The organism is Gellertiella hungarica (assembly GCF_014197145.1).
GTDB lineage: Bacteria > Pseudomonadota > Alphaproteobacteria > Rhizobiales > Rhizobiaceae > Gellertiella > Gellertiella hungarica.
The window spans coordinates 281,753-336,392 of record NZ_JACIEZ010000001.1; the positions used below are offsets into that span (position 1 = coordinate 281,753).

A 54,640-nucleotide genomic window follows, 5' to 3' on the forward strand; every position below is an offset into this window, starting at 1 on the left:
GCCATGGGCGTGGCTGCGGAGTGATTGCCGAAAGGCGGAACTTGGCATATGCTTCCGGCATATGCCAAGTTTGAGGAGGCCGGAATGGGCTACCACGATCACAGCAACGACCGCCCGGTGACCAGGACCGTGCAGGTGTTCAAGAATGGCCGCAGCCGTGCGATCCGGATCCCGAAGGAGTTCGAGTTCGAGGCGGAAACGGCGGTTCTGAGGCTTCAGCCCGATGGCTCGATCCTGATTTCCGCGGCGGCAACGACGGGTCTTCTGGATTACCTGAAAACCGCCGAACCCTGGACGGGCGGCGATTTTCTGAGCGACGACAGCGATCTTTCGCCGCTGGATGAGGTGAATTTGCCGTGAGGTATCTCCTCGACGCCAACATCATCTCGGCGCTGGTCTCCGATCCGCGCGGCAGGGTGGCCGAGCGGATCGGAACAGTGGGCGAAGACAATGTCTTCACGAGTGTCATCGTGAGGGCGGAAATACTGTTCGGGCTTCGGAAGCGAAGGTCCGAGGAACTCGATCGGAAGGTCTACGCGATCCTTCAGCGGCTCTATACCGCGCCGTTCGAGCCACCTGCCGATGAAGCCTATGCGAAGATCCGCGAAAGGCTGACATCGGAGGGCAGAATCATAGGGCCGAATGACCTTCTGATCGCTGCCCATGCCCTGGCACTCGATGCGGTGCTGGTAAGTGACAACATGAAGGAATTCTCCCGGATTGCCGGGCTGAAAGTGGAAAACTGGATCCGGTGAGCCGGACCCTCTGAACGAACGGACAGGACGATGGGCAAGGTTACAGGTTTTATGGAAATCGACCGGCAGGTGGCGAAGTATCAGCCGGCCTCCGACCGCATCCGCCATTTCCGCGAATTCACGCTCCCCATGTCGGATCAGGAAGTGCAGAAACAGGCGGCCCGCTGCATGGATTGCGGCATTCCCTATTGCCACGGCCCGACCGGCTGTCCTGTTCACAACCAGATCCCGGACTGGAACGACCTGGTCTATAACGGCAACTGGGAGGAGGCGATCCGCAACCTCCACACGACCAACAATTTCCCCGAGTTTACCGGTCGCGTCTGCCCGGCCCCCTGCGAGGAAGCCTGCACGCTGAACCTCGAGGACATGCCGGTCGCGATCAAGACCGTGGAACAGGCCATTGCCGACAAGGCCTATGAGCTTGGCTTCATCGTGCCGCAGCCGCCGACCACGCATACCGGCAAGAAGATCGCGATCATCGGATCCGGCCCTGCCGGTCTGGCCGCTGCCCAGCAGCTCGGCCGCGCTGGCCATGAAGTGCATGTGTATGAGCGGGAATCGAAGCCCGGCGGGCTTCTGCGCTATGGCATTCCGGACTTCAAGATGGAGAAGAACTTCATCAACCGCCGTGTCGAGCAGATGCGCGGTGAGGGCGTGACCTTCCATTGCGGGGTGAATGTCGGCGTGACGCTTCCGGTCGAAAAGCTGCTCGCTGAACATGATGCAGTTCTCTATTGCGGCGGTTCGGAAACGCCCCGTCCGGCCGGCATTCCGGGGGTCGATCTCGCCGGCGTGCATGATGCCATGCCCTATCTCGTCCAGCAGAACCGCCGCGTCGGCCGTGAAAACACCGACAGCGCCGGCTGGCCTTCGATGCAGATCCTGGCTGGCGGCAAGCACGTGGTCGTGGTGGGCGGCGGCGATACCGCGTCCGACTGCGTCGGCACAGCCTTCCGCCAGGGTGCCGTGAAAGTTACCCAGCTGGACATCCGTCCCCAGCCGCCGGAAAAGGAAGACAAGCTTGCGGTCTGGCCTTTCTGGGCCACCAAGATGCGCACCTCCTCCTCCCAGGCCGAGGGCGCCATCCGCGAGTTCCAGGTGGCAACGCTGGAGTTCATCGGCGAGGACGGCGTGCTGACCGGCGTGAAGTGCTGTGAAGTGGACGAGCGTCGCAAGCCCATCGCCGGCACCGAGTTCGTCATCAAGGCCGATCTCGCCTTCATCGCCATCGGTTTCTCCGGCCCGTTTAAGGACAGCGTGCTCAAGGAGCTGAATGGCAAGCTTACGTTGTCCACGGACAAGCGCGGCTCCACCAACGTGGTGGCGAACGATCTGGATTACCGCACGTCGGTCGACAAGCTGTGGGCAGCCGGTGACGTCCGCCGCGGCCAGTCGCTGGTCGTCTGGGCAATCCGCGAGGGCCGCCAGGCAGCGCGCGCCATCGACGAGGCGCTGATGGGAAGCACGATCCTTCCGCGCTGAGGCGCACACGCCGCTGACTGCAGGCCTCGCTCCCACGGGAGCGAGGCCTTTTTTTATTCTGCCAGAGCGCGAATCTTCCCGGGATTCCTGCCGTGGCGCTATTTCTGATGCGTTGTCCATTCAAGATAAGAAATATAAGATTTTCCCAAGGCGGCCGATGAAGGATGCCGCCAAGGCGACAGGCACACCACAAGAGGGGCCTGCGGGGGGAACACATGTCGGATCATAATAAACTCGCCGGCGGCGCGCTCGGCGGGGCGGAATCGATCATCATGGGGGTAGCGGGTGCGGCACCCGCATTCACCATATCAGCGGCCGCGGCCTCGATGGTCGGAGACCTCGGGGCGCTTTCGCTCGGCGCGATCGTCTATTGCGGCATCATCATGTTCGGCACGGCGCTGGCGTTTCGCAATCTCAATCGGGTCGTCACCAATGCGGGCGCGAGCTATGCGGTGGTGGGACATGTCTTCGGCCCCGCCTGGGGTTTCGTCGCCGGCTGGGCCGCGCTGACGGCCTTTGCGCTGGCGATGGTCGCGGCCGCGGTGCCGGCCGCATCGGCCACGCTGATGATACTGGCGCCGGACAAGGCGGAAAACACGCTTTACGTGGTTCTCACCGGGGCCTTCTGGTTCTCGCTGGTCGCCTTCGTGGCGCTGCGCGGAATCAAGCACGCCAGCTTCCTGCAGATCACCTTCATCGTCATCGAATGCGCGGCCATCGTGGTCATCATCGGGGCCGGGCTGATCCAATGGCCGACGCTCGCCGTCAGGGTGCCCGAGATCGGATGGTTCTCGCCCTTTTCGCTCTCGGCAAGCCAGTTTGCCACCGGTTTGCTCCTCGGTCTCTATTTCTACTGGGGTTTCGACGTCACCATCAATCTCAGCGAAGAGACGGGTGCGGCCGGGGATGCGGATGCCTCCGGCTCGAGCGCGCTCTGGTCCGTGGTCAATCTGATGGCGCTCTACACGCTGCTGATGCTGGCCATCCTGCTGACCCTCAGCGATGCCGAGGCTTCCGGGGCAGGTCCCGGCCTGCTCTTCGATCTCGGCAGCCGGCTGCTACCGGAGCCCTTCAACTATCTTGCGGTGCTGGCACTGATGCTGAGTGCCATCGGAACCCTGGAAACGCAGATCCTCCAGTTCTCCCGCTCGCTCTTTTCCATGGCCCGCGACGGACATTTTCACGAGCGCTATGCCCGCATTCATCATCACTGGCGAACGCCGCATCAGGCGACCATCATCGTCTGGGTTCTGGGTGTCGTGTTTCTCGTGGCCTCAAGCTACCTGCCGACGGTCAAGGATATCCTCGACAGCTCCATTCTGGCGCTTGGGCTTCAGATCTGCTGTTACCTCACCCTGACCTGCCTGGCCTCGGCCTGGTATTTCCGCAAAAGCCTTGAGCAGGGCGTCGCAAAGGCGATCACGCATGTGGTTTGGCCACTGGTGAGCGCGGCGGCAATGATATTCGTCGCCGTCTACAGCCTGCCCGATCTCGGCCTGCAGACCAGCCTCATCGGCCTCGGTGGCCTCGCCCTCGGCATCATTCCCTTCCTGCTGGCGCAACGGCGCCGCAGGGCAGCCTGAGGTTCAAAGGCTGGGTCTTGCGAAATCATCGACCCGGCCGGCAGGCGGGCGTGTCGTCCGGGCGTTGAAAAGGCTGTTTGCGGTCGCTACCGCAGCACCCGGCGCACCGAGAAGCTCCTGGCCGCCGTCGAGCTCCGGGTCTCCGAGGCTGATGGGCGGCGTGCGTACGGGCGGGCCCGAGGGCGCGCTGTCCTTCTTCTCCGCAATCAGGCTCTCGCTGTCCAGGCGAATGAGCTGCTCGACGGTGAGGGGATCGCCCAGGAACTTGCGGATCGGTTTTTCCGCATAGAAGGCAAGCTTGCGCTTGCCGGCCGCCGTCATGCCCACGCCATCAGACGTGCGAAGGCGCGCCGGCTGGCCGTTGATGTCGGAACCGGACACGATGAATTTCCCGTTCTCGTCGACGAAGCCGTCCCACACGTCCACGAATTCGCCGCCCGCCCGCGCGGTTTCGTTCCGGTAGATGGTGTTGAACTGGACGGCGGCGGAGCTGGTCTTGTTGCTCTTGAAGGCCGGAAGCCCGACCCAGACGAGCGGCACCGAAGCCTCCTTGCCAAGGCGGAGCATGGTGTTCACACGCGCGGTATAGGCTTCGTTCCAGGCCGGCGTATCGAAGTCTTCCTTCGCCGAGCCGATCCGCATCTGCTGGCGGTCGTTTGCCCCGATCATCAGCACGACGACGGCGGGTTTCGTTTCCCTGATATAGTCGGGCAGTTTCTGCGGCCAGTCGAAATAGTCGTCGCGCACCAGACCGGAAGCGGTGCTGGTGCGGCTGTCCACCACCGTCGTCGGATCCTCCGCAAAGGCGGCCGTGAGGCCCTGGGCAAGACCGCTTGCAAGAAAGTCGCCGACAACAAGGATATGGCGCGCGTCCGGGCTCTTGGCCACCGGCGGCGCTGCGGTTTCGAGGGTGGTGACGCTCGGGCTGGTGCGCTTTTTCACCCGGGGTTTCTTGCGTGTGGGCAGCTCGATCACGTCCGGCTGCTGCTGGCGCTGCTTCGGGCCGAAAAGCCAGTCGAAGATCGTCCGGCGTTGCCGCACTTCCTGCGCCGCAGCCGATATCGGCAGGCTGGTGACGAGCACCGCCCCCGCCGTGACGAGCACGGCGGTGATGCGGATGCGGGACTGCTTTTTCAAGGCGCTTGTCATGCCGGGCTCATGTCGCAACGCAACGGGTTGCCATTCGCGACACTATAGAACGAAGAGTTTGTCTTGAAAGTGAAAAGCGGCCTTGCACCCGCAATTCCGCCTACTGGCGCAGCGCCTTAAGCAGGCGTCGTGAGGGTTCTCCGTCGGGCTGGAGCCCCAGCCGCTGCTGGATGGAGGCAATTGCCGCCTTGGAGCCCGAGCCGAAATTGCCGTCCACCTCGCCCTCGTAATAGCCGAGCTCCTTCAGCCGCGATTGCAGCTCGAACTTCTCGTTGATGTCGAGCGAGCCGTCAGGACGCGGCCAGCTCTGGCGCATGCCCGGATACCCGGCGATCTGGTCTGCCAGCTGGCCCACGGCCAGCGCATAGGTGTCGGCGGCGTTGTATTTCTTGATGACGAAGAAGTTCTTGGCCATCAGGAAGCCCGGACCGTTGGCCCCTGCCGGCATCTTCAGCTGCGCGCGGTCTCCGCCATTCTTGAAGCCTTTGCCGTTCGGCCGCAGGAAACCCAGCTTGGCCCACTGGGCAAGCGTCAGCGTCTTGCCGGCATAGGCCTGGCCCCCTTCCGGGACAGCCACTTCGTAACCCCAGGTCTTGCCGGTCACCCAGCCGTTCTGCTTCAGGAGATTTGCCGAGGTGGCGAGTGCGTCCGGAATGGAGTTCCAGATGTCGCGTTTTCCGTTTCCGTCCGCATCGAATCCATAGAGCAGGTAGCTTGTCGGGATGAACTGCGTGTGGCCCATGGCGCCTGCCCAGGAGCCCGTAAGGCCGCGGGGCGTGATATCGCCGGACTGAAGGATCTTCAGCGCCGCGATCAGCTGCTTCTGCGCATATTTGGAGCGCTTGCGATCGGAATAGGCGAGCGTGGCGAGCGCCTGCGGCACGTAGTGAAGCTTCTCTTCCTTGGAGAGGATCGCGCCGTAATTGGATTCCATCGACCAGATGGCAAGCAGGATGTGCCTGTCCACACCGAAGTGCCGTTCGATTGCGGCGAGCGTCGAGCCGTAACGGTGGAGCATTTCCTGCCCGATCCGCACCGTGTAGGGGTTGACCCGGCTGTCCATGTATTCCCAGATCGGCGTCTTGAATTCCGGCTGGAAGCCAGCCTTGCGCAACACCTCCGGATCCGGCTCGTTGACGCCCGCAAAGGCCGCCTTGTAGGTCGCCTTGCTGATGCCTGCCTGTGCTGCGACCGGATAGAACTTGATCACGAAATTGCGGAAGGCCTCATCCGCGCGCGCCGGCGCCTGGCCGGCCATCAGGGTTGCCAGCGCTGCAGCCAGCCCCAGTTTTCCCAGTTTGAAGCAGGTCTTCGTGAACATCGTGCAATCCCGTCGGTTGGCGAAACGCGGCCCTCGGCCCGCTCGGGCCATGCCGGTTTCGAGGCTAACGCGAGACTCTCAACAAAATCTTTACCATGTTCCGGGGCTGGCGTCATTCTTCGCAAAAAAGTAGCTTTTTGAAACTAATCGGAAACCGCATGGCATGAGCGTCCATGTTTGGAGCGCCGTTGGAGGCAGTTTTGGGACAGCATCGTAAAGTTCGTAAGGCAGTATTTCCCGTCGCGGGTCTGGGAACCCGCTTTCTCCCCGCAACAAAAGCCGTCCCCAAGGAGATGCTCACCGTCGTCGACAAGCCGGTGATCCAGTATGTGGTCGATGAGGCGCTGGAAGCCGGTATCGAGCATCTCGTCTTCGTGACGGGCCGCGGCAAGGGCGTGATCGAGGACTACTTCGACATTCAGTACGAACTGGAACAGACGCTTCGCGAACGGTCCAAGACTGCGGAGCTTACCCTGCTTGCGGGTATCCTGCCGAAGGCGGGCATGGCAAGTTTCACCCGCCAGCAGGAGCCGCTCGGTCTCGGACACGCCGTCTGGTGCGCGCGCGATATCGTCGGCAACGAGCCTTTCGCGCTGCTTCTGCCCGACATGATCATGCGTGGCGAGAAGGGCTGCATGAAGGGCATGATGGATCTCTACGACGAGACCGGCGGGAACATCATCGCGGTCGAGGAGTGCCATCCCGATCTCGCCCATAAATACGGCATCGTCGGTGTGGGCGAGGCGATCGGCGAGGGCTTCAAGATCACGGGCATGGTCGAGAAGCCGGCCAAGGGGACGGCACCTTCCAACTTCTTCATCAACGGGCGCTATATCCTGCAGCCCGAAATCTTCGAGATCCTGGAGACGCAGGAGCGCGGCGCCGGAAACGAGATCCAGCTCACCGACGGCATGCTGAAGCTTGCCGCGAAGCAGGAATTTGCCGGATATCATTTCCGCGGCGAGACCTTCGACTGCGGTGCGAAGGACGGCTTCATCCTGGCAAACGTCGCCTATGCGCTGGAGCGCGCAGACATTCGCGGAAGCGTGGAGCAGGAGATCCGCAATCTGCTGGCCCGCCTGAAAGGCTGAGGGCCTCTCAAGCATGAGGGAAGGGGCCGCCCGGTGAGAATCCCGGGCGGCCCTTTTTCTGTCAGCGCTTCAGCGTCAGGTCGAGGCCGGCGCGCATCACGTCGGTGTCGGTACCGCCGTCGGGCCGTGTCCGTTCCCAGGAAAGATCGGCCGTCAGATCCATGTAGCGGTTGAGGCTGTAGGCCATGCTGGCGCCAAGGGTCGTCACCAGATCGTTTGCCGTGCTGCCGGAAGGGCGGTAGTCGCGCCAGGTGGCCCCGCTCGAGAGCTTGGCCCCGAGATCGTCGCGCACCTGCTGGGTCAGGGCAATGGTCAGGGCACGGGACACGTAGCCGGACTGGCCGGCCACCACCGATGGCTCGACCGTGGTCAGCAGCCCGAGGGTGATGTCGGTACCCCGCCGTGGCGACCAGGAGGCCGCCGCATCCAGCACGACGGCATCGATGGCCGCGAGCCTGGCATCGGCAAAGCTCACGTGCCGGTAGCCGAGGCCGAGCTCGCCCTTCAGCTTTTCTCCGAGATCGAGCGCGACACCGGCCTTGCCGCCGACGCTTCTCGAGTCGCGTTCATAACCGAGGCTGTCGGTTCCCTCGTCGTAAAGGGTGCGGCCGGCGGAGGCTTCCAGGAAGGGGATGAGCGCGGGCGAAAGGTCGTAGCCGACGCGCAGGCGGACGTTGCCGCTGTTGCGGTTGCGATCGTCGAGCGACAGGGTCGAGCCGTCGCTGAGCGTCACATCCGAATAGGTGGTGCGGCTGACATCGATTGCGGCCAGCCCGCGGAGCAGGCCGAAGTCGCGCTCGATGGACGCGCCGCCCTTCAGCGTCTGCACGCTCGACTGGTCGACCGCGTCGAGCACCGCGTTCGGGTCTGTCGCGCTCTCGCGGGTCAGCGTGTAGCCGCCGGTCAGCCGTGCGACGGTATCGCGCGAGACGTCCAGGCGGAGCTCGGCATCCAGCGAAGCGGAGGGCTTCGTCTGGCCTTCGCCGGAAAAGTTGCGCTGGAAGACGCCGTCTCCGGAGATCGTCAGCTGGTGCCGCGACCAGTCGGAGGTCAGCGTCCCCCGGATCTCGTTCTGGTAATAGCTGCGCGATGTCTCGGTTCCGCCTGAGCGCGTGGTTTCGGTCGCGACCGAGGTGTTGAGCGCCGGACGGAGGATGAAACTGCCGAGGCGAATGCCCGCCGTATCCTCGCCGTCTGCCCGGATGGCGGGGCGGAGGCCGTCAATCGGCTGGACCCGGAGATTGTCCCGGCCGAAGCTGTCGTTGGTGCTTCCGGTCATGCTCTCGTCGAGCGCTGACAGCCGGGCAGCGCGCGGATTGACGGCGCCATCGTCCTCGGCCAGTGCCGGACGGGGCTGGGTGCCGGTGAGAAGATCGTCCCCGCTGGATGACGCCGTATTGCTCGGGTCTGTTGCGAGCACACCCTGTTGAGTGGCCACGCCGGCAGTGGTGCCATCCGCCGCAGGGGCAAGGCTCTGCGCCCGCGCCTCGCTCGAGGCAAGCCCGGCCGTCGCCACGCCGACGAGAAGTGCGGCCGTGCGCCAGAGGCTGGGAGACCCGAAAGGGGCGGGGAATGGGTTCATCGACGGCAAGGCCCGGTAGTGGCAATGGTTACCTATCTCTAAAGCCTTGTGGTTAATGCTTGGTATACGCCCGCCGGCGGCAGCGCCGGCGAAATCTGGCCCGGCACGGAAAAAGGTTTGAGCCACAGGCGCTGAGAAATGGACAGAGGCAGCGGAAAGCGCTAACGCTCCAGCCATGACAGAGACCGTTTTTTCCCCGCTCAAGGCCGATGCGATTGCTTCGGCGCTCCGCACCGTCGAGACCGAACGCAACGGTCTCGCTTCGCTTGAAAAGGCCCTGCAGGGTCCGCTTGCCGCTCCCTTTGCCGCGGCGGTGGAGAGCATCTACGGCATCACGGGCAGGGTCATCGTCACGGGGGTTGGCAAGAGCGGGCACATCGGGTCGAAGATGGCCGCCACCTTCGCCTCCACCGGCACGCCTGCCTTCTTCGTCCATCCCGTCGAGGCCAATCACGGCGATCTCGGCATGATCACCCGCAACGACGTGATCATCGCCATGTCCTGGAGCGGCGAGAGCACGGAACTCAAGGGCATCATCGCCTATTCCCGACGCTTCCGGATCCCGCTGATCGCCATGACTGCGGGCGAAACCTCCACGCTGGCGCGCGAGGCCGATGTCCTGCTGCTGCTGCCGAAGGAGCAGGAGGCCTGCCCGCACGGCCTGGCACCCACGACCTCCACGCTGATGCAGCTCGCGATCGGCGACGCGCTTGCCATTGCGCTTCTGGAAAGCCGCGGATTTACCGCACAGGATTTCCGCACCTTCCACCCCGGCGGAAAGCTGGGAGCGAGCCTCACCCATGTGGGAGACATCATGCACAAGGACGAGCGCATTCCGCTCGTTTCCTCCGGCACGCCCCTGACCGAGGCGGTGATGGTTCTGTCGCGGAAACGCTTCGGCTGTGTCGGGGTGCTGGACGACGCGGGCCGGCTTTGCGGCATCGTCACCGAGGGGGATCTGGCGCGAAACCTCGCCCGTCCGCTTTCCGAACTTCAGGTGGACGACATCATGACCCGCACGCCGAAGACCGTGAAGGCGAGCGCGCTCGCCACGAGCGCGGCGGCCATGCTGAACGAGATGGGCATTTCCGCCCTGATCGTCATCGACGAGGACAACAGGCCAGTCGGCATCGTGCATTTCCACGATTTCCTGCGCGTTGGCGTCGCCTGACGAAAAAGAAGGGCGGCCCGAAGCCGCCCCGTTTCGCATTCCGGTCCTGTCCGGTTTCCTGTCCGCTCAGTCTGCCTCGACCGAAAGGGTGGATCCCTCCGCCCCCGTCACGCGAACCCGCGTTCCCGCCGGCAGATCCGGTCCCTTGACCGGCCAGAACGTGTCGTCGAGCTTCAGACGGCCACGACCGTCGCGTACCGGCTCCCCGAGCGTTCCGATGCGGCCGATGAGCGATGCACCGCGCCGGTTCAGCAACGGCTCGTCGCTGCCGCCCGCCGGTCCGGCATAGAAGCGCCGGCCCGCGATGACGAAGACCACCGACAGCGCCGCAAAGACGATCCACTGCACTTCCCAGGGCCAGTATCCGCTCCCCCACAGGCCGAGCGAGACGAGGCCGACCGCGATGGCGGCAAGGCCGATCCAGACGAGGAACACGCCGGGAAGCAGGAGCTCCGCCGCAAGCAGGACCAGTCCGAAGACCCACCAGGCCCAGGGCCCGAATTCCGCAAGGACGCCCGCGATCATGGGTCATGCCTCCGGAGGGATGGTGCCGGGCGTTGCAGGCCAGACATTGGTCGAAGGGGACGCCTGCTGGGCGCCGGAGGAAGCCATCTGCACCTCCGGGGTGCTGCTGCGCTGCGGTGCGCGGCGCACAGGCTGAGGCGCCTGCGGGGAGGGACCATCGCCGAAGACCTCCTTCGCGATGGCGCCGATGCCGCCGAGCGAGCCGATGAGCGAGGATGCTTCCATCGGCATCAGCACGACCTTCGCATTGTTCGCGCGCCCGATGGAGCCGAGCGCTTCGGTGTATTTCTGCGCCACGAAGTAGTTGATCGCATGGACATCGCCGGCGGCAATGGCTTCCGAGACCATCCGGGTCGCCTTGGCCTCGGCTTCGGCGAGCCGCTCGCGCGCCTCCGCATCACGGAAGGCCGCTTCGCGTTCGCCTTCCGCCTGCAGGATCGCGGCCTGCTTGGCGCCTTCGGCCCTGAGGATCTGCGCATTGCGCGCACCTTCGGCCTCGAGAACCTGGGCGCGCTTCTCGCGCTCCGCCTTCATCTGGCGCGCCATCGCGTCGACCAGATCGGTCGGCGGGCGGATATCCTTGATTTCGACGCGGGTGACCTTGATGCCCCACGGCCCGACCGCATCATCCACCACGCGCAGCAGCTTTTCGTTGATCACTTCGCGGTTGGAGAGCAGTTCGTCGAGGTCCATCGACCCCATGACCGAGCGGATGTTCGTCATGGTGAGGTTCAGGATGGCGTTTTCGAGGTTCGAAACCTGATAGGCGGCCTGCGCGGGATTGAGGACCTGGTAGAAGGCGACCGCATCGGCAGCGACGGAGGCGTTGTCCTTGGTGATGACCTCCTGCGTGGGAACGTCGAGCACCTGCTCCATGACGTTCATCTTCGCGCCGATGGTTTCGATGAAGGGGGTGATGATGTTCAGCCCGGGATTGAGCGTTCTCGTGTACCGCCCGAAGCGTTCCACCGTATATTGATAGCCCTGCGGCACCGTCTTCACGCCAGCAAAGAGCACCAGGATCACCAGCAGTACCAGGGCGACCACTGCGATATCGAAACCCGTCATTTCCCGTTTCCTCCAAAGCAGCCCGCGATTCATGCAGGCCACCTTTACAACTGGAGGGTCGCCCCTCCAATTGCAAGGCCGGGTGTGTTGTCCGCTTCGCTTTTCGTCAGATCCAGCCGCCGAGTTCGCGGCGCACGACATGTTCGAGAACCCACATGCCGTCGGTGGAATCGTTGAGGCACGGGATGTGGGTGAACTTTTCGCCACCATTGTGCAGGAAAAGCTCGCCAGCCTCGCCGGCAATCTCCTCCAGCGTTTCCAGGCAGTCGGAAACGAAGCCCGGATTCATGATGGCGATCTTCTTCACGCCGTCCTGCGCCAGCTTCTCGACCGTCTTGTCGGTGTAGGGTTGCAGCCATTCTTCCGGGCCGAAGCGGGACTGGAAGGTGACCATCAGCTTGTCTTTCGGCAGATCGAGCTTCTCGCGCAGGAGGCGCGCGGTCTTCATGCACTGGCAGTGATAGGGATCGCCCTTCTTGAAGTAGGACTGCGGAATGCCGTGGAAGGAGGTGATCAGCAGATCCGGCTCCCAATCCAGCGTCTCGTAATGCTTGCGCACGGAATTGGCCAGCGCCTCGATGTAGACAGGGTCGTCATGATAGGGCGGCACGGTGCGCAGCGCGGGCTGCCAGCGCATCTTGAGCAGCGTCTCGAAGGCCTTGTCGTTCACCGTCGCCGTCGTTGCTGCCGCAAACTGCGGATAGAGGGGGAACAGCAGGATCTTCTCGCAGCCCTGGTCCTTCAGCCACTGGATGCGGGAGGGAATGGAGGGCTGGCCGTAGCGCATGCCCCAGTCGACGATCACGTTCGGCAGGTCCTTGAAGCTCTCCGCCATCTTTTCCGCCTGGCTGCGGGTATAGGTGCGCAGGTAGCTCTCGTTCAGATCGTGATTCCAGATTTCCTCATAGGCCTTGCCCACCTTCTGCGGGCGACGGTTGAGCACGATGCCGAACAGGATCGGGTACCAGAACAGGCGCGACCACTCGATCACGCGGCGGTCCATCAGGAATTCCTTCAGGTAGCGCCGCATGGATGTGTAATCGGTGCCGTCGGGGGTGCCAAGATTGACGAGGAGAACGCCGACCTTGCCGAATTTCACCGGCGGATGATTGGCGGGAAAATGTGCTGTATCAGCGGCCATGGAGCTCTCTTTTTAGGATTTTGTGATGCAGGCGCTGCCAATATAGGGTTTGCCCTGCCGAGGAAAACCCTAATCCCACGAAAAACCGGCCCGGGAAAGCCCGGACCGGCGATAAGTCTCCGGCCGATCGTCGCAGCCGCTTACTTGCCCGGGATGACCAGCTCCTTGCCGACCATCAGGTGGCGCGGCTTCGGATTGCCGTTGGCGTCGGAGATCTTCCTCCAGTCGGTGCCGGCCCCCAGATATTTCTCCGCGAGATCCCAGAGCGTGTCGCCCTTCTCGACCACGTGGCGGTTGCCGGCGGCCGACGGGGCGGGGGCGGAAGAGGGTTCCGGTGCGGTCTTGACCGCGGTGTCGACGGGAGCCGCGGTAGCCGCAGGTTCTGCCGCCGCCGCCGTAGCTTCGCCCACGCCGGTGATCCGGCCGTCCGTATAGGGCTTGTAGGGGCGGTTCGCGGTCAGATAGGCAGCAACTGCATCTTCCAGGCTTGGCCCGAAATCATAGGCATTGATGGCCTTCTCGGCGAATACGGAATAGCCGTCGCCGCCCGAACGGAGATAGTTGTTGGAGACCACGCCATAGGTCTTCTCTGGGTCGAGCGGCACAAAGCCGTCGCCTTCCTTCACCTGCACGTCCGTCACCCGCTCGCCTGCGGGTTTCGAGCGATCGAAGGTGAACTTGAGGCCTGCGACCTGCGGGAAGCGCCCGCCGCCTTCCTCGACCTGGCTGACCCCGTTCTCCAGCGCTGCCTTCAGGTCGGCACCCTTGAGCTGGAAGGTGGCGATGGTGTTCTGGAAGGGCAGGACCGTCAGCACTTCGCCCATGGTAACCGGGCCCTGGTCGATGGAGGAGCGCAAGCCGCCGCCATTGGCCACCGCGATGGTGATGCCCTGGCCCTTCACGCGGTCCAGCATGGCATCGGCGACGAGGTTGCCCATGGAGCATTCCTTCTGGCGGCAGTTCTCGCGCGCGCCGTCGATGGCCTCGGTCGTTTCCGACACCTCCTTGTTGCGGATCTCTTCCAGCGGCTTTGCCAGTTCCGCGACGCGCGTCTGGTAGCCGGAATGCGGGGTGATCGCCTTGTCGAGCAGCAGGGGATCGCCGCTTGCGGCGGTCACCACGCCCTTGTCGTCGAAGGTGACGGCAAGATCGCCGAGATATTTGGAATAGGCATAGGCGGTGACGATCGGGACCTCCACGCCGGCGGGGTTCTTCACGCGGGTGGGGTAGGGGCCCGCCGCCTTTTCGTCCTTGTTCGAAAGCAGCGTGTGGCTGTGGCCGCCGACGATCACGTCGATGCCGTCGACGGCTGCGGCGATCTGCTTGTCGCGCTCGTAGCCCACATGGGACAGCAGCACGATCTTGTTGACGCCCTGGCCTTCCAGATCCTTCACCTGTTCCTTCAGCGTGCTGATCTCGTCGGCGAAAAGCACGTCCTTGCTGGGGGAGGAGGTCTCGTCGGTATCGGTTGCCAGCACCGAAACCACGGCCACCTTGTCGTCGCCGAACGCCTTGACGACATAAGGCTTGTACTTGCCCGAGATCGGCGTGTTGAGGCCGGCGAGCGTGTTGGCCGAGATCATCGGGAACTTCAGGGCGCCGATGAATTTCGCCAGCTCTTCCGGACCGTCGTCGAATTCATGGTTGCCGATGGCCATGGCGTCGAAGCCGATGCCGTTCATGAATTCGGCAATCGGAGCGCTCTTGTAGGTGGTGTAGAAAAGCGAGCCCTGAAACTGGTCGCCGGCATCCAGCACCAGCACGTTCTTGCCGTCGAGCGCGGCGCGGCGCTGGTCGATGGCGGTCTTCATCCGGGCAATCCCGCCGAAGCACTCGCCCTTCTGTTCGTCTTCCGCGCCGCAGGTGGAATCGTACTTGTTGATCGATTCGATGCGGGAATGGAAATCGTTGATATGAAGGATGTTGAGTTCGAAATCCGCCAGGGCGAAGCTCGAGCTGAAGCCGATGAAGGCGCTTGCCAGGAGGACGGAACGAAGGGGGCGGAACATCTCTCTCTTCTCCTTGTCTTTCTTCATGCCGGAAGCCAGCAAAAAGGGGATGCATGGCATTCCCCGTGTCTTTTCGTGCGGCAGTGCCGGGCACGGCTTCATCGCCTGAGCCCGGAACTGCCCGGACGGGAAATCAATCCGATGAACATCATGATTTCATGACAGGCCGCTGCCTGTCCCGCTTTCCGCAGGACCGCGCGACGCGGCTGACGGGATGGTTTCATTGCCCGTCCGCCGGTGCAAGCAAAAAGAGCATGGATCGGAGACAGGGTTAATCCTGGCCGATGTCCGAATGACAGAAGGCCCCGCCGGGGAAGGCGAGGCCCATGGTCCGGGAACGGGAAAACGGGGCGATCAGTTGGGCAGGGCTGCCGAACCGGCCGGCGCGGCACCCATCGGCTGGGCGCTGGCGACAGGCATGTCCGCCCGGCGCATCAGCGAGAATTGCGCGCCCGTGTCGGAGGTGCAGTTCAGCTGCGTGGCGGTCGCGAGCTGGCAATTGGCACGCTGCGATTTCTTGGTCTTTGCGGAAATGAAGGACACCTGAACGATGCCGCTCGGATCGACGGTATAGGTGCCGGTGGCGAGCACGGCGTTGTAGCCATCGGTCGTGCGGGTGACGAACTGGCCGCCCTGGAAGGTGGAGACGAGCGCGTTCTTGTCCTGCCATGCGCCTTCGACGGTCGGCGTCTTCACAGGTGCCGGCAGTTCCCGCGCCGGCTGGGAAGACTGGCATGCTGCCAGCAGTGTTCCGGCGGCGATGAGGGCGAGAAAGCGATGGCTTTTCATGAGGCGTCTCCCGGCGATTCGATATGGGTATTTCATAAAAAACATGGACCGCCCATCACCTCATGACAAGGCCGGGACGGCGCTGGTGCGCCTCCCGGCCTCATATTTCGGCTCAGCTGTGTCTTAACGGACAAGGATGTTCCGGAACTGCCAGGGATCGGAGGTGTCCAGATCCTCGGGGAAGAAGTCGTTGCGGTCCTTCAGCGGCGTCCAGTCCGTATAGTGGCCTTCGACCGGGCCGAGATAGGGCGACTGCACTTCCAGGCAGCGCTTGTAGTCCATCTCGTCGGCCTCGACGATGCCGGCCTTCGGGTTTTCGAGCGCCCAGACCATGCCGGCGAGCACGGCGGAGGTTACCTGCAGGCCGGTCGCGTTCTGGTAGGGCGCGATCTGGCGGGTTTCCTCCAGAGAGAGGCGCGAGCCGTACCAGTAGGCGTTCTTGTCGTGGCCGTAGAGCAGCACGCCGAGTTCATCCACGCCGTCGACCAGCTCGTTCTCGTCGAGAACATGCAGTTCCGGCTGGTGGTTGCCGCCATTGCCGAACATCTCGTGGAGCGAGAGGACGGCATCATTGGCCGGGTGATAGGCATAATGGCAGGTCGGACGGAAGGTCACGTCGCCGTCCTTGTCGCGGACGGTGAAGTAGTCGGCGATCGAGATCGACTCGTTGTGGGTGACGAGGAAGCCGTACTGCGCGCCGGGCGTGGGGCACCAGGTGCGGACGCGGGTGTTGGCACCCGGCTGCTCCAGATAGATGGCGGCCTTGCAGCCCTTCTTGTGCTTCTTGGCGTTCTTCGGCATCCACTTCTCGTGGGTGCCCCAGCCGAGTTCGGCCGGCTGCATGCCTTCGGACAGGAAGCCTTCCACCGACCAGGTGTTCCAGAAGACGTTGAGCGGCTTCGGGCTCTTGGCGCGCTGCGTGTCGCGCTCGGCAATGTGAACGCCCTTGACGCCGAGCTTCTTCATCAGCTTGGCCCAGCCTTCGCGGTCCTCCTGCGAGGGCTCGTCGAACTTGACCTTCATGTCCTTGGCGAGGTTGACGAGCGCCTGCTTGACGAACCAGGAGACCATGCCGGGGTTCGCGCCGCAGCACGAAACGGCGGTGGAACCGCCGGGGTTCTTTTCCTTTTCCTTGCGCACGGTTTCGCGGAGCGCATAGTTGGTGCGGCTGGCGTTGTCGGCCTCGCTGTCGAAGTAGAAGCCGAGCCAGGGCTCGACCACGGTATCGATGTAGAGCACGTCGAGCTTGCGGCACAGCTTCATGATGTCCAGCGAGCCGGTATCGACCGAGAGGTTGACGCAGAAGCCCTGGCCTTCGCCTTCGGTGAGCAGCGGCTTCAGCAGGCTCTTGTAGTTGTCCCTGGTCACATATTCCTGGATGTGGCGGACGCCGTGCTTCTCGAAGATCTCGGCATCGCCCGGGTGCAGCTTAGGATCGATGACCACCAACCGGCTCTTGTCGAACTTGAAATGGCGCTCGATCAGCGGCAGCGTGCCGCGACCGATGGAACCGAAACCGATCATCACGATCGGGCCGGTGATTTCGCCATGAACCGGGTAGTTTTGATCTGCCATTTTATGCGCACTCCTGGGAAGGTTAGAGCAAGATCCGCCGGAAACCGCCGGCACCGGATAGAAAACAGGCCAAGCAGCCCTGTTCCAGGCTGCAAAATGCGTCTGGCAGGGAGTATTGCCCTTATCGGGCCGCGTCAAGGCTCGTTAAGGGGAATGTCCGCTGCCGGAGGCGGCGTTTCCTGTCCTATATCAGGCCTGTGACGTTTTTGTGCAGGATGCCGTGGTATCAGCCCTTCAGGGCTTCCAGCCCGGCCGCGGTGCGCGAGACGGCCGCTTCCGTGATGCGGTATTCCGCGATGCGATGTTGCGTGAAGGGATCCGCGGCGCAGAAGGCTTCGACGGCAGCGCGTTCTCCCCGCGCCAGGATGATGCCGCCGGTGCGCGGATTCTTCCGTCCGGAGGCGAGGAACATTCCGCTGTCATATCCCTGCTGCAGCCATGCGACATGGGCGTCCATGTGGGCGTCGGCCGCCTCCACGGGGGCGATGTAGGAGAGGTCCAGAATGAACATGGCAATCCTTTCGGTCAGGGTAGAAGCCGGGCCGGTATCAGTCCGCGCAGCGAGTTTCCGACAAAGAAGTCGCGGCCGGCGAGATCCTCCGGCCGGATGACGGCTTCCGCCGCATGACCTGCATCCAGGAGGCGCTGGCGTTCGACACCGGCGAGAAGGCCGCAGGCGAGGGAGGGGGTGAGGAATCCTCCCCTGCCGTCCGGCAGGAAAAGGCTGGTGATCGTGCCCTCGCAGACCTCGCCGCGTTCATTGAGCAGCAGCACCTCGTCCGCCTCGGCAAGGCCGAATTCCGAGCGCGCTGCGTCATAGTGGCCGCGCCGGCCGGTCTTGTGGCGCAGCAGTGGGTCCTGCGAGGAAAGGGCAGCCGTCCGGGCAATCCTCACGGTCCAGACCGTTCCCTCGCCAGCCGGAACGAAGCCCGCATGGGTGAGTGTGAGGCGGCCTTGGCTGCCGAGCTCGAGCCTGACACGGCGCGGGCCTTCCTCTTCCGGCACCTCGTTCAGCTTTTCCTCGAAGCGGTCCGGATCGAAGCCAAGGCCGAGCGCCTCCGCCGATGCGGCCATCCGGGCCCGGTGGCGGTCGAGGTTGCGGAAGCCCGTCCCCGGTTCGTAACGCAGCGTTTCGATCAGCGATACCGGTTTCATCGCTCGATCCGCTGGTCGCCGACGGCAAAGCGCGCCTTGAGCAGGCATTCCTCGTATTCGGCCTCCGCCACGCTGTCGAAGACGATTCCGCCGCCGACATTGAAGACGGCCCGGCCGTCGTCGAAGAGACTGATCGTGCGGATCGCGACGGAAAAGCGCATGGCGCCTGCCGGATCGATGAAGCCGATGGCGCCGCAATAGATGTCGCGGGGGCCCGCCTCCAGTGCATGCAGGATGGACATGGCGCTCATCTTGGGCGCCCCGGTGATCGAACCGCAGGGGAAAAGCGCCGCGAAGATGTCCGTCAGGGTGGTTTTGGGCAGAAGCTTCGCCCGTACGTGGCTCACCATCTGGTGGACGGTCGGATAGGTTTCGACATCGAAGAGCTTCGGAACGGACAACGTTCCGACTTCGGTGATGCGCGAGATGTCGTTGCGCAAGAGGTCGACGATCATCCGGTTTTCGGCCTGGGTCTTGATGTCGTCCTTCATGCCCTGGACGATCGAGGCATCCTCCACCGCATCGCGGCCGCGCTTGGCCGTGCCCTTCATCGGATGGGTCTCGATCCAGCCGTCCCGGTCGACCTTGAAGAAAAGCTCCGGCGAGCGGGAAAGGACGACGGGGCCGTCGAGATTGACGAGGGCGCCGTATTTCACCGGCTGCCGGTCGATGAGCGACCAGAAGGCAGCGCGCGGGTCGCCCTTCCAGCGCGCCTCGATTGGCATGGTGAGGTTGCACTGGTAGGCGTCGCCATTGCGCAGGTGCCAGTGGAGCTTCTCGAAGCGCGCCCGGTAGGTATCGAAGTCCCAGACCGCCCGGGGGCTATCGAGCAGCGGCTCGTTTTCCACGCGCTGCACCGGCCTGGAAAGCGGATGGCCTTCCTCTGCCGGCATGGAGAAGACGCCGAACTGGAGGTAGGGCGTTTCGCGCCCGTCGACTGCGAAACCCTGAAGCTTTTCCTCGAAGAGATGGCCCGCTTCGTAGGAAAGGGCGCCGGCCAGCCATTTGCCGGCCTTCTGCGCCGCCTCCATGCGCTCAAGCGCGGGGAAGAAATCCGCGCGCGAGCGTACGGCAATGATCTCCTCCGGTTCGGAAAAGATCGTGCACTGCCCCGTGGTGTCGTCCCGGAAGAGGACAAAGGGATTGCTGTTGGTCATGTTCAGGTATGTGCCCCACGACAAGGCGGCGCCCGCCTTGTCCCGCTGTCAGAAAGTGGCTGTCATCTGGCGCGCCTGCCGGTTCGGGCAAGTGCGTCAGGCTGTCCCATCAAGCGCTTCCAGCTCGTCGATCAGCCCCTCAATCATCGACAGGCCCTTGTTCCAGAACGACGGATCGGTGGCATCGAGGCCGAAGGGAGCGAGAAGCTCGGAATGATGCTTGGAGCCGCCGGCCTTGAGCAGGGCGAAATACTTGTCCTGGAAGCCCGTCTCCGCCTTCTGGTAGACCGCGTAGAGCGAGTTCACCAGGCAATCGCCGAAGGCATAGGCATAGACATAGAAGGGCGAGTGGATGAAGTGGGGGATATAGGCCCAGTAGGTCTCGTATCCTTCCGAGATGCGGATCGCCGGCCCGAGGCTTTCCGACTGTACGGAAAGCCAGAGATTGCCGATGTCCTCGGCGGTGAGCTCCCCTTCCTGGCGGGCGGTATGGAGACGCCGCTCGAACTCGTAGAAGGCGATCTGGCGCACCACCGTGTTGATCATGTCCTCCACCTTCTGGGCGAGCATGGCCTTGCGCTGGCGCCGGTCCGTCGTCTTGTCGAGAAGGGCGCGGAAGGTCAGCATTTCGCCGAAGACGGAGGCGGTTTCCGCGAGTGTCAGCGGCGTCTGGCACATCAGCGCGCCCTGGCCTGCGGCCAGCACCTGATGCACGCCGTGCCCGAGTTCATGGGCGAGCGTCATCACGTCGCGCGGCTTGCCGAGATAGTTGACGAGCACGTAAGGGTGGGCGGAGGGAACCGTCGGGTGGGCAAAGGCACCCGGCGCCTTGCCGGGACGGACCGGCGCGTCGATCCAGCCTTCCTCGAAGAAGCGTCCGGCGATGCGGGCCATTTCGGGATCGAAGGCGCCATAGGCGGAGAGCACCGTCTCCTTCGCCTCGTTCCACGGGATCGTTTCGTTGGCGGTTTCCGGAAGCGGCGCGTTGCGGTCCCAGAAGTTCATCTGCTCCATGCCGAGCCACTTCGCCTTCATGGCATAGTAGCGGTGCGACAGGCGCGGATAGGCGTCCTTCACTGCGGCGGCCAGCGCGTCGACAACCTCGCGCTCGACGCGATTGGCAAGGTGCCGGCTGTCGGCAATGTCCTTAAAGCCGCGCCAGCGGTCGGAGATCTGCTTGTCCTGCGCCAGCGTGTTGGTGATGAGCGTGAAGGTGCGGATGTTTTCCTTGAAGATCGCGGCCAGCGCCATGGCAGCCGCCTTGCGCTTTTCTCCGTCCGGGTCCTGCAACTGGTTGAGCGCGACCTCGAGCGGCACCTGCTGGCCGCCGATTTCGAAGCGCAGCGCGGCCATCGTCTCGTCGAAAAGGCGGTTGAAGGCGGCAGCGCCCGTCATCCCCTTTTCCATGAAGAGCTGCTCCAGCTTGTCGTCCAGCTGGTAGGGCTTGTCCTTCCGGAGATCGACGATCCAGGGCTTGTAATGGCCGGTCCTGGCATCGCGGGCGATCGCGGCGTCGATCAGGGCGTCCTCGATCCGGTTGAGCTCCAGCGTGAAGAACAGGAGATGGGTGGAAAGCGCCGTCAGGCGGGCCTGCACGTCGCCATAGAGCTTGCCGTTTGCCGGATTGGTCGTGTCGGAGAAATAGGTAAGGCCTGCGAAGGATGAAATCTTGCCGAGCAGGTCGTCGAGGCGCTCATAGGCCTCGATGGCAGCGCCGAGACCTTCGTCCCCGTCCCTGGCGGCGGCCTCTGCAAGGCGTCCCTTCCAGCGCGCCTCGAAGGCCTTTGCTTCGGCCCGATCGAGATCCGCCCTGAAGGCGGGATCGCTGCCGGAGGCGTAGAGGTCCTGGAGCTTCCATACGGGCAGTTCCCCCAGGCTCGCATCAGCGCTCGCAGCCTCGGCAGGGGCGCGAAGGATGGTGGCATCGTTCATCGGCAGTTTCCTCGTTGCTTGCACCGCAGGCAGCGGCGTCGACAGACATGTATTGCCTCGGGGCGGCCTCGACAAGACGGCGCGCCGCTCCATCGCCGGGGGCGCACGCCTCCGCCAAAAGGGAAAGTGGCTAAAATGCAAGCATTTCCAAAAACGAGATGTTCAAGAGGCTCTGACAAGCTCCCCCATTGAAATGAACCCATTTGGGACTCGCGTGAAATGTGGAGAGCCAGACGTGACGGCAAACATTCTTGTTGTAGATGACGATCCGGTCCAGCGGCGCCTGCTCAAGAGCGCCATCGAGCGGCATGGCCACGTCGCGCATCTTGCCGATAACGGTCGGGCCGGCCTCGAGATGCTCAAGGCTGCGGCCGTCGAATACCGTGTGGTCGTGCTCGACCTCGTGATGCCGGAGATGGACGGGCTGCAGTTCCTCGATGCACTCGGCGATCTCGGCATAGAGGTGCCCTGCATCGTGCAGACAGGCCAGAGCGGCATCGAGACGATCGTGCAGGCCATGCGGGCCGGCGCCTTCGATTTCGTCGTCAAGCCCGTTTCGCCCGAACGTATCGCAACCGCGATTGCCAATGCCCTGAAGCTCGACCAGCGCGAGGCCCGCGCCAAGGCGGGCCGGCGCGGACGCAACGGCGCGGTCGGGTTCTCGGACATCGTCTCTGCAAGCCCCTCCATGCTGCGTGTGCTGGAGCTTGCCCAGCGCGCTGCCGCATCCGGCATCCCGGTGGTTCTCGAAGGTGAGTCGGGCGTGGGCAAGGAACTGGTCGCCCGCGCCATCCAGGCGGCGAGCGACCGTGCCGGCAAGCCCTTCGTCACCGTCAATTGCGGCGCGATTCCCCACAATCTCGTCGAAAGCATTCTCTTCGGACACGAGAAGGGCGCCTTCACCGGCGCGACCGAGCGCCACAGCGGCAAGTTTGCCGATGCCGATGGCGGAACGCTGTTCCTCGACGAAATCGGCGACCTGCCGCTCGAGGTGCAGGTCAAGCTGCTCCGCGCCGTCCAGCAGGGCGAAATCGAAACCGTCGGCGCCAACAAGGTGCAGAAGGTGGATGTCCGGCTGATTTCCGCGACGAACAAGGATCTCATAGAGGAGGTCAAGGCCGGCCGCTTCCGCGAGGATCTCTATTACCGGCTCAACGTCTTCCCGATCACCATACCGGCACTGCGCAAGCGCAAGGAAGACATCCCCCACCTGGTGCGCGTCTTCCTCCAGCGCTTCTCGGCCGAACAGAAGCGCCGCGGCACGCTGACCATATCGGGGACGGCCATGGCCCTGCTGACCGCCTATGACTGGCCCGGCAACATCCGGCAGCTCGAGAATGCGATGTTCCGTGCCGTGGTGCTGGCCGAAGGCAACGAACTGACCGAGGCGGATTTCCCGCAGATTGCCGCCCAGGTGCCGGGCTACCTTGCGCCCCTGACGGCGCCCGCCCGACTGGAACTTGCCGAAACCGGACCCGCACCGCGGATGGACCATGCCCGCGAGGCGGATGCGGCGGAAGCGCGCATCACACGTGCCGCCGCAGCCTCCATTGCCAGCACCAGCCCTGCCGGTGACGTGCGCAAGCTCTCCGAAGTGGAGGAGGAGCTCATCCGTTTCGCGCTGAAATTCTATCGCGGCCAGATGAGCGAAGTGGCCCGCAAACTCGGCATCGGCCGATCCACATTGTACCGGAAACTCAAGGATTACGGCATCGATCCGGACGATCCGCTGCAGTCGGCCGCCTGATGGCGTTTCGCCCGGGGCAGGCCTTCCAGGAAGTGCCTGTCTCTTCCACTCCGCCCCGCTTGTCGCCATTCTTCAGCCGGGATCTCCGGTTAACGGTGGCGCAAGCATGATTTGTTACCAGATGTAAAGAACTTGTTAGTCACTTGTTCACTATGTATGAAGAGGTTGTCTAACTGTGGCAAATTTGCCATTGTTCGACCGCAATTACAGGTGATCTGGAGCAGCACGCGCATTCAAGCACGTGGGACGGGGTTAGAGTTGCACAGCGATTTCGAAAAATCAGGCAGGCAAGACGCCGATGACCGAAGCCTTCTGGCTCGGATCACGCGCCGTGCGGCACGCCTGATCGGCACGGGAATGCTTCTGGGCGCCTTGTCCGCCCCGATGCTCATGGCTTCGCATGCAGATGCCCAGGCGGAAACGCGCAGCCTCAAGCTCTATTTCGTCCATACCGGCGAAAAGGCAGTCATCACCTTCAAGCGCAATGGCGTCTACGATCGCCAGGGCCTCCAGCAGCTGAACCGATTCCTGCGCGACTGGCGGCGCAACCAGCCGACCAAGATGGACCCGCGCCTGTTCGACCTGATCTGGGAAGTGTATCGCCAGAGCGGTTCGCGCACCTACATCAACGTCGTGTGCGGCTTCCGCTCGCCGGAAACCAATTCCATGCTCCGCTCCCGCACCAAGGGCGTGGCCGAGAAGAGCCAGCACATGCTCGGCAAGGCCATGGACTTCTTCATTCCCGACGTGAAGCTCGCAAAGCTGCGCGAGATCGGCATGAAGATGCAGGTGGGCGGCGTCGGCTTCTATCCGCGCTCCGGTTCGCCATTCGTGCACATGGATGTGGGCAATGTGCGCGCCTGGCCGCGCATGACCCGCCAGGAACTGGTCCGACTCTTCCCGAACGGCCGCACGCTCCACCTTCCCTCCGACGGCAAGCCGCTGCCCGGCTACCAGGAGGCCATGGCGGATTACAAGCGCCGCGTCGGCTCCACCCATATCGAGATCGCCGATACGGGCGGCTCGAAGAAGAAGGGCCTGCTGGCCTTCCTGTTTGGCGGCGGTGCCGACGAGGGTGAGGACAATGCATCCGCTGAATCGGCCGAAACCGCCGTTGCCTCGGCGGCACCCACGCCCCGCAAGGAGCAGGTGCTGACCAATCCGTCCTCGCAGCCGATCCTTGCAGCGGCAGGCGAAGAGCCGGCAGTCGCCGTCAATGCGCCGATCCCGCTCGGACGTCCGGCCTTCAACGATCAGGTCGGAAACAGCGGCGTCGCTTCCGCGCTGGTCGAGCCGCAGGAAAATTCCGCAGCTGCCGCACTGGCCGCCGCCTCCATGCCGCAGCCGGCGGGCGAAGAATCCTATCCCGACCTGCAGGCCTACAACATTCCGGTTCCCACGCTGCTTGGCAAGCGCCTCCAGAACGGCGACGCCCAGCCGGAGGCCGCCATCGAGACCGCAGCTCTCGGCGTGCCCGACCAGGCAACCGAGCTTGCCGATGTTCCGGTTCCCGTCAGCCGTCCTTCCGGTTCCGAGGCCCTCCTCGCGAATGCCGAGGGTGCGGAGGAAGCGGTTCCGGACGAGCAGGAAGTCGCCGCGCTTTCGCCCGATGCCGCCGCGCAGCTGGAAAACAGCACCCTTGCCGCAAAGGGCGGGCCGATCGCGACCGTACCCGAAGTGGCCGCCGTTCCGGCCGCAGAGGCTGCCGGAGAGGATCAGGCTGCGACCGACGAAGCCTACACGACCGACGAAGGCGAGAACGAGGAAGAAGTGGCAGCGCTCGAAGGACATCCGGACGCCACGTCCGATTCGTTCGGCGACAGCTTCGACCAGCCCGTGGCCGCTTCCGCCGACGCGTCGCCGATCTCCCAGGGCCTGCCGGTCAAGGCCGGTCGGCCCACGCCGAAGGATGCCGCCGTTGCCGCCAACGGCCAGAAGCCTCTGACCGGCGACATGCTGGCGAAATGGGCGATGAACAACGCGCATTTCGACGACGCTTCGAGCAAGGTGAAGGCACCGCGCTTCGTCAGCCTCGCCATGCGTGCCCAGCCCGTGCAACCCGTGACCGGCGGCTTCACCACGAAGGTGGCGACCATCGATCCAGGCCGCTTCTCGGGCAGCGCACCGGCAAAACCCGCTTCCTCGAACTGAGGTCCCTGACCATAGAAACAAGAACGCCCGCGATCGATCCGATCGCGGGCGTTCTTGTTTCAGGAGCAGGAATGGCTTTTCGCTCATTCCATGCCGAGCGCCGCCATGTAGGTCTGCAGGATGGTTTCCTCCTCGAGCCGCTCGTTCGCGTCCTTCTTGCGCAGCCGGATGATGGTTTTCATGGCCTTAGTGTCGTAGCCGCGGCCCTTTGCCTCGCCAAACACATCCTTGATGTCGTCGGCGATCGTCTGCTTTTCTTCCTCAAGCCGTTCGATCCGTTCGATGAACTGCCGAAGCTCGGCTGCCGCGACGTTCTCGACCGTGTTCTGTTCATCCATGTGCGCAATCCCTTTGGTTCGTCCGCCAGCATTCCGAGGGAACGGCTGCGGGGTTGAATTCGAGTGGCTGCTGACCTGCCCACAACTTGCGGCAAAATCAAGCCCTTTCGGCGTGCCTCCCGAAAAAGCCTGCGCGCCGTCAGTAGGGGCCCGTGCGTGAAACGAAGTGCTGCCGGCTGTGCAGTGCGGGATCGGCATCGAGACCGGCGAAAATGGGGGCGAGACGGTCAGTCCATGCGTCCACCCCTTCCGCATCGCCGATCAGATCCTGACGGACCTCCAGAAGGGCATGGGGGATGCCGGCGCGCATGCAGTGGCGGTAGAGCGTGTCGCCCTTGAGGGCGCCGTCATAGGGTTCGTTGTCGCCGATCACCAGATCTCCGGCGGCATTCAGCCGGTCGATCAGAGGAAGAGGGGCACGGCCGTCGCTGTCCCAGAGCACGGCGGCGTGCCAGGGCCGCGGCACACCCTTCCACACCGGCGTGAAGGAGTGAAGCGACAGCACGAGCGGCACTTTTCCGCTTTGCCGCTCGACGGCAGCGATGGTTTCCGCCACCGCATCGTGATAGGGGCGGTGGAAACGCACGATCCGGCGTTGCCATTCCTCCTCAGATATCGGATGGTTTCCCGTCACAATCGCGCCATCCGAGATCTTCATGATCAGGGTCGGGTCGTCCTCGCCGCGGTTCGGGTCGATCAGCAGGCGGGAGAAGCGCGAGAGCACGGCGTGGCATCGGAGACGCGTCGCAAGCTGCCGCGTCAGAGGGTCGATACCGATGTCATAGGCGATGTGACGGCTGAAGGCGGAGGCCGGAAGCCCGAGATCCCCGTAAGGGGCCGGAACGATGTTGGTGGCGTGATCGGCGAGCAGCACGAGGCTGGATTGCGGCGCGCCGGGGATGATTTCGAAGGGCCTGTAGGCTTCGGTTTCCGGAGACGAAGGCATGGTTGGCATGAATTCTAACCGTTTCGTGTCAGTCGCAGGAGGTGGTGATCGCATGGCTTCGAAAGGAGCGCAACCATGGAATGTCCCCGAGATCCCGGCCCATCCTTTCTTTCATTACAATCGATTAAATTTGCAGGCGGTGTTGCGTTGACATTCCCGCCCTGCCGTCGCAAGAAGTGAAAAGGACAAACAAACATGGAGTCCCAGCGGAAAGCCGTGATCTCACTCAGGAATCCTCTTTCGAAGCTTATCTTCGGCCTTGCGGTGGTTGCCGGGACAATGGGCGTGACGGGCGTGGCACATGCGGAGTTCCGCGTCTGCAACAGCACCCAGAACCTTGTCGGCGTGGCGATCGGCTACCGGGCCAAGGAAGGCTGGACGACGGAGGGCTGGTGGCAGATCCCGGCCGCAACCTGTGCAACGCTGATCGAAGGCAAGTTGCAATCCCGCTACTACTATCTCTATGCCGAGGACGCCGCCCGCGGCGGGCGTTGGACCGGCGACATCAAAATGTGCGTGGCCCAGGACAAGTTCAAGATCACCGGCGTGAACGACTGCTTCAAGCGCGGTTATCTGCAGATGGGCTTCAAGGAATATGACACGGGCCGTCAGGCAGGCTGGATGGTACAGCTGAACGATGCCTCGGGCAGCCAGGAAAGCCAGAAACAATGAAGCGTAACCGCAAAGTCAAGATTCTCGCCACCCTCGGACCGGCTTCTGCCGAAGAGGACATGATCCAGAAGCTGCACGAGGCCGGCGCGGATCTCTTCCGTATCAACATGAGCCATTCGAGCCATGAGATGATGCGGACCCTGGTGGCCCGCATCCGCGCCGTGGAGTCGCGCTGCGGCCGGCCCATCGGCATTCTCGCCGACCTCCAGGGGCCGAAGCTGCGCGTCGGCAAGTTTGCCGATACCAAGGTGAACCTCAAGGTCGGCCAGACCTTCACTCTCGACAATCGCGACGAGCCCGGCGACGAGAACCGCGTCTACCTGCCGCATCCGGAAATCCTGCAGGCGGTCAAGCCGGGACACCGGCTTCTGATCGATGATGGCAAGCTGGCCCTCAAGGCGGACAAGTGCGACGGCACCTCGATCGTCTGCACCGTCGTTGCCGGCACCAGGATTTCCGACAAGAAGGGCGTGAGCCTTCCCGATACCCTGCTGCCCGTCGGCGCACTGACCGACAAGGACCGCGCGGATCTCGATGCGGTGCTTGCGACGGACGATGTGGACTGGGTGGCGCTTTCCTTCATCCAGCGACCGGAGGATCTCGCGGAGGTGCGCAAGATCGCCCGCGGCCGCGTCGGGCTGATGTCGAAGATCGAGAAGCCGCAGGCGATCGAGCGGATTGACGAGATCATCGAGCTTACCGATGCACTCATGGTCGCCCGAGGCGATCTCGGCGTGGAAATGCCGCTGGAATCGGTGCCCGGCCTGCAGAAGCAGATGATCCGCGCCTGCCGTCGCGCCGGCAAGCCCGTTGTGGTCGCTACCCAGATGCTGGAATCGATGATTTCGGCCCCGGTTCCCACCCGCGCCGAAGTCTCCGACGTGGCGACGGCCGTCTTTGAAGGTGCCGATGCGGTGATGCTGTCGGCGGAATCGGCATCGGGCGAATATCCCGTCGAGGCCGTGTCGACCATGGCGTCCATCGCCTCCACCGTCGAGCGTGACCCGCATTACTCCGGCATCATCTACGCCCAGCGTCCGCAGCCCGAGGCGACCGGCGCCGATGCGATCTCGCTCGCTGCCCGGCAGATCGCCGAGACGCTGAAGCTGTCGGCGATCGTCACCTACACCTCGTCCGGCACGACGGGGCTTCGCGCGGCGCGCGAGCGTCCGCAGGTGCCGATCATCGCGCTGTCGCCCATCATGCAGACGGCGCGGCGTCTGTCTGTGGTCTGGGGCCTGCACTGCGTCGTGACGAGCGATGCGACCGATCTCGACGACATGGTGAACCGCGCCTGCCGCATCGTGTGCGCCGAAGGCTTCGGAAAGCCCGGCGACCGGGTGATCATCTCCGCCGGCGTTCCGCTCGGCACGCCGGGCGCCACCAACATGCTCCGCATCGCTTACATCGGTTCGGACGGCCTCAGCGGCATCTGATCCGGGCAGCAGTTCGGGAACAGGCACAGGGGCGCTTCGGCGCCCCTTTTCATGTGCCGTCTGTCGCCAGCCGCGCCTCCAGCGCACGGGCGAGGGCCTGGAGGTCGCGCGGCTTGCCCGCAAGTTTCTCCATGGCGGCTATGGCGAGATCGGTCGCGATGTAATCCGGCTTGTGGCCGAGCCCGTGGATCCAGACCAGCTCGGAGCCGGCGATGTCCCGGTGCAGACCCCGCGAATGGATGCTTTCGAGCACGACCTGATCCTCGTCGCCCGTGACGATCACGGTCGGTGCCTTAATCTCGGGATAGCGTCTCGCTATCCTGCTCACGTAGTCGTGGAGATTGGCCACGTCGATGGCGTTGTAGCGGAATGTCTCCGGCCTGAGGACAAGCGGAATCGCGGCCTTCTGGAGATAGTTCTCCGGCGCCCTGTTTGGGTGGAAGACGAAATCCACACCGCTTTCGATGCGCTGCAGCCCGGCAGGCAGGGCGATGGTATGGGTGAAGACCCAACCGATCACGGGCGTGGAGGCGAGGCGGTAGTACCAGTCGACGCCACCGGGCCAGGGATGGGTCGCGGCGGCGAGGAAGAGAAGGCCCTGGACCTTGTCGGGGTGCTGCAGCGCGAGACTGGCCGCAATCGATCCGCCGAAGGAATGGGCCACGACGATCGCCCGGCGCATGCGGTAGTGATCCATCACCTTGGCAATTGCATCAGCCTGGCCGTCCGGCATGCCGTTTTCGGGGCCGCCGCGGTCGGAATAGCCGTGACCGGGCCGGTCGACGAACAGCATCTCGGCGCGGCCCTTGAGGGGCGCGAGGAAGGCACCGGCCGGATCGCGCAGGTTACCGCTGGCGCCGTGGATGAAGAGCAGCGGCGGCAGGTCCGCATCGGGTCCCGCGGGGACATGCAGCGCGTTCAGGCTGTAGCCGCCGACATCGACCCTTTCGCCGATATCGGGATAGGCCGCCTCCAGCGCACGGCTCTTGAAGTAGGAATAAACGCCCAGCGCCAGAAGCACGAGAAGCGGAAGGACAAGGAGAGAAAGGGCAAAGCGCAAGGCGGGACCTGAGGGAGCGGAAAACGAAACGGACTTCACCGCGTGTTAAGTGCGGCTGCCGGCCATTTTTTCAAGGAGGTCACGCGCCTGATCCTGTGCCGTCCGGTCCGCCGGATAGAGTGCCAGATAGGCTTCCCAGACCTTGAGCGCCGCCTCGTCGCGGCCATCGAGCGTGAGTATGCCTGCAAGGCCGGAGAGCGCGCCCAGGTGACGCGGCTCGAGGGCAAGCGTGCGCCGGATATCGGCAACCGACTTTCTGTTGTTGCCGAGAGCGAAATGCAGGGTCGCCCGAAGGTTCCAGCCCTCGGCATAGTCGGGGCGCAGAACCGTGACCTGATCGAGATAGTCGAATGCGGCTGCGGTCTGGTTGGAAGCGATCGCGTTGGAGGCGCGTGTCATCAGCAGATCCACCGTCGCGCTGTCCGATTCGGTCAGGGCCGCCCGGATCTCGCCTGCAATGGCCTTTGCCGCTTCCGGGTCGCTTTCCCGCTTGAGACGGGCAAAGAGGGCATCCAGGCGAACGGCGCGGGGTTCGATGGTCAGGCTGCCGGTCCCCGGCGGCGGCTGCATCAGGGGTTGCTGGATGACGTCCTGCGAAGGGGTTTCGTCATCGGCATGGGCGGTTGCTGCAAGGGCAAGCAGGACCGCGAGGAAACGGGGGACATCAGAAAAGCGCATGGCGGGCATGATAGCCCGCCATCCGAAAGGTTCCAACCTGAAAATGCACCCGGCTGCGTTCAGCCCGGGCACAGCCGGCGAACCGGCCGCGCAATCAGCCCTGACGAGCCTTGAAGCGCGGGTTCTGCTTGTTGATGATGTAGACGCGGCCCTTGCGGCGCACGATGCGGTTGTCGCGATGACGGGCCTTGAGCGACTTGAGCGAATTCTTGATCTTCATTTTTCTGATCCGCGAGGTTTACGGGGAACACGAAATTCGCCCGGTGACTGTGAAACATCAAAGCGTGCTCTCGGCCCGCTTCTTTGGGTTGGCAGGCAATTACCTGCTAGACCCTTGTGTGTCAACCGTTTCCGGGAGGAAAAGCCGGAACGGCCGTGGATGAACGCGCCGATTTTCCGGCCTCAGCGGCCGGAAAGCACGGTCACATGCCCCATCTTGCGGCCCGGCCGCGCTTCGGTCTTGCCATAGAGGTGCACAAGGGCATCCGGCGTGGCCAGCCACTCCGGCACGCCGTCGACATCGTCGCCGATGAGATTCTGCATCACGCAGTCCGAATGGCGGCGGGGATCGCCCAGCGGAAGACCCGCGATCGCGCGGATATGCTGCTCGAACTGCGAGACGATGCAGGCGGCCTCGGTCCAGTGCCCGGAATTGTGCACGCGCGGGGCGATCTCGTTGGCAATCAGCGAGCCGTCGGGCAGGACAAAGAATTCCATGCCCACCACGCCCACGTAATCCAGCTCGCCGAGCAGGCGCTCCGCAGCGGTGCGGGCCGCCTCGGCGGTATCCGCGCCGATTCGCGCCGGCAGGGTGGAGGTGTGCAGGATGCCATTGCGGTGAACGTTCTCGGCCGGATCGTAGCAGCGCACCTCGCCGTCCCTTCCGCGCGCGGCGATGATCGAGACCTCGCGGTCGAAGGCGACGAAGCTCTCGAGAATCAGTGGCACGGAGCCGAGCTCGGCATAGCCGCCTTCCGGCCGGTCCTCGGGCCCGCGATATACCTTCTGGCCCTTGCCGTCATAGCCGAGGCGCCGTGTCTTCAGCACGCCCCGATGCCCGAAGGCCGCAAGCGCCGCCTTCAGGTCCTCGTCGCTGTCGACGGGGCGGAAGTCTGCCGTGGGAATGCCGCAGGCATTGAGAAAGCGCTTCTCGGTGAGGCGATCCTGCGCCACTTCCAGCGCCTTCGGCGGCGGATAGACCGGCAGCCGCGAGCCGAGGCGTTCGGCGGCCCCGACAGGTACGTTCTCGAACTCGTATGTCACCACATCGGCGCGGGCGGCGAGGCTGTCGAGAGCCTGGGGATCGTCATAGGCCGCAACGATCTGGTCGTTGGCGACCTGTGCGGCGGGACAATCGGCCTGGGGCTCGAGGATGACGGTGCGGAAATTCAGGCGCGCGGCGGCCATCGCCAGCATGCGGCCGAGCTGGCCGCCGCCGATGATGCCGATGGTGGTGTTGTTCATCAGGCTTCGTCCATGGGATATTCGGCAACGGCGGCGGTCTGCCGCTCGCGCCATTCGTCGAGGCGGTCCGCCAGCGCGTCGTCGTAAAGGGCAAGCACAGCAGCGGCCATCAGCGCCGCGTTGACCGCGCCGGCCTTTCCGATGGCCAGCGTGCCGACCGGAATGCCGGCCGGCATCTGCACGATCGACAGCAGGCTGTCCTGCCCGGAAAGGGCCTTCGACTGCACGGGAACGCCGAAAACGGGCAGGGGGGTCATAGAAGCGCACATGCCGGGCAGATGGGCGGCGCCACCGGCACCGGCGATCACCACCTTGAAGCCCTCGTCCCGTGCCGTTTTGGCAAAACGCACCAGGCGGTCGGGCGTGCGGTGTGCCGACACGATACGGGCCTCATAGGCGATGTCGAGCGCATCGAGGGTATCGGCAGCGTTCTTCATGGTTTCCCAGTCGGACTGGCTCCCCATGATGATGGCGACCGGAGGTCTTTCGGTCATCTCGGACTCCTCGGCTTCGCGTCAGGCGATGATGTCGGGAATGATCTGGTCCTCAAGCTTGGTGATCTTGTCCTTGAGGGCGAGTTTCTTCTTTTTCATCCGCTGGATGCGAAGCATGTCGCAGCCCGTCTGGATCATGGCGTTGATGGCGGCATCATAGTCTTCATGCTCCTGGCGAAGCCTCGCGACAATGAGCCTTATTTCTGCCTGATCCTGATCAGCCATGCCTGCCATCCCCATTCCAGTCGTGCGGACATTGTGTCCGTATCCCCGTCTTTAGCGCAAGCTCCTATCACCAAATACCGGTAACGGGAAGTTAGGCCTGCGTCAGAAATCGCCTTCGACAAACTGTAATAATCGTGTCACACTCCCTTTGTTGACCACGAGCCCCGGCTCGCCCGGGCAAAAAATGAGAGGAAGGACATTCATATGACCATTGAGGCTCATCTGAAATCGCTTGAACAGAAGCATGTCGCCCTTGAAAAAGAACTCCACTCCGCAATGGCATCGCCTTCTATGGACGATCAGCAGATCGCCGAAATCAAGCGCCGCAAGCTTCGCTTGAAGGATGAGATGGAACGCCTGAAGACGCGGCACTGATTGCCGCCAACGGAGCGCCTGACGCCAGAGGAGGGTGGTAAGGCACAACAAACACGGTAAGGACCGGGTGCGCGCTTCCGTAACGCGTCGAGTGCCGGCACCCGGCAAGGCCCGATAGGGCCTCAACAGAATAACAGGACGGGCAGAGGTCCGTTTCGCAGCCGGCAGGACGCAGGTCGCGACAGCCAGTGGGGCATGTCGGCACCGGGATCGTCAGCAATCCGGCCTTTTCTCAAGAAACCATCGGCGGCAGCGCCCTCGCCTGGGGCATCGGCCGCCGATGGACTTCATCCCCCCGTACGATCCATCAGCCGCCTTTGCCGCTCACGGCTCGGACCAGAACTGGTCCAGCCACAGGGAAACCCTGTCGAAGCCGCGCGGATTGACCGCGTAGAACCGCCGGGTGCCTTCCTGATGAACGGTGACGAGGCCGCAGTCGAGCAGGGCCTTGAGATGCTGGGAAACGGCGGGCCGGCTGATCGGCAAACCCTCGGCCAGGGCCGAGACGGTCTTTTCCCCGCGCCGCAGCTCCTCGAGCAGAAGCCTGCGGTGCGGATCGGCAATGGCACCAAACGGATCGATGCTGGACATGGTCGCGGCTCTCATCCTGAACGCCGGCTGAGAATGGCCGGACAAGCGAAGCTTAACCGAGTTTTTGCATTGCGAAAAGATTGCGCGTGCGGCTGCTAAGGCGCTGCCGCCTCACCCGGAAAAACCGGTCCAGAACAGCCGCAGCCCCGCCAGGAGCGCCATGCCATACATCAGCGGGTAATAGGTCTCCGGGCGCATCCGCTTCACCACCCAGGCGCCGGCCATGGTGGCGAAGGGCGCGAAGGGCAGCAGCGTGAACGAGATCCAGAGGTTTTCCGTGTCCAGCTGGCCGAGCGAGGCATAGGCACCCAGCTTGACCAGGTTGAGGATGGCGAAGAAGCGGACCGAGGTGCCGGTGAATTCCTTGGGATCGAGGCCGAGCGGCAGGGCATAGATCTGGAAGGGCGGGCCGCCGGCATGGGTCACGAAGCTGGTATAGCCGGAAAGCGTACCCCAGAAGCTTGCCGCCACGCGGTTCTGGCCGCGAACGGCAAGGACTGCCCCCCGCCAGGCGCGGTAGCGGTTCCAGAAATACCGCATGGCGAAGAGGATGGTCATCGCGCCGATCAGGAGGCGCAGGATGGAACCGGGCACCAGCGCCGCCGTTCCCCAGCCGATGCCGATGCCGGCCAGCGCGCCGGGCAGCATGCTGAGAAGCAGTTGCCGGTTGCCGTGCCTGCGCCAGATCCAGAGCGATACCCAATCCATGAAGATGAGAACGGGCAGCAGGATGGCCGCTGCCTTCACCGGCGAAACCACGAGGGCGAGAAGGGGCACTCCCATCATGGAAAGCGCCTCGCCCATCCCGCCCTTTGTCAGGCCGATGAGGATGACGGCGGGTATGGCTGTCAGATAAAAGGCGGTGTCTGGAGTCATCGACTGTTGATCCTTTGTCGGGAGAGGTCTATCGGATTCCGGACGAAGAAACGAGGGTGCCCGCACGGCCATCGGCCGGTTGGGGGCGACGATCCAGAGAAAAAGCCATGAGTTCACCAGAAGACCGCTGCCGCCTCGTTCTGATCATGCCCGAACAAGCCGGTGAGGACGGGGGGCGCGAGGCGCTCGCCGCAGCGCTCCGGGGCGGCGACGTCGCCTCCGTGATCCTGCCGCAATACGGCCTCTCGGATGCGGATTTCCAGAAACGCGCGTCCGTGCTCGTGCCGCTGGTCCAGGATGCAGGCGCCGCCGCGCTGATCGCCGGCGACAGCCGCGTTGCCGGCCGGGTCAAGGCGGACGGCCTTCACATCCAGGGCAATGCCGCCGACCTCGCGGAAGCGATGGAGCGGCACAGCCCCAAGCTGATCGTCGGTGGCGGCGGCGCGACGGAGCGCCATACCGCGCTCGAGATGGGCGAACACCGTCCGGACTACATCTTCTTCGGCAAGCTCGACGGCGACATCAAGCCGGAGGCGCATCCGAAGAACCTGGCGCTCGGCGAATGGTGGGCCGCCATGATCGAGATCCCCTGCATCGTCATGGGCGGCACGGCGCTGGAATCGGCGCTGGCGGTTGCCGAAAGCGGTGCGGAATTCGTCGCGTTGCGCGAGGCCGTGTTCGGTGCGGGGCAGGGGCCTGCCTCGGCCGTTGCCGAGGTGAACGCCATCCTCGACGAAAAAGCGCCACGGTTTGCTGATTGAGAGCAGGCATGAGCCGCACCCTGACCCTTGCCTCGCGTTCCCTCGCCCTTGCTGCAGGCCTTCTGGCCGGGCTTGCGCCCGCCGCCTTCGCGGCCGATACGGTCGTCAATCGGCCGGCGGCCTCTGATCCTGGCCAGTTGAAGCAGGGGCGCCTGACGCAGGACAACAATGCGCTGGAGCGGATGGACGGCAATGCACGCCCGCTGACCCCGAGCGACAAGGACCAGCAGCAGAAGAAGAGCGGTGGGCTGACCCTTCTCGAACGCATGGGCGCGGAGCTGCCGCCTTTGCCGCCGGAAAAGGAGTACAAGGGCCCGGTCGACGAGGCCTATGGCGCCTATCAGCGCGGCCTCTTCCTGACGGCCATGGAAAAGGCCCTGCCGCGGGCGCAGCTTGGGGATGCGGCGGCGCAGACACTGATCGGCGAGTTGCTGTCGAATGGTCTCGGCGTGAAGCAGGACATCAAGGCCGCGGCCTTCTGGTATCAGCAGGCGGCCGATCACGGCGATCCTTCCGCCATGTTCAAGTATGCCCTGATGCTCATGGAAGGCCAGGTCGTCAAGAAGGACAAGGCGAAGGCCGACGCGCTGATGAAGAAGTCGGCGGATCTCGGCAATGGCTCGGCTGCCTTCAATTACGCGCAGACGCTGGTGGCCGACCAGCCTGGGCCGGAAGGCCTTAAGAAGGCGCTGCCTTACTATCTCAACGCCGCCGAGCAGGGCATCGCGGATGCTCAGTATGCCGCGTCGCAGATCTTCATGGCGCTCGAAGACCTGGGTGCCGACCGCAAGCTCAAGGCGCTCGCCTGGCTCCAGCGCGCGGCGCGTGCCGGCTTCGACACCGCCCAGCTGGATCTCGGCCTCTGGCTGGTGAACGGCACCGCCGGCCCCCGCGATGCGAAGGCCGGCTTCCAGTGGCTGAAGATTGCCGCCGAGCGCGGCAACATTTCCGCTGCAAACAAGGTGGCCCATCTGCTCATCGAGGCGATCGGCACCCGCCCCGATCCGGTGGAGGCGGCGAAGTGGTATGTCATTTCGCGGCGGGCCGGCCTGCCCGATCCCGCGCTCGAGGATTTCTTCCTCGGCATCGAGGACGACAAGCAGCAGAAGGCCATAGCCGCCGCCGACGCGTTCCGGCCGCGCCGATGAGCCTGCCGGATGACGTCCCGTTCGATTGCCAGTCCTGTGGCGCCTGCTGCTCCTACAGCGCGGACTGGCCCCGCTTCTCGCTGGAAAGCGACGACCAGCTCGCGCTGATCCCGGAAGCCTTCGTCGCGGCGGATCTCTCCGGCATGCGCTGCGAGAACGATCGCTGCCTTGCCCTCTCCGGCGAGGTGGGAAAGCATGTGGCCTGCACCATCTATGCGGTCCGTCCGGAGGTTTGCCGCGCCTGCATGCCGGGCGATCCCGAATGCCTGATTGCCCGCGCTGCCCATCGCATCGGCGAGGCCGGCCCGCAGGACGGATTAGGTGCGGAGGGGCCGGCCTGAGCCCTGCACGGCCCGCATAGCCGCCTTGCGGGCGCTTCCTTCAGCCGCTCCCCTTGAATTCGTGCGCGTTTTGTGGTCTTGAGGCGGCAATATCACGTATCGCTGGTGTTTTCCCGTTGCTGCCGCGCTTGGGCGCGTGCCGCAGGGGCCAGTCTGCTCTTCAAGGAAATCCATCCCGATGGCCCGTTCAGCACTTCTCAATGTCATGGTTCAGGCTGCCCTCAAGGCGGGCAAGTCTCTTTCGCGCGACTTCGGCGAGGTACAGAACCTCCAGGTCTCGATGAAGGGGCCGGGGGATTTCGTATCCCAGGCCGACCGCAAGGCCGAGAAGATCATCCGCGAGGAACTGCTGAAGGCGCGTCCCACCTACGGTTTCCTCGGTGAGGAGAGCGAAGAGATCAAGGGCACCGACGGCGCCCATCGCTGGATCGTCGATCCGCTCGATGGCACCACCAACTTCCTGCACGGCCTGCCGCTCTTCGCGGTATCGATCGCGCTCGAGCGCAACAACGAGATCGTCGCGGGTGTGGTCTACAATCCGGCCATGGACGAGCTCTACACCGCCGAGCGCGGCGGTGGCGCATTCCTCAACGACCGCCGCCTGCGCGTGGCCTCCCGCCGGGTGCTGTCCGATGCGGTGATCGGCTGCGGCGTGCCCCATCTCGGCCGCGGCAACCACGGCAAATTCCTGGTCGAGCTGCGCCATGTCATGGGCGAAGTCGCCGGTGTCCGCCGCTTTGCCTCCGCCTCCCTTGACCTCGCCTATGTGGCGGCCGGGCGCATCGACGGCTTCTGGGAGAACGACCTTGCCGCGTGGGACATCGCTGCCGGCCTGCTGCTGATCAAGGAAGCGGGCGGTTACATTTCCGACTGGAACGGCGGCAACAGCATTCTGGAGACCGGCTCCATCGTGGCCGGCAACGAGCATATCCACAAGGCACTGATGGAAGTCACCCATCGCCCGATTCCCAGCCGCTGATCCGGCTCGCGGGGATCCCGCCGCTTTCAGAGGCGACGAAACCGGATGGTTTCGTCGCCTTTTTCGTCTTGGCCCCTGCTTTTGTCCCGGCAGGCGGGTGGCGGACGGGAACGTTTCCCGTCGCCCGCGCATTCCCGTCCGGCAAGGTCCGTTCCGCCGGCGAAATCCATGAGGATGACCGGGACTGCCCGGAGAGAACTGTTTCATTTTCGGGCGCGACTGGGGTAGGCTTTGCATCGGTTGCGCCGGAGCCTGGCTTCGGCAGCCGGAAAACATGCGCCGCCGTAACGGGGAGTCCCTACGGTTGCGCGCCAGGGGAAGAGATCTGGGATCGGCACGGCATGAACATTGACCCTACCATTTCAGGCGCGGCGGAAGCCCGCCCCGGTCGCTACGGCAAGAAGCTTTCGAGCCCGATGCCGGTTTTCTGGACGATGATCCTGTTCCTGATCATCATCGCCTTCATTGCCGCCATTCTCTACCGGCAGATCCATACGGCCTTCATCGCCAATCCCGGGCTGAACAGCCTGATCCTCGGCGTGGAGCTCATCGGCATCATCCTCGTCTTTTCCCATGTGCTGGGTTTGCGGCCCGAGGTGAACTGGTTCAACAGCTTCCGCGCCGCCGGCCATGCGGACCGGGTGGGTCGCGAGCCGAAGCTTCTGGCGCCGATGCGGGCGCTGATCGGCAATCAGGAGACCATGGCGATCACGCCCTCGGCGCTGCGCTCTATCCTCGATTCCATCGCAACCAGACTTGACGAAACGCGCGACATCTCCCGCTATCTCATCGGGGTGCTGGTCTTCCTCGGCCTGCTCGGCACGTTCTGGGGCCTGCTCGGCACCATTGCCTCGATCAACCAGGTCATCCAGACGCTCGATCCCGGGACGGGCGATGCGTCGGCCGTGCTGCTTTCGCTGAAGGAGGGGCTTTCGGCGCCGCTCTCCGGCATGGGCACCGCCTTCTCGTCCTCGCTGCTCGGCCTTTCCGGCTCCCTGATCCTCGGCTTTCTCGATCTGCAGGCCGGCCGGGCCCAGAACCGCTTCTACACCGAACTGGAGGACTGGCTGTCCTCCGTGACCGATGTCAACCGCGACCGCGCCCCACAGGTCGCTCCCATCCCCGGTGCGCCGGTCGAAGAGCTGCGTCTGATCACCGAACAGCTCGAACGGCTGTCGGTGGAAGGCGGGGATTCGGGCCGTCTGTCGGAGGCGACGGCGCATCTGGCGGAAGGCATCCAGGGGCTGGTGAAGACCATGCGCGGCGAACAGCAGATGCTGCGCAACTGGATCGAGGCGCAGCAGGAAGAAACGAAGGCCATGCGCCGCACGCTCGACCGGCTCGCCGAGAGCCTCAAGGAGCGCTGATCGATGGCGCTTTCCCGCAACCGCCGGAGCCAGCGCACAGTCGATTACTGGCCGGGCTTCGTCGACGCGCTCTCGACGCTGCTTCTGTCCATCATGTTCCTGCTGACGGTGTTCGTGCTCGCGCAGTTCCTGCTCAGCCGGGAAATCTCCGGCAAGGACGAGGTGCTGACGCGGCTCAACAACCAGATCAACGAACTCACCCAGGCGCTGGCGCTGGAAAAGAGCGGCAAGCAGGATCTCGAGGACACGCTGGCGACACTGCAATCCTCGCTCGCCGTTTCCGAAAACGAGCGCAGCCGCCTGCAGCAGCTGCTCGATTCCGGCTCCGGTGGAGCAGCGGCAGCGCAGAACCGGATCGGCGAACTCAGCGACAGTCTCGATGCCGAAAAGAAGATCAGCGCCCGCGCCATGAGCCAGGTGGAGCTCCTCAACCAGCAGATCGCGGCGCTGCGCAGCCAGATTGCCGCGGTGGAGCAGGCGCTCCAGGCAGCAGAGGCAAAAGATCAGGCCTCGCGCACCAAGATCGCCGATCTCGGTCATCGGCTGAACATTGCGCTCGCCCAGCGCGTGCAGGAACTCAACCGCTATCGCTCCGACTTCTTCGGCCGCCTGCGCGAGATCCTTTCCGACCGCGAGAACATCCGCATCGTCGGCGACCGGTTCGTGTTCCAGTCGGAAGTTCTCTTTCCATCGGGCGCCAATGTGATGAACCCGGAGGGCGAGGCGGAAATGCAGAAGGTGGCGAGCGCCGTCATCGAGCTTTCGAAGGAGATCCCGCCTGAGATCAACTGGGTGCTGCGGGTCGACGGTCATACCGATAACGTGCCGCTTTCCGGCAACGGCAAGTTTGCCGACAACTGGGAGCTTTCCGCCGCGCGCGCCACTTCGGTGGTGAAGTTCCTGATCTCGAAGGGCGTTCCCGCCGACCGCCTGGCCGCCGCGGGCTTCGGCGAGTACCAGCCGATCGCCGAGGGCGAAACTCCGGAAGCGCGGGCCGCCAATCGCCGCATCGAGCTGAAGCTGACCGAGAAGTAGCAGGCAGACGAGTTTCCGGTTGCCAGCCGCGGCGCTTCGGCCTTACCTTTGCGTAAAGGTTACCGCAGGAGGTCCGCATGGATGTCGATGTCGTCGTGGTCGGTGCCGGTCTGGCCGGTCTGGTGGCGGCGACGGAGGCAGCCTCACGCGGGCTCAGGGTCACGGTCGTCGATCAGGAAGGCGAGCAATCCCTCGGCGGGCAGGCCTTCTGGTCGCTGGGCGGCCTGTTCTTCGTCGACAGTCCAGAGCAGCGCCGCATGGGTATCCGCGACAGCCTGCCCCTTGCCACACAGGACTGGCTGGGATCGGCGGCCTTCGACCGGCCGGAGGATTTCTGGCCGCGCCGCTGGGCGGAGGCCTATCTGGATTTTGCTACCGGCGAGAAGAGGGCCTGGCTTCATGCCATGGGCATGCGCTGGTTCCCCGTCGTCGGCTGGGCGGAGCGGGGCGGCGGGCTGGCGACCGGACACGGCAATTCCGTTCCGCGCTTCCATGTCACCTGGGGCACGGGCCCCGGCGTCCTGCAACCTTTCATCCGCAAGGCCATGGCGCAGGTGGCCGAAGGGCGGCTTGCCTTCAGATGGCGCGCACGCGTCGATGGCATCCTCGCCGGGAACGGTGCGGCCAGGGGTGTTTACGGCACGCTTCTCAAGCCCGACGGTGCGGAGCGGGGGCGAAGCACCACGCGGGAGCCTGCCGGCGATTTCCGGATCGAGGCCGGGGCGGTCATCGTTGCCTCCGGGGGCATCGGCGGCAATCACCAGATGGTCCGCGCCAACTGGCCGGTCGAGCGGCTCGGCCCGCCGCCGCAGCACATGGTCTGCGGCGTGCCCGACCACGTGGACGGACGGATGCTCGACATCACCGCAAAGGCCGGCGGCCGGATCATCAATGGCGACCGCATGTGGCACTATACCGAGGGGCTGCGCAACTGGGATCCCATCTGGCCGGGCCATGGTATCCGGATCCTTCCGGGTCCCTCGTCGTTCTGGTGCGATGCGGATGGCAACCGGTTTCCCGCCCCCGCGATGCCGGGATTCGATACGCTTTCCACGCTGAAGGCGATCCGCGCCCGCGGTCACGAGCACAGCTGGTTCATCCTCACCAAGGCGATCATCAAGAAGGAATTCGCGCTTTCGGGCTCGGAGCAGAACCCCGATCTCACCGGACGAAACATTCCGCTTCTCCTCAGGCGGCTGGGCAAGGAGCCGCCAGGACCCGTCCGCGCCTTCATGGACAAGGGAGAGGATTTCGTCGTTCGCGATTCGCTGGAGGCGCTGGTCGAGGGCATGAATGGCCTGGAACCCGGGCATCGGCTCGATGCCGCCCATCTGCGCAGCCAGATCGAGGCGAGGGACCGGGAGATCGAGAACCGCTTTTCCAAGGACGCCCAGGTGACGGCCATCCGCGGGGCGCGAGCCTATCTGGGCGACCGGCTGATGCGAACCGCCAGACCGCACCGCCTGCTCGATCCCGCCGCCGGACCGCTCATTGCCGTGCGCCTGCATATTCTTACCCGCAAGACACTCGGCGGGCTCGAGACCGATCTTTCCGCGCGCGTCCTGTCGCTCAACGGCGAATATGTGCCCGGCCTCTATGCCATCGGCGAGGCCGCCGGCTTCGGCGGCGGCGGCATGCATGGTTACAGTGCGCTGGAAGGCACCTTCCTCGGCGGCTGCCTGTTCTCCGGCCGCGTGGCCGGCAGGGCGGTGGGAAGCTGAGGTTTTCTGTCACCTGTAAATTGGCATTCTACATACTGGGCTATCATGATCCTGCGATTGCGGCACAGGGGCCTAGAGGTGCTCCATGCGCGTGACGACGGTTCGCGTCTTCCACCCGATATGCCCGGGAAAATCAGACTGGTACTCTCCGTGCTGGATGTGGCGTCGCCGGTGGAGGATATGGATCAGCCGGCATTTCGGCTTCATGCCCTCGAGCGCGCCATGGGCGGCGGGCGGAGATGTGGTTGCAGATGCAGGCTGCCCACGATCTTTCGCGGCTGCGCGCGAATGAGGAGCTGGAGGCAGTGAAGAGGTTCGGGCCCGACCGGCCCTGAACCCGTCAGATGCCCTCTGCCTCGAAGGCGCGGGCGCCCTGATCGAATTGCAGGCGGGCGAGCTTGGCGTAGAGGCCGCCCTGGCGGATCAGGCTTTCATGCGTGCCTTCCTCGACGATCCGGCCCTGATCCATCACGAGGATGCGGTCTGCCTTGAGCACGGTTGCGAGGCGATGGGCGATCACGATGGTGGTGCGGTCGCGCATTAGGCCATCGAGTGCCTTCTGCACCAGCGTTTCGCTTTCCGCGTCCAGCGCGGAGGTCGCCTCGTCGAGCAGCAGGACGGGCGCGTTCTTAAGGATGGCGCGCGCGATGGCGATCCGCTGGCGCTGCCCGCCCGAGAGCGTGATGCCCCGCTCCCCCACTTCCGTGTCATAGCCCTTGTCGAGGCGGACGATGAACTCCTCCGCCTGTGCGGCGCGGGCGGCCTGTTCCACCGCCTCGCGGGTTGCGCCCGGCGTGCCGAAGGCGATGTTGTCGCGGATGGTGCCGGAAAAGATCGTGACGTCCTGCGGCACGATGGCGATCTGCCGGCGCAGTTCCTCGGGCGTCAGCTCGCGCAGATCGATCCCGTCGAAGCGGACGGAGCCGCTGGCGGGATCGTAGAATCGCAGGACAAGCGAGAAGACCGTGCTCTTGCCTGCGCCGGAAGGGCCGACAATGGCCACCGTCTCGCCGGGCGCAACGCCGAAGGTGAGGCCGGTCAGCGTTTCCTTGCCCGGCCGGGAGGGATAGGCGAAATGAATGTTGGCGAATTCCACCCGTCCGCTTGCCGGGGAGGGGAGCGGCTTCGGCTGCGCGGGCGCGCGAATCGCCGGTACCTCGCGCAGCAACTCGGACAGGCGTTCGGCCGCGCCGCTGGCCTGGGCAAATTCCCCCCACACTTCCGAAAGCGCGCCGAGCGATCCGCCCGCGATCACGGAGTAGAGCAGGAACTGACCGAGCGTGCCCGCCGACATCTCGCCCGCAAGCACCGTATTTGCGCCATACCACAGCACGCCCACCACGCTGCCGAAAACAAGCGCAATGGCAAAACCGGTCAGGAAGGAGCGCGACTTGATGGCCGCGCGCGCTGCCTCATAGGCATTCTCCACGGCGCCGGAATACCGGCTGTCGGCGGCGGCTTCATGGGTGAAGGCCTGCACGGTGCGGGTGGCGGCGATGGTTTCTCCGGCAAAGGCAGAGGCTGCGGCCAGCGTGTCCTGTGCAGCGCGGGAGCGGGCGCGGACCGAGCGGCCGAAGGCCACCAAGGGAAAAACGATCAGCGGAATGGAGGCGAGCACCAGCCCCGACAGTTTCGGGCTCGTCACGATCATCATGCCGACCGCACCGAGACAGAGGATTGTGTTGCGCAGCGCCAGCGACGCGGTCGCTCCGACGGCGGACTTGATCTGGGTCGTGTCTGCGGTCAGGCGCGACACGATCTCGCCCGACTGATTGACATCGAAGAAGGATGGCGAAAGCCGCACCACATGGCTGAACACGTCGCGGCGCAGATCGGCAACGATGCGTTCCCCGATGGTGATGACGAAATAGTAGCGCAGCGCGCTCGCGAGGGCGAGAACGACGGCCATGATCACCAGCAGGCCGAAGGTACCGTTGATCTGGGCACTGTCCTGCTGCTTGAAGCCATGATCCACCATCTGCCTGACGGCGGCGGGCAAGGCGAGCGTGGTTGCGGCGGCGAGAGCCAGGAAGACGATCGCACCGGCAACCAGCCCCCGGTAACGCAGGATGTAGGGCACCAGAACCATCAGCGGTTTCATGGAGCGGCGGCGGCTCGTATCGTCTTTTTCTGTCATGGATCCATGGCTTCCGGCATCCCCGGGAAGCTTGCGCCTTAGCGCGCCGGGGCACTTGTTATCCTTGGCGCCTTCATGTATAGGCACGGCATCGAATTGGGAAGCCGTAGCCCATGGCGGACTGCGGCTTTGTTTATTCAATCGGTCCGGCGCCTGCAATGGGTTGCGGCAAAAGGACCCTGGCACCGCAGGAAGATTGTTATGAAGGCTGATATCCATCCCGACTACCACATGATCAAAGTGGTCATGACCGATGGCACCGAATACGAAACCCGTTCGACCTGGGGTTCCGAAGGCGCTGTCATGAACCTCGAAATCGACAGCAAGTCCCACCCGGCATGGACCGGCGGCAACCAGCAGATCATGGATCGCGGCGGCCGCGTCTCGAAGTTCAACAAGCGCTTCAGCGGCCTCGGCCTCTAAGCACTTGCCGGTTTCCGGTCTTTTCAAAACCCGGGCCTTCTGGTCCGGGTTTTTTGCTGCCCGCATTTTGATCTAAATAAGCTTTTCCTTATTTTGCCGCCGTGCTAACCTCCTCTTCAGGATGACCGCCGAAAGCGGCATCCTGGGGCTTCAAATCCCCGCGTAAAAGGCGGCTGTATCTTGATCGATACTTCCGGCGCTCATAGCTTCCTGCCTTGCGGCCGGGAGGCCTCGGTCATGTCCAGAACTTCGGTTTAAAAGCCGGGGCGGGCCGTTACGCGGCTATTTGAACTCCCGGTCACTGGGGCCACTTTTCCAGGGGCTCCAGTGGCTTCCTCAAACGAGGGAGAGCGGAGATGGACATAACGGCGATGGATCTCGCCTCGCCCGACTACATAAAGGTGCTCTGGTGCCTGGCGCCCTGGGTGACCGCCTATGGGGTGGCGCGGCTCTTTCGCCGGCGAGAGCTTCCTCCCGGTGTTTCCGGGCCGTTGCCTGCGATGCGTCCTGCGTCATCGGCCGAACCGCTGCCGGATTATCTGCGGCTGGTGCTGCTGGCGGATGAAGCGGAAAAAGAAAAAGGCCCCTCCGGGGAGGGGCCAGTCAAATCCGGATAGATTGATTGACTTAATGCACGTTGAAGGCCGTGCGCAGCAGGCTCAGCTGTGCCTGTACGCTGTTTTCATTGTCCGGCACCATGTCGGCATCCGCGGGACGGTAGATCTCGCGATCGAGAAGCGCCACGCGATTCTGCAGGCGCAGCGAGCGCTCGATCAGGTCGCGGAAGGCTTCCGGCAGATCGTTCCAGCCGGGGGCGTTCCGGTCGACATTGAAGGAGTCGAGGCGCACCTTGCGCTTTTCGTTGAGCACCTGGTCGCGGGTCATTTCGCCATTGTTGACGGCGCGCTGCAGCAGCAGCCAGGAGGCCATCTGCATGAGGCGCGTCGTGAGCCGCATGGATTCGGCGGCGTACAGAACGGAGGCCATCCGCGGCAGCACCTTGGCAGCCGCACGGCCGGTCCCGTCCAGATAGCTTGCGGTTTCCTCAACCAGCGCCATGCCTTCGGTATAGAGCGCCTTGAACTGCGAAGAGGAAGCAATCCGCCCAGCAAAGCTGATGGTATTCAGGCCAAGTTCCGACATCTCAAATTCCCTGCCAAACGCAACCACTGTATTCAGGTAACGGAGAAGTGCGGCAGCCAGTTCCGCCGCTCTCGTTCGATGGCCTAAACATGATCGCTTTACCCGGAAACCGCAAGGTGATTATTAAGAAAGGGTTAATTCCCACAGTTTTAGGCAACTTATCCAAAATGCAAAGAAAAAAAGAGCCGCTGGAAAGCGGCTCTCAAGGTAAAACAGGGAGAAAATCAGACCAGTCCTCCTGGCGGAGGAGAAGGCTGAGTCCAGAAAGTCTGGATGTTCACAGTTTCCCCCTGAAAACCTAATCTATGGTTAACAAAACTGCCAATAGACAAGGTAAAATCTGAAACATCCGGAAATGGCGGCCGCCATTTATTTGCTGCGGAAAAGCGACTCCGCTGCCGCCTTGCCGCTCAGCTTCTTTCTTTTTTCCTCGGCCAGGCGTTCGATTTCGGCTTCCAGCAGCCCGATGCGGGCCTGCAGCTCGTCGGCGGAAAGCAGAGAGAGGTCGCAGCCGATCTCGTGCTCCAGCTTCCGTTTCGGGCGTTCGTCGTCGAAGAGGCTCATATGGCGGCTCCTGCGCTTTCCACGATATCGGGATCGCCCGCGCCTTCGGGAAGGGGGGCGGCGCGCGGATTGAGCGTCAGGCTCTCGGGCGTTGTCAAGGGACCGGCGCTGGTTGCGGTGTAGGTGTCGCGCTCCTCGACGGGCACCGCCTTGCGGATGCGGCTGCGGATCAGCGCATAGACCACCAGCGCCACATGGGAGAAGCCTGTGACGAGAAACAGCGCGTATGGCCCGAGCGCCGTCATCACGGGGCCGCCGATGGTGGGGCCGATGACGGTTCCGATGCCGTAGAGCAGGAGCAGCCCACCCGACACCTTCACGAAATCCTCCGAGGAGGCAAAGTCGTTGGCATGCGCGACGGCGATGGAATAGAGCGCATTGGCGGTTGCGCCATAGATGGCGATCATCACGATCAGCACCGTCACGTCGCCCGGATGCAGGATCACCACCATCAGGCCGGCAAGTGCGGCCAGTCCGGAGAGCACCATCAGCACATAGCGCCGGTCCATGCGGTCGGAAACGCGGCCGGCTGGCAGCTGCATCACCGCGCCGGCAAAGATGGTGGCGCTCATCATCAGCGCGATGGAGCCCTGGCTGAGCCCTGCCTTCGCGCCGAAGACGGCGCCAAGCGTGCCGAAAGCCCCGTTGGCGATGCCGATCAGCAGAATGCCGACGAAGGAGACCGGAGAATTGCGATAAAGCGTCCGAAGGTCGAGCTTCACGGATTTCAGCGGCTGCGGGGTTGCGGCATTGGACAGGGTGGTCGGCAGCATGGCGACGCAATAGAAGATGCCGCACACCATGAAGAGGATGGGCGTCATCACATCCGCCAGCGGCACCACCAGCTGTCCGCCCACCGCACCGATCAGCGTGATCGTCACGTAGAGCGAGAAGATCATGCCGCGGCTCTTGTTGGTGGCGCGCTCGTTCAGCCAGCTTTCGATGATCATCGAGGTGCCCGCGGTCGAGAAGCCGGTGACGGCGCGCAGCGCGATCCACCACCAGGAATCGACCACGATGCCGGTGAGAAGCGCGATGATCGCGATCAGGGAGATGAAGCCGGAAAAGGCGCGGGCATGGCCGATCCGCCGCACCAGCTGGGGCGCAAACAGGCAGCCGAGCACGAAGCCGCTGGCCCAGGATGTGCCGAGAAGGCCGAGATCGGTCGTCGGATAGCCCTCCGCCGCGCCGCGCACCGGCAGCAGCAGGCCGTGAAGACCATTGCCAAGATAGAGAAAGAGTGTACCAACCAGAAGCGCGAAGACAGGCAGGATGTTGCTCTTGAAGGCAGCGGGCATGGCGTCGTCCTGGTTCGGTGCGGGTTCATCCGGTCATGGGCCGGATCGTAGATTAGCGCGTCGGGATTAGGCTTTCGTCAATGCGTACAAAAGTTGACGCTGTTGTGGCACCCCGGGGAGAAAGACATCGGCCCCGGCGGGAAGCGGTGAGGGATCGGACGATTGGTTAACAAGTTCATCGGGCTGTTTCTGGTGCTGCTCATGGCGGTGCAACTCATCCGTCCGCTCGGCCTGCCCGGCCTGCACCGCCGCCGCGACTTCTGGAAACTCGCCGTCGTCGCCTTCGTGCTCTGGTCGGTGGTGCTGCTCATCCGGCCGTGACGGGTGACATGGGCCTTTCTGCTTCGCCGGGCGTGGAGTTGGCCGCGCTGCACTCTGGCGGCGCGGCGTTGAGTTTGCCGTACTGCACCCCTCTCTGCCTCGCACTACGTTGAGTTTGCCGTGCTGCACCCCCCTCTGTCCCTGCCGGGACATCTCCCCCTCAAGGGGGGAGATCGACATCCCGTTTTATGATTTCCCCAAACAACCAGCGTTTCATTTGCAGAAACGTTGGCGAGGGATTGCCATCATACACCCCATCCCGATCTCCCCCCTTGAGGGGGAGATGCCCGGCAGGGCAGAGGGGGGTATGCATCCGCAAACCCGACGGTTTGCAGGGCAGAGGGGGGTGCAGCGCGGCACTCCCGACAGTTTGCAGGGCGGCGCAATCCACGCCGTGCGCGGCACCGATTCTCTCCCCGACGCGCCGGGGAAACCCGCTTCCAAACAGAAAAAGGGGCCTTGCGGCCCCTTCCATGTCGCGAAATCGCGCCCCGCTCAGGCGGAGAGCTTTGCCATGACCTCGTCGGAAACCTCGAAGTTGGTGTAGACGTTCTGGACGTCGTCGTCGTCTTCGAGCGTGTCAATGAGCTTCATCAGCGACTGGGCCTTTTCCTCGTCCACCGGAACGGTGTTCTGCGGCTTCCAGATCGCCTTGACCGTTTCGGCTTCGCCAAGGGTTGCCTCGAGTGCCTTGGAAACCTCGCCGATATCCTCGAAACCGCAGATGATGGTGTGGCCGTCCTCGTCGGAGGTCACGTCCTCGGCACCGGCTTCGATCGCGGCTTCCATGACCTTGTCGGCATCGCCGACGGCGGCCTTGTAGGTGATTTCGCCGACGCGGTCGAAGGAGAAGGAGACCGAGCCCGTTTCACCCAGTGCGCCGCCTGCCTTGGAGAAGGTCGAGCGGACGGAGGAGGCGGTGCGGTTGCGGTTGTCGGTGAGCGCTTCGACGATGACGGCGACGCCGCCCGGGCCATAGCCCTCGTAACGCACTTCCTCGTAGTTCTCCGCATCGCCGCCGGCGGCCTTCTTGATGGCGCGCTCGATGTTGTCCTTCGGCATGGACTGGGCCTTGGCGTTCTGGATGGCCAGACGCAGGCGCGGGTTCATGGCCGGGTCGGGCAGACCGGTCTTGGCCGCAACGGTGATTTCGCGGGCGAGCTTGGAAAACATCTTCGAGCGGACCGCGTCCTGACGGCCCTTGCGATGCATGATATTCTTAAACTGTGAATGGCCAGCCATGGCACCCCTGTTCACGTCTTTATGGTGGGAATGGCGGCTTTATAGGCAGGAAGACCCGTTTCGTCCAGCCACGGCCGTCAAATTACGGTCATCAAACCCAGAAGGACGGCAGGGTTTCCTGAAGCCGCGGACCGATGCGCAGCGGAGCGATCTTTTCGGCGAGCCCCGTCGCGTCGGAGATCTCCACGCCCACGCCGCAGAGCGTGGCCGGGCCGTGGGCCGCTTCGAAGCGGCCCTTCGGCATCTTCGAGATGAAACGGTTCAGCGGCTCTTCCTTCTCCATTCCGAGCGAGGAATCGTAATCGCCGCACATGCCGGCATCGGACATGTAGGCCGTGCCGCCATTGAGGATCTGGTGGTCGGCGGTCGGCACATGGGTGTGGGTTCCGACGACGAAGCTCGCGCGGCCGTCGACGAAATGCCCGAAGCACTGCTTCTCGCTCGTGGCCTCGGCGTGGAAATCGAAGACGATCGCATCGGCCTGTTCCTTCAGCGGGCAGGCATCGAGGATCGTCTCCGCCGCCTTGAAGGGGTCGTCCAGCTCCGGATGCATGAAGACCCGGCCCATGATGTTGGCGACGAGCACGCGGGCACCGTTGCGGGCGTAGTAGAGACCGGAGCCCCGGCCCGGCGTGCCCTGGGGATAGTTGGCCGGGCGCAGGAACTGGTCGTGCCGCTGGCAGAAGGTGACCGCTTCCTTCTGGTCCCAGACGTGGTTGCCCGTGGTCACCACGTCGGCACCGGCATTGATGGTTTCGAGGAAGATGTCTTCGGTGATGCCGAAGCCCCCGGCCGCATTCTCCCCGTTGACGATGACGAAATCGAGCTTCAGGTCCGAGATCAGCCCGGGAAGGCGCTCCCAGACGGCTGTCCGCCCGGTCTTGCCCACCATGTCACCCAGGAACAACAGCCGCATCCGCTCACCCTTCACTCAATCGAAACGACGATAGCCGCTTTCGGTGATGATGGCAGACAGGCCCACATCATGCGGCTCTGCGGGCACTGATGCCACTTCCTGGCAGTCGAAGGCAATGCCGATAAGGCGGGGATTCATGCCTTTTTTCCTCAGACGGTCGATAGCGCGGTCGTAATGGCCGGCCCCGTAGCCGATCCGGTTGCCGGCGGCATCGAACACGGAAAGCGGCATCAGCAGCAGCTCGGGATCGAGCACTGCGGCATCCGGCCCCGGGCCGCGGGTACCGAAACCGGTATCCACCAGCTCGACGCCCTTCTTCAGTTCGCGGAAGGCGATGGTCTCGCGGTCGAGCACCACGGGCAGGCAAAGGCGCGCGCCCCTCTGGCCGAGATGATCGAGAAGAGGGCGGATGTCCGCCTCGGAGCGGATCGGCAGGAAGCCGGAGATGATGGTGCCGGGCTCAAAGGAGAGGGCCTCGCCGAAGGCGGATATGGCGATCGATTTCTCCAGCCGTGCCTCGGGCTCGATGGCATCGCGCAGTGCCAGCCGCTCCTTGCGAAGCGCCGCCTTCTGTTCCTTCAGTGTCTGCATGTCCGTTCCTCTGCCTGCTGCGGTTGCTGTTTCGAAAGTGGCGGAGCAACCAGCGGTCCGCAAGGGGCATTTCCGACATCCTGTTGACCGGAAGAGAAGCCGCCACCACCTCTGCGAGCAGAAAATAACCCAGCAATATCAAGAGGCCAGTTTCGAGTGTCCCTGTTAATTCCGCCGCAAGCATAGGGCTAAATTAAGGGCTCTTTGTATGTTCATGTAATAATTTTAAACATCAAGAATGAGCTATGTGTGCAATGACCGAAAACGGGCGGTGGCACCTTTTGGGGCAGGAGGCGCCTTGTTCCGGGGCAATGGAGTGCGAGTTTCATGACCACGGTACTTTACAACAGCCATGCCAGGCTGGCCCAGGCGGCTCTTCGGGCGTCAGACCGGTTGCTGGTCGAACGTCAGGAGCGGCTTTCTACCGGGCTCAAGGTGGCCACGGCGAAGGACAACGCCGCTTACTGGTCGGTCGGTGCGGCGATCTACAGCGATATGGCGGCTCAGAAGGCCATTCGCGACGGGATGAGTCTCAGCCTGGGGGTCGTGGACACGGCCATGAATGCGGCAGCGCCGATCCTGAAGGGCGTCGAAAGGTTGAAGGCCATCTTCACAATGGGGCGCCAGGCCACGCCTGAGGAGGCTCTGGTCTATGACCGGGAGATCCGACAGATCGCTGCCGGCATGGAGGCAACGATTAAGGCTGCCTCATTTGGGGGAGTCAATCTGCTCTATCACGTCTCCGGTACCTCCTACACAAGGACCTTCAATGCCGGCCTCAGCCGCAGCAGCGATGGCACGATCGTCATGAACCGCATGTCGCTCGACTTGAACAAGACGACCATGATCGATGAGGAGAAGACGGGCGGCGTTCTTTCGATGACCTATTACGACCAGTACAATTTCACGACCGGCCGGCGCATCTTCTCCGGTTACGGTGGCAATTCGTGGCTTCTGGCCTTCTACAACAGCTCCAACGGCGCCATGTTCAATACCGGCGGACGGAAGGCCAATCTCGATATCATCGAACAGATCGGCAGTGCGGTGCGGGAGGGGTTCGCAACGCTCGGTGCCTTCCAGAAACGGCTGGAAACCCAGCGCGATCTGCTCGAACGCCTGACGCTGACCCATACGCGGGGGCTGTCGCGCCTCATTGATGCCGACATGAACCAGGAAAGCGCTCTCCTTCGAGCGGAGCAGACCCGCCGGCAGCTCGCGGTCCAGTCGCTGAGCATTGCAAACAGCACGCCCTCCCGCCTGCTCGGCCAGCTCTTCCGCTAGAGAGAATCGGGCGGCAGCAGTTTCAGCCGCCCGAGCGCCGCGACTGCGGCAAAAAGTGCTGCGACATGCATGGACTGCTCCATGCCGCCACTGACCGCCAGCGAGAGCGCCTCTTCGAGCGGCACCAGCTCGACGCTCAGTTCCTCTCCCGGTTCCAGCTGCGGCTCGGCCAGGCGTCGCGCGCCCGTCATCAGCGCAATCTGGATGCGGTTTGTCTGCAGCGCGGGATTGGCGGCCATGCTGCCGACATGGACGAGCTCGCCGCCACCGTAGCCGGTTTCCTCCATCAGCTCGCGGGCTGCCGCCTCGGCAGGCGAGGGGTCGTGCGGATCGACGCAGCCTCCCGGCAGCTCGGGCGCGATGCTCGCCGTGCCGTGCCGGTACTGGCGCACCATCACCAGCCTGTCGTCCTCGGTCAGGGCGATGCAGACGGCCCAGTCCGGATAGGAAATGACATAATAAGGGTCGAGCACCGCGCCGCGTCCGGTCGTCACCCTTTCGCTGCGCAGGTGGATCCAGCGGTCCGAGATGACGATGTCGCTGCGGTCGACGGTCCAGGGCTTGCTCATGGGTACCTCAAGATTGCATGGCGGCAGAAGCGCCGCCCCTTGTCGCCTCCGGAACTGGCCCGGAGATGGAGAGCGCCTACATTGGCTCTTGCGGGGGCGCGGATAGAGGAAGGCACGATCATGAATGACGTTCCAACCATGGACCGGTACGCCATCATGGCCTGGCGGAAGGCCGAGCGCGAACGGCTGATTGCGGCCCGGCTTGCCCTGCCGGCAGAGGCGAGAGGCGCGGCATCGGCAAGGATAGCGGCCCTCCTCGAGGAGGCAATCGGTCTCCGCCCAGGGCTGAAGGCAAGCTTCTACTGGCCCTTCCGCGGCGAACCGGACCTGCGTCCGCTGATCGCCCGTCTCGTCGAGGCGGGCGGCACGGCCCTGCTTCCCGTGGTGATCGCGAAAGGGCAGCCGCTGGTCTTCCGGCCATGGGCACCCGGCGCCCCCCTCGTGAAGGGCGTCTGGAATATACCCGTACCCGACACCGAAGAGACGGCCATTCCCGATGTGACGATTGCGCCGCTGGTGGGGTTCGACGGGGCCAATTACCGGCTTGGCTATGGCGGCGGCTTTTTCGACCGCACGCTGGCGACGCTTTCGCCGCGCCCGCGGGTGATCGGGATCGGCTACGGCCTTCAGCGCATCCCGACCATCCACCCGCTGCCGCACGACATTCCCATGGACGAGATCGTCGTCGTCTGAACGCGAAAAGGCCCGCCGGAGCGGGCCTTTCGGAATGAGAGTGCGATCCACGGCAACCGATGGAGGTTACGATCCTGGGTGCCTACAAAAGTAGGTGGGCACCGTGTGTCCAGGCCCACGGGCCTGGTCAGGGACAGCTCCCTTAGGATCGAGTATGGCCCCAGGGATTGTGGTTCCTGTCGGGAAGCGCAGACCGCAAAATCAATATAGGCGCGATCCCGCTTTCGCGCCAGTAGCCATGCAAAGAATTATCGCGGGGGGAGGGGCTCAGTTCGGTTCGGGAAGGGGGCGGTTCGAGACCTTGGCGGCGATGGCAAGGATCTTCTGGCTCATTTCCTCCAGGGCCGCCGCCGTGACCTCTTCCGCGCGCTGGGCGCCGGCGACAACCGCGTCGCGGTTGCGGCGCAGGTTTTCCATGTCGCCCTCGAGCGCCTTCAGCCTGCGGGAGGCTTCGGAGAGCTCGTCCATGACCATGATGCCGGCCATGACCGTGATGCGCAGGTCGCCGATTTCGCCGAACTGGGCCTTGAGATGGCCGACATAGCGGTCAAACTTCGCGGCGAGCTCGGTGAGGTGCCCTTCCTGGCCCTCCTCGCAGGCCATGCGATAGGCCTTGCCGTCGATCATTACGGTTACTTGCGCCATCGCCTTCGGACTTCCCTCACACTAAAGACATTGCCGGCGGATCAGCGATCCAGAACGGCGCGGATCGTTTCCATGGCGGTGACCAGGCGCCGCGACACCTCGCGATTGACCTCTTCGAGGCGGTTTGCCCGGAATTCGGACTGGTCTAGTTCCTGGGCAAGGCGCGACCGGTCCGCATGGACCCGGCGGACCTCGCCCTCGATCTCGCTGTGGTCCTTCTCGCGCTCGAAACGCGCGTCCACCGCGCTTTCGAGGCTGCCAATGGCCGCCCTGAGGCTGGCGAGCGCCGCATCAACCGATTTGCCTGCCGACATCAAACATTGTTCCAGGTGTTGACCCAAGGGCGACACGCCGCCGGGCTCGAATCGTCCCGCCATCGCGCACCTACTATCCGTCGCACGATATTCTTGCCATTTACCAGCCGTCAACCAAGCCGCCCGCCGCGGCCGGTTTCCACCGGCGTTGATCACAGGAAATCGAGCCTGACTTGTGCGGAGCCTGCCGGATGCGGTTTGCGGCGGGCTTCGCCGAAAGCCACGAAAAGCCGTGAAAAACCGCCTGATTTGTTGACAGAGGCGGCTGACCTGCTATGGATCAGCCGCCTTTTGACGGTCATTCCCGGCGGGAAAAACCGTTCCCTTTGACCCGGAACCTCTTGGAACAGTCATGATCTCTCGCGAACAACATAACCGGATGGCGAATGCGATCCGATTCCTGTCCATGGATGCTGTCGAGAAGGCCAATTCCGGCCATCCGGGCCTCCCCATGGGTGCGGCTGACATCGCAACCGTTCTCTTTACCCGCTCGATGAAGTTCGACCCGAAGAACCCGCTCTGGCCGGATCGCGATCGTTTCGTGCTCTCCGCGGGCCACGGCTCCATGCTGCTCTACTCTGTGCTGCATCTCGCCGGCTACGAGGACATG

At 63.9% G+C, this 54,640-nt stretch carries 56 protein-coding genes, 1 other RNA gene and 3 pseudogenes (2 of these 60 cut by a window edge); 26 read left to right on the forward strand and 34 right to left on the reverse strand.

Features of this window, described 5'->3' with window-relative positions; genetic code table 11:
* The 5 genes and pseudogenes from gltB to GGR23_RS01280 form a co-directional block, all read left to right on the forward strand.
* Window positions 1-24, forward strand: a pseudogene (gltB, locus tag GGR23_RS01260) (glutamate synthase large subunit); its annotated part reaches 4,617 nt to the left of the window's first position; the annotation flags it as partial.
* A gap of 60 nt (window positions 25-84) precedes the next feature.
* Window positions 85-360, forward strand: coding sequence for an antitoxin (locus tag GGR23_RS01265; protein ID WP_183364294.1), 276 nt, complete (start codon window positions 85-87; stop codon window positions 358-360).
* Window positions 357-755 carry a PIN domain-containing protein gene (locus GGR23_RS01270; protein WP_183364295.1) on the forward strand — a complete coding sequence of 133 codons (399 nt, stop codon included), beginning with the start codon at window positions 357-359 and terminating at the stop codon, window positions 753-755. The genes GGR23_RS01265 and GGR23_RS01270 overlap by 4 nt, the downstream gene beginning before the upstream one ends.
* A 30-nt stretch (window positions 756-785) precedes the next feature.
* The gene (locus GGR23_RS01275; protein ID WP_183364296.1) at window positions 786-2,240 is read left to right on the forward strand and encodes a glutamate synthase subunit beta; all 1,455 of its coding nucleotides are present in this window, start codon (window positions 786-788) and stop codon (window positions 2,238-2,240) included.
* Between the two features lie 215 nt (window positions 2,241-2,455).
* Window positions 2,456-3,823, forward strand: a complete 1,368-nt coding sequence (locus tag GGR23_RS01280; protein WP_183364297.1) for an APC family permease — start codon at window positions 2,456-2,458, stop codon at window positions 3,821-3,823.
* Between the two features lie 3 nt (window positions 3,824-3,826).
* Here GGR23_RS01280 and GGR23_RS01285 read toward each other — a convergent pair whose 3' ends face one another.
* On the reverse strand, window positions 3,827-4,972 hold the full coding sequence (locus GGR23_RS01285) for an SGNH/GDSL hydrolase family protein (protein ID WP_183364298.1): 1,146 nt from the start codon (window positions 4,970-4,972) through the stop codon (window positions 3,827-3,829).
* Between the two features lie 100 nt (window positions 4,973-5,072).
* Complete coding sequence (locus GGR23_RS01290) at window positions 5,073-6,293, reverse strand: lytic murein transglycosylase (RefSeq protein ID WP_183364299.1); 1,221 nt, start codon at window positions 6,291-6,293, stop codon at window positions 5,073-5,075.
* 200 nt (window positions 6,294-6,493) lie between these two features.
* Between GGR23_RS01290 and galU the strand changes: the two genes are divergently transcribed.
* Window positions 6,494-7,384, forward strand: a complete 891-nt coding sequence (gene galU / locus GGR23_RS01295; protein ID WP_183364300.1) for a UTP--glucose-1-phosphate uridylyltransferase GalU — start codon at window positions 6,494-6,496, stop codon at window positions 7,382-7,384.
* Between the two features lie 61 nt (window positions 7,385-7,445).
* Here the strand turns inward: galU and GGR23_RS01300 are convergent, their stop codons facing one another.
* Complete coding sequence (locus GGR23_RS01300; RefSeq protein ID WP_183364301.1) at window positions 7,446-8,966, reverse strand: outer membrane beta-barrel protein; 1,521 nt, start codon at window positions 8,964-8,966, stop codon at window positions 7,446-7,448.
* A 175-nt stretch (window positions 8,967-9,141) separates the two neighbouring features.
* Here GGR23_RS01300 and GGR23_RS01305 point away from each other — a divergent pair, with 175 nt between their 5' ends.
* Window positions 9,142-10,137 (forward strand): KpsF/GutQ family sugar-phosphate isomerase, encoded by a 996-nt coding sequence (locus GGR23_RS01305; RefSeq protein ID WP_183364302.1) that lies wholly within the window; start codon window positions 9,142-9,144, stop codon window positions 10,135-10,137.
* Between the two features lie 66 nt (window positions 10,138-10,203).
* On the opposite strand, the gene GGR23_RS01310 is transcribed toward GGR23_RS01305, so the two are convergent.
* The 10 genes from GGR23_RS01310 to GGR23_RS01355 all read right to left on the reverse strand — a co-directional run bounded on the left by GGR23_RS01310 (window position 10,204) and on the right by GGR23_RS01355 (window position 21,488).
* A complete protein-coding gene (locus tag GGR23_RS01310) occupies window positions 10,204-10,662 on the reverse strand; it encodes an NfeD family protein (RefSeq protein WP_183364303.1) in 459 nt (152 codons plus the stop codon).
* A 3-nt stretch (window positions 10,663-10,665) separates the two neighbouring features.
* Window positions 10,666-11,730 carry an SPFH domain-containing protein gene (locus GGR23_RS01315; protein ID WP_183364304.1) on the reverse strand — a complete coding sequence of 355 codons (1,065 nt, stop codon included), beginning with the start codon at window positions 11,728-11,730 and terminating at the stop codon, window positions 10,666-10,668.
* Window positions 11,731-11,836: 106 nt separating this feature from the next.
* Window positions 11,837-12,871 carry a ferrochelatase gene (gene hemH / locus GGR23_RS01320; RefSeq protein ID WP_183364305.1) on the reverse strand — a complete coding sequence of 345 codons (1,035 nt, stop codon included), beginning with the start codon at window positions 12,869-12,871 and terminating at the stop codon, window positions 11,837-11,839.
* A gap of 140 nt (window positions 12,872-13,011) precedes the next feature.
* A complete protein-coding gene (locus tag GGR23_RS01325) occupies window positions 13,012-14,880 on the reverse strand; it encodes a 5'-nucleotidase C-terminal domain-containing protein (protein ID WP_183364306.1) in 1,869 nt (622 codons plus the stop codon).
* Between the two features lie 354 nt (window positions 14,881-15,234).
* Window positions 15,235-15,669, reverse strand: a complete 435-nt coding sequence (omp10, locus tag GGR23_RS01330) for an outer membrane lipoprotein Omp10 (protein WP_246364821.1) — start codon at window positions 15,667-15,669, stop codon at window positions 15,235-15,237.
* Between the two features lie 123 nt (window positions 15,670-15,792).
* Window positions 15,793-17,244 carry a homospermidine synthase gene (locus GGR23_RS01335; protein ID WP_183364307.1) on the reverse strand — a complete coding sequence of 484 codons (1,452 nt, stop codon included), beginning with the start codon at window positions 17,242-17,244 and terminating at the stop codon, window positions 15,793-15,795.
* A gap of 226 nt (window positions 17,245-17,470) precedes the next feature.
* Window positions 17,471-17,755, reverse strand: coding sequence for a YciI family protein (locus GGR23_RS01340; protein WP_183364308.1), 285 nt, complete (start codon window positions 17,753-17,755; stop codon window positions 17,471-17,473).
* A gap of 14 nt (window positions 17,756-17,769) precedes the next feature.
* On the reverse strand, window positions 17,770-18,399 hold the full coding sequence (locus GGR23_RS01345) for an aminotransferase class IV family protein (RefSeq protein WP_246364824.1): 630 nt from the start codon (window positions 18,397-18,399) through the stop codon (window positions 17,770-17,772).
* Window positions 18,396-19,556, reverse strand: coding sequence for an aminodeoxychorismate synthase component I (locus GGR23_RS01350; RefSeq protein WP_183364310.1), 1,161 nt, complete (start codon window positions 19,554-19,556; stop codon window positions 18,396-18,398). The genes GGR23_RS01345 and GGR23_RS01350 overlap by 4 nt, the downstream gene beginning before the upstream one ends.
* Before the next feature lie 96 nt (window positions 19,557-19,652).
* Complete coding sequence (locus GGR23_RS01355) at window positions 19,653-21,488, reverse strand: M3 family oligoendopeptidase (protein ID WP_183364311.1); 1,836 nt, start codon at window positions 21,486-21,488, stop codon at window positions 19,653-19,655.
* Between the two features lie 193 nt (window positions 21,489-21,681).
* Here GGR23_RS01355 and GGR23_RS01360 point away from each other — a divergent pair.
* The 3 genes and pseudogenes from GGR23_RS01360 to GGR23_RS01365 form a co-directional block, all read left to right on the forward strand.
* A pseudogene (locus GGR23_RS01360) lies at window positions 21,682-22,914 on the forward strand (sigma-54-dependent transcriptional regulator); the annotation flags it as partial.
* A gap of 117 nt (window positions 22,915-23,031) precedes the next feature.
* Window positions 23,032-23,235, forward strand: a pseudogene (locus GGR23_RS23580) (helix-turn-helix domain-containing protein); the annotation flags it as partial.
* 357 nt (window positions 23,236-23,592) lie between these two features.
* Complete coding sequence (locus GGR23_RS01365; RefSeq protein WP_183364900.1) at window positions 23,593-25,386, forward strand: peptidoglycan L,D-endopeptidase MepK; 1,794 nt, start codon at window positions 23,593-23,595, stop codon at window positions 25,384-25,386.
* A gap of 83 nt (window positions 25,387-25,469) precedes the next feature.
* Here GGR23_RS01365 and GGR23_RS01370 read toward each other — a convergent pair whose 3' ends face one another.
* Both GGR23_RS01370 and GGR23_RS01375 read right to left on the reverse strand, forming a co-directional pair.
* Complete coding sequence (locus GGR23_RS01370) at window positions 25,470-25,724, reverse strand: DUF2312 domain-containing protein (protein WP_183364313.1); 255 nt, start codon at window positions 25,722-25,724, stop codon at window positions 25,470-25,472.
* A gap of 139 nt (window positions 25,725-25,863) precedes the next feature.
* Window positions 25,864-26,679: an N-formylglutamate amidohydrolase gene (locus GGR23_RS01375; protein WP_183364314.1), complete on the reverse strand. Its 816-nt coding sequence runs from the start codon at window positions 26,677-26,679 to the stop codon at window positions 25,864-25,866.
* A 186-nt stretch (window positions 26,680-26,865) separates the two neighbouring features.
* On the opposite strand from GGR23_RS01375, the gene GGR23_RS01380 reads away from it, so the two are divergent.
* On the forward strand, window positions 26,866-27,342 hold the full coding sequence (locus tag GGR23_RS01380; protein WP_183364315.1) for a DUF1036 domain-containing protein: 477 nt from the start codon (window positions 26,866-26,868) through the stop codon (window positions 27,340-27,342).
* Entirely contained in the window at window positions 27,339-28,778 is a 1,440-nt protein-coding gene (gene pyk, locus GGR23_RS01385) for a pyruvate kinase (protein WP_183364316.1), read from the forward strand. The genes GGR23_RS01380 and pyk overlap by 4 nt, the downstream gene beginning before the upstream one ends.
* A 49-nt stretch (window positions 28,779-28,827) precedes the next feature.
* Here the strand turns inward: pyk and GGR23_RS01390 are convergent, their stop codons facing one another.
* From GGR23_RS01390 to GGR23_RS01415, 6 genes are all read right to left on the reverse strand, one after another.
* Window positions 28,828-29,838: an alpha/beta fold hydrolase gene (locus GGR23_RS01390; RefSeq protein WP_183364317.1), complete on the reverse strand. Its 1,011-nt coding sequence runs from the start codon at window positions 29,836-29,838 to the stop codon at window positions 28,828-28,830.
* A 45-nt stretch (window positions 29,839-29,883) separates the two neighbouring features.
* Entirely contained in the window at window positions 29,884-30,525 is a 642-nt protein-coding gene (locus tag GGR23_RS01395) for a tetratricopeptide repeat protein (RefSeq protein ID WP_183364318.1), read from the reverse strand.
* An 85-nt stretch (window positions 30,526-30,610) separates the two neighbouring features.
* On the reverse strand, window positions 30,611-30,736 hold the full coding sequence (ykgO, locus tag GGR23_RS01400) for a type B 50S ribosomal protein L36 (RefSeq protein ID WP_183364319.1): 126 nt from the start codon (window positions 30,734-30,736) through the stop codon (window positions 30,611-30,613).
* Between the two features lie 182 nt (window positions 30,737-30,918).
* Window positions 30,919-31,980, reverse strand: coding sequence for a 5-(carboxyamino)imidazole ribonucleotide synthase (locus tag GGR23_RS01405; RefSeq protein ID WP_183364320.1), 1,062 nt, complete (start codon window positions 31,978-31,980; stop codon window positions 30,919-30,921).
* The gene (purE, locus tag GGR23_RS01410) at window positions 31,980-32,474 is read right to left on the reverse strand and encodes a 5-(carboxyamino)imidazole ribonucleotide mutase (protein WP_183364321.1); all 495 of its coding nucleotides are present in this window, start codon (window positions 32,472-32,474) and stop codon (window positions 31,980-31,982) included. The genes GGR23_RS01405 and purE overlap by 1 nt, the downstream gene beginning before the upstream one ends.
* A 21-nt stretch (window positions 32,475-32,495) precedes the next feature.
* Window positions 32,496-32,699 (reverse strand): YdcH family protein, encoded by a 204-nt coding sequence (locus GGR23_RS01415; RefSeq protein ID WP_183364322.1) that lies wholly within the window; start codon window positions 32,697-32,699, stop codon window positions 32,496-32,498.
* A gap of 204 nt (window positions 32,700-32,903) precedes the next feature.
* Between GGR23_RS01415 and GGR23_RS01420 the strand changes: the two genes are divergently transcribed.
* Window positions 32,904-33,074 (forward strand): YdcH family protein, encoded by a 171-nt coding sequence (locus tag GGR23_RS01420; RefSeq protein ID WP_183364323.1) that lies wholly within the window; start codon window positions 32,904-32,906, stop codon window positions 33,072-33,074.
* Window positions 33,075-33,398: 324 nt separating this feature from the next.
* Here GGR23_RS01420 and GGR23_RS01425 read toward each other — a convergent pair whose 3' ends face one another.
* Complete coding sequence (locus GGR23_RS01425) at window positions 33,399-33,665, reverse strand: ArsR/SmtB family transcription factor (RefSeq protein WP_183364324.1); 267 nt, start codon at window positions 33,663-33,665, stop codon at window positions 33,399-33,401.
* 111 nt (window positions 33,666-33,776) lie between these two features.
* On the reverse strand, window positions 33,777-34,541 hold the full coding sequence (locus GGR23_RS01430; RefSeq protein ID WP_183364325.1) for a sulfite exporter TauE/SafE family protein: 765 nt from the start codon (window positions 34,539-34,541) through the stop codon (window positions 33,777-33,779).
* A 107-nt stretch (window positions 34,542-34,648) separates the two neighbouring features.
* Between GGR23_RS01430 and GGR23_RS01435 the strand changes: the two genes are divergently transcribed.
* The 7 genes from GGR23_RS01435 (at window position 34,649) to GGR23_RS01465 (ending at window position 41,893) form a co-directional block, all read left to right on the forward strand.
* Complete coding sequence (locus GGR23_RS01435) at window positions 34,649-35,302, forward strand: thiamine phosphate synthase (RefSeq protein ID WP_183364326.1); 654 nt, start codon at window positions 34,649-34,651, stop codon at window positions 35,300-35,302.
* 8 nt (window positions 35,303-35,310) lie between these two features.
* On the forward strand, window positions 35,311-36,450 hold the full coding sequence (locus tag GGR23_RS01440) for a tetratricopeptide repeat protein (protein WP_183364327.1): 1,140 nt from the start codon (window positions 35,311-35,313) through the stop codon (window positions 36,448-36,450).
* On the forward strand, window positions 36,447-36,791 hold the full coding sequence (locus GGR23_RS01445) for a YkgJ family cysteine cluster protein (RefSeq protein ID WP_183364328.1): 345 nt from the start codon (window positions 36,447-36,449) through the stop codon (window positions 36,789-36,791). The genes GGR23_RS01440 and GGR23_RS01445 overlap by 4 nt, the downstream gene beginning before the upstream one ends.
* A 178-nt stretch (window positions 36,792-36,969) precedes the next feature.
* Window positions 36,970-37,770, forward strand: coding sequence for an inositol monophosphatase family protein (locus GGR23_RS01450; protein ID WP_183364329.1), 801 nt, complete (start codon window positions 36,970-36,972; stop codon window positions 37,768-37,770).
* 341 nt (window positions 37,771-38,111) lie between these two features.
* Window positions 38,112-39,137 (forward strand): MotA/TolQ/ExbB proton channel family protein, encoded by a 1,026-nt coding sequence (locus GGR23_RS01455; RefSeq protein WP_183364330.1) that lies wholly within the window; start codon window positions 38,112-38,114, stop codon window positions 39,135-39,137.
* Between the two features lie 3 nt (window positions 39,138-39,140).
* Window positions 39,141-40,172, forward strand: coding sequence for a peptidoglycan -binding protein (locus GGR23_RS01460; RefSeq protein WP_183364331.1), 1,032 nt, complete (start codon window positions 39,141-39,143; stop codon window positions 40,170-40,172).
* A gap of 77 nt (window positions 40,173-40,249) precedes the next feature.
* Window positions 40,250-41,893 carry an FAD-binding dehydrogenase gene (locus tag GGR23_RS01465; protein ID WP_183364332.1) on the forward strand — a complete coding sequence of 548 codons (1,644 nt, stop codon included), beginning with the start codon at window positions 40,250-40,252 and terminating at the stop codon, window positions 41,891-41,893.
* A 340-nt stretch (window positions 41,894-42,233) separates the two neighbouring features.
* Here GGR23_RS01465 and GGR23_RS01470 read toward each other — a convergent pair whose 3' ends face one another.
* On the reverse strand, window positions 42,234-44,030 hold the full coding sequence (locus tag GGR23_RS01470; RefSeq protein WP_183364333.1) for an ABC transporter transmembrane domain-containing protein: 1,797 nt from the start codon (window positions 44,028-44,030) through the stop codon (window positions 42,234-42,236).
* A gap of 201 nt (window positions 44,031-44,231) precedes the next feature.
* Between GGR23_RS01470 and rpmE the strand changes: the two genes are divergently transcribed.
* Window positions 44,232-44,453: a 50S ribosomal protein L31 gene (gene rpmE, locus GGR23_RS01475; RefSeq protein WP_183364334.1), complete on the forward strand. Its 222-nt coding sequence runs from the start codon at window positions 44,232-44,234 to the stop codon at window positions 44,451-44,453.
* A 356-nt stretch (window positions 44,454-44,809) separates the two neighbouring features.
* A complete protein-coding gene (locus GGR23_RS01480) occupies window positions 44,810-45,070 on the forward strand; it encodes a hypothetical protein (RefSeq protein WP_183364335.1) in 261 nt (86 codons plus the stop codon).
* A 10-nt stretch (window positions 45,071-45,080) separates the two neighbouring features.
* On the opposite strand, the gene rcdA is transcribed toward GGR23_RS01480, so the two are convergent.
* From rcdA to GGR23_RS01495, 3 genes are all read right to left on the reverse strand, one after another.
* A complete protein-coding gene (gene rcdA / locus GGR23_RS01485) occupies window positions 45,081-45,596 on the reverse strand; it encodes a protease adaptor protein RcdA (RefSeq protein WP_183364336.1) in 516 nt (171 codons plus the stop codon).
* 369 nt (window positions 45,597-45,965) lie between these two features.
* Entirely contained in the window at window positions 45,966-46,160 is a 195-nt protein-coding gene (locus GGR23_RS01490; RefSeq protein ID WP_183364337.1) for a DUF1192 domain-containing protein, read from the reverse strand.
* Complete coding sequence (locus tag GGR23_RS01495) at window positions 46,157-47,458, reverse strand: MFS transporter (RefSeq protein ID WP_183364338.1); 1,302 nt, start codon at window positions 47,456-47,458, stop codon at window positions 46,157-46,159. Before GGR23_RS01495 ends, GGR23_RS01490 begins: the two co-directional genes overlap by 4 nt.
* 162 nt (window positions 47,459-47,620) lie before the next feature.
* Between GGR23_RS01495 and GGR23_RS01500 the strand changes: the two genes are divergently transcribed.
* On the forward strand, window positions 47,621-47,779 hold the full coding sequence (locus tag GGR23_RS01500) for a hypothetical protein (RefSeq protein ID WP_183364934.1): 159 nt from the start codon (window positions 47,621-47,623) through the stop codon (window positions 47,777-47,779).
* A 495-nt stretch (window positions 47,780-48,274) separates the two neighbouring features.
* Here the strand turns inward: GGR23_RS01500 and GGR23_RS01505 are convergent, their stop codons facing one another.
* From GGR23_RS01505 to GGR23_RS01515, 3 genes are all read right to left on the reverse strand, one after another.
* The gene (locus GGR23_RS01505) at window positions 48,275-49,021 is read right to left on the reverse strand and encodes a YebC/PmpR family DNA-binding transcriptional regulator (protein WP_183364339.1); all 747 of its coding nucleotides are present in this window, start codon (window positions 49,019-49,021) and stop codon (window positions 48,275-48,277) included.
* A 91-nt stretch (window positions 49,022-49,112) separates the two neighbouring features.
* A complete protein-coding gene (locus GGR23_RS01510; RefSeq protein ID WP_183364340.1) occupies window positions 49,113-49,937 on the reverse strand; it encodes a TIGR00282 family metallophosphoesterase in 825 nt (274 codons plus the stop codon).
* 15 nt (window positions 49,938-49,952) lie between these two features.
* Complete coding sequence (locus GGR23_RS01515) at window positions 49,953-50,528, reverse strand: 5-formyltetrahydrofolate cyclo-ligase (protein WP_183364341.1); 576 nt, start codon at window positions 50,526-50,528, stop codon at window positions 49,953-49,955.
* A 327-nt stretch (window positions 50,529-50,855) separates the two neighbouring features.
* Between GGR23_RS01515 and GGR23_RS01520 the strand changes: the two genes are divergently transcribed.
* Window positions 50,856-51,809 carry a flagellin N-terminal helical domain-containing protein gene (locus tag GGR23_RS01520; protein WP_183364342.1) on the forward strand — a complete coding sequence of 318 codons (954 nt, stop codon included), beginning with the start codon at window positions 50,856-50,858 and terminating at the stop codon, window positions 51,807-51,809.
* Here GGR23_RS01520 and GGR23_RS01525 read toward each other — a convergent pair.
* Window positions 51,806-52,378 (reverse strand): NUDIX hydrolase, encoded by a 573-nt coding sequence (locus GGR23_RS01525; protein ID WP_183364343.1) that lies wholly within the window; start codon window positions 52,376-52,378, stop codon window positions 51,806-51,808. The genes GGR23_RS01520 and GGR23_RS01525 overlap by 4 nt on opposite strands.
* 120 nt (window positions 52,379-52,498) lie before the next feature.
* On the opposite strand from GGR23_RS01525, the gene GGR23_RS01530 reads away from it, so the two are divergent.
* Entirely contained in the window at window positions 52,499-53,071 is a 573-nt protein-coding gene (locus GGR23_RS01530; protein ID WP_183364344.1) for a 5-formyltetrahydrofolate cyclo-ligase, read from the forward strand.
* Window positions 53,072-53,111: 40 nt separating this feature from the next.
* On the opposite strand, the gene ssrS is transcribed toward GGR23_RS01530, so the two are convergent.
* The 3 genes from ssrS to GGR23_RS01545 form a co-directional block, all read right to left on the reverse strand.
* A non-coding RNA gene (ssrS, locus tag GGR23_RS01535) (6S RNA) lies at window positions 53,112-53,269 on the reverse strand.
* A gap of 69 nt (window positions 53,270-53,338) precedes the next feature.
* Complete coding sequence (locus GGR23_RS01540) at window positions 53,339-53,716, reverse strand: cell division protein ZapA (protein ID WP_183364345.1); 378 nt, start codon at window positions 53,714-53,716, stop codon at window positions 53,339-53,341.
* 41 nt (window positions 53,717-53,757) lie between these two features.
* Window positions 53,758-54,030, reverse strand: coding sequence for a DUF4164 domain-containing protein (locus tag GGR23_RS01545; RefSeq protein ID WP_183364346.1), 273 nt, complete (start codon window positions 54,028-54,030; stop codon window positions 53,758-53,760).
* 352 nt (window positions 54,031-54,382) lie between these two features.
* Between GGR23_RS01545 and tkt the strand changes: the two genes are divergently transcribed.
* Window positions 54,383-54,640 carry the 5' portion of a transketolase gene (gene tkt / locus GGR23_RS01550; RefSeq protein WP_183364347.1) on the forward strand. Its footprint extends 1,719 nt past the window's final position, so 258 of the gene's 1,977 nt are visible here — the first part of the coding sequence; the start codon lies at window positions 54,383-54,385; its stop codon lies beyond the right edge, outside the window.

Coding starts and splice junctions, on each gene's coding strand:
- GGR23_RS01530 (WP_183364344.1), top strand. CDS start 52,499: ATGAATGACGTTCCAACCATGGACCGGTACGCCATCATGGCCTGGCGG.
- GGR23_RS01325 (WP_183364306.1), bottom strand. CDS start 14,880: ATGTTCCGCCCCCTTCGTTCCGTCCTCCTGGCAAGCGCCTTCATCGGC.
- GGR23_RS01285 (WP_183364298.1), bottom strand. CDS start 4,972: ATGACAAGCGCCTTGAAAAAGCAGTCCCGCATCCGCATCACCGCCGTG.
- GGR23_RS01315 (WP_183364304.1), bottom strand. CDS start 11,730: ATGACGGGTTTCGATATCGCAGTGGTCGCCCTGGTACTGCTGGTGATC.
- GGR23_RS01275 (WP_183364296.1), top strand. CDS start 786: ATGGGCAAGGTTACAGGTTTTATGGAAATCGACCGGCAGGTGGCGAAG.
- GGR23_RS01265 (WP_183364294.1), top strand. CDS start 85: ATGGGCTACCACGATCACAGCAACGACCGCCCGGTGACCAGGACCGTG.
- GGR23_RS01375 (WP_183364314.1), bottom strand. CDS start 26,679: ATGCCAACCATGCCTTCGTCTCCGGAAACCGAAGCCTACAGGCCCTTC.
- GGR23_RS01445 (WP_183364328.1), top strand. CDS start 36,447: ATGAGCCTGCCGGATGACGTCCCGTTCGATTGCCAGTCCTGTGGCGCC.
- GGR23_RS01345 (WP_246364824.1), bottom strand. CDS start 18,399: ATGAAACCGGTATCGCTGATCGAAACGCTGCGTTACGAACCGGGGACG.
- GGR23_RS01540 (WP_183364345.1), bottom strand. CDS start 53,716: ATGGCGCAAGTAACCGTAATGATCGACGGCAAGGCCTATCGCATGGCC.
- GGR23_RS01470 (WP_183364333.1), bottom strand. CDS start 44,030: ATGACAGAAAAAGACGATACGAGCCGCCGCCGCTCCATGAAACCGCTG.
- GGR23_RS01365 (WP_183364900.1), top strand. CDS start 23,593: ATGCTTCTGGGCGCCTTGTCCGCCCCGATGCTCATGGCTTCGCATGCA.
- GGR23_RS01505 (WP_183364339.1), bottom strand. CDS start 49,021: ATGGCTGGCCATTCACAGTTTAAGAATATCATGCATCGCAAGGGCCGT.
- GGR23_RS01480 (WP_183364335.1), top strand. CDS start 44,810: ATGGACATAACGGCGATGGATCTCGCCTCGCCCGACTACATAAAGGTG.
- GGR23_RS01490 (WP_183364337.1), bottom strand. CDS start 46,160: ATGAGCCTCTTCGACGACGAACGCCCGAAACGGAAGCTGGAGCACGAG.
- rpmE (WP_183364334.1), top strand. CDS start 44,232: ATGAAGGCTGATATCCATCCCGACTACCACATGATCAAAGTGGTCATG.
- GGR23_RS01290 (WP_183364299.1), bottom strand. CDS start 6,293: ATGTTCACGAAGACCTGCTTCAAACTGGGAAAACTGGGGCTGGCTGCA.
- GGR23_RS01305 (WP_183364302.1), top strand. CDS start 9,142: ATGACAGAGACCGTTTTTTCCCCGCTCAAGGCCGATGCGATTGCTTCG.
- GGR23_RS01310 (WP_183364303.1), bottom strand. CDS start 10,662: ATGATCGCGGGCGTCCTTGCGGAATTCGGGCCCTGGGCCTGGTGGGTC.
- GGR23_RS01455 (WP_183364330.1), top strand. CDS start 38,112: ATGAACATTGACCCTACCATTTCAGGCGCGGCGGAAGCCCGCCCCGGT.
- pyk (WP_183364316.1), top strand. CDS start 27,339: ATGAAGCGTAACCGCAAAGTCAAGATTCTCGCCACCCTCGGACCGGCT.
- GGR23_RS01425 (WP_183364324.1), bottom strand. CDS start 33,665: ATGTCCAGCATCGATCCGTTTGGTGCCATTGCCGATCCGCACCGCAGG.
- GGR23_RS01335 (WP_183364307.1), bottom strand. CDS start 17,244: ATGGCAGATCAAAACTACCCGGTTCATGGCGAAATCACCGGCCCGATC.
- GGR23_RS01525 (WP_183364343.1), bottom strand. CDS start 52,378: ATGAGCAAGCCCTGGACCGTCGACCGCAGCGACATCGTCATCTCGGAC.
- GGR23_RS01460 (WP_183364331.1), top strand. CDS start 39,141: ATGGCGCTTTCCCGCAACCGCCGGAGCCAGCGCACAGTCGATTACTGG.
- GGR23_RS01465 (WP_183364332.1), top strand. CDS start 40,250: ATGGATGTCGATGTCGTCGTGGTCGGTGCCGGTCTGGCCGGTCTGGTG.
- GGR23_RS01495 (WP_183364338.1), bottom strand. CDS start 47,458: ATGCCCGCTGCCTTCAAGAGCAACATCCTGCCTGTCTTCGCGCTTCTG.
- GGR23_RS01440 (WP_183364327.1), top strand. CDS start 35,311: ATGAGCCGCACCCTGACCCTTGCCTCGCGTTCCCTCGCCCTTGCTGCA.
- GGR23_RS01370 (WP_183364313.1), bottom strand. CDS start 25,724: ATGGATGAACAGAACACGGTCGAGAACGTCGCGGCAGCCGAGCTTCGG.
- GGR23_RS01340 (WP_183364308.1), bottom strand. CDS start 17,755: ATGTTCATTCTGGACCTCTCCTACATCGCCCCCGTGGAGGCGGCCGAC.
- ykgO (WP_183364319.1), bottom strand. CDS start 30,736: ATGAAGATCAAGAATTCGCTCAAGTCGCTCAAGGCCCGTCATCGCGAC.
- GGR23_RS01450 (WP_183364329.1), top strand. CDS start 36,970: ATGGCCCGTTCAGCACTTCTCAATGTCATGGTTCAGGCTGCCCTCAAG.
- GGR23_RS01430 (WP_183364325.1), bottom strand. CDS start 34,541: ATGACTCCAGACACCGCCTTTTATCTGACAGCCATACCCGCCGTCATC.
- GGR23_RS01520 (WP_183364342.1), top strand. CDS start 50,856: ATGACCACGGTACTTTACAACAGCCATGCCAGGCTGGCCCAGGCGGCT.
- GGR23_RS01415 (WP_183364322.1), bottom strand. CDS start 32,699: ATGGCTGATCAGGATCAGGCAGAAATAAGGCTCATTGTCGCGAGGCTT.
- GGR23_RS01280 (WP_183364297.1), top strand. CDS start 2,456: ATGTCGGATCATAATAAACTCGCCGGCGGCGCGCTCGGCGGGGCGGAA.
- GGR23_RS01300 (WP_183364301.1), bottom strand. CDS start 8,966: ATGAACCCATTCCCCGCCCCTTTCGGGTCTCCCAGCCTCTGGCGCACG.
- rcdA (WP_183364336.1), bottom strand. CDS start 45,596: ATGTCGGAACTTGGCCTGAATACCATCAGCTTTGCTGGGCGGATTGCT.
- GGR23_RS01510 (WP_183364340.1), bottom strand. CDS start 49,937: ATGCGGCTGTTGTTCCTGGGTGACATGGTGGGCAAGACCGGGCGGACA.
- hemH (WP_183364305.1), bottom strand. CDS start 12,871: ATGGCCGCTGATACAGCACATTTTCCCGCCAATCATCCGCCGGTGAAA.
- omp10 (WP_246364821.1), bottom strand. CDS start 15,669: ATGAAAAGCCATCGCTTTCTCGCCCTCATCGCCGCCGGAACACTGCTG.
- GGR23_RS01350 (WP_183364310.1), bottom strand. CDS start 19,556: ATGACCAACAGCAATCCCTTTGTCCTCTTCCGGGACGACACCACGGGG.
- GGR23_RS01435 (WP_183364326.1), top strand. CDS start 34,649: ATGAGTTCACCAGAAGACCGCTGCCGCCTCGTTCTGATCATGCCCGAA.
- GGR23_RS01420 (WP_183364323.1), top strand. CDS start 32,904: ATGACCATTGAGGCTCATCTGAAATCGCTTGAACAGAAGCATGTCGCC.
- GGR23_RS01355 (WP_183364311.1), bottom strand. CDS start 21,488: ATGAACGATGCCACCATCCTTCGCGCCCCTGCCGAGGCTGCGAGCGCT.
- GGR23_RS01515 (WP_183364341.1), bottom strand. CDS start 50,528: ATGCAGACACTGAAGGAACAGAAGGCGGCGCTTCGCAAGGAGCGGCTG.
- purE (WP_183364321.1), bottom strand. CDS start 32,474: ATGACCGAAAGACCTCCGGTCGCCATCATCATGGGGAGCCAGTCCGAC.
- GGR23_RS01405 (WP_183364320.1), bottom strand. CDS start 31,980: ATGAACAACACCACCATCGGCATCATCGGCGGCGGCCAGCTCGGCCGC.
- GGR23_RS01395 (WP_183364318.1), bottom strand. CDS start 30,525: ATGCCCGCCATGCGCTTTTCTGATGTCCCCCGTTTCCTCGCGGTCCTG.
- GGR23_RS01545 (WP_183364346.1), bottom strand. CDS start 54,030: ATGTCGGCAGGCAAATCGGTTGATGCGGCGCTCGCCAGCCTCAGGGCG.
- GGR23_RS01380 (WP_183364315.1), top strand. CDS start 26,866: ATGGAGTCCCAGCGGAAAGCCGTGATCTCACTCAGGAATCCTCTTTCG.